The organism is Serratia ureilytica, from assembly GCF_017309605.1.
Taxonomy (GTDB): Bacteria; Pseudomonadota; Gammaproteobacteria; order Enterobacterales; family Enterobacteriaceae; genus Serratia; species Serratia ureilytica.
The window spans coordinates 4,210,022-4,267,692 of record NZ_CP071320.1; the positions used below are offsets into that span (position 1 = coordinate 4,210,022).

Here is a 57,671-nt window from a genome sequence, read left to right on the forward strand (position 1 = left end):
ATCTACCTAAACTATGATGAAAGCCTTTGAAATCTAACTCCAGCAACTTAGCAAAAGCCCTTGCTTCCTTTGTGATAGACAGAATCCTCTCGATTGCTACTTCTAGAATAGGAACCATAACGCTTGGAATCCATTTGATTTCGGCACAATAGCCTTTGCCCGCCCAGAATCTCAGGCCGTGTTTAACTTCACCCTTTTTGGTGGTTTCTGCCATCAGGCAATCCATTGGTAAGGCTAAGGTTTCAGAGATCCTTGATGGTGCCGACATCAAAAGCACAATGACCGATGTGGTAAAGATATCTCGCCTGTTGGTTAGTGGTTGACTAAATATTTCTGCAAAAGCATTCAGAGCCACTTCATCTGGAAGTTTTCCTTTATGCTTAGCTTTATTGCAAATAAAGTCTTCATGTTTAATCTTCAATGGATTCTTCCATGAATGAATATTTGAAAAATGAGTAAGCTTATTTTTTGATATAAACAATGCCAAATTAGCTATCTGAGCAGCGATATCATAGCAATAAACAAGACTATATCTTTCCTCTAATAAAGATAGAGATTCATCAAAAACAGGTATGTTTATTTTTGAAATATCACAACAAGAATATTTCTTTATCAAAATGAATTCAATTGCTCTCAATGCAAGCAGGCAGTGAATTATTTTCCTTTTACGGAACATAATTTCATGAGTCATGTAAGACTTGGCAAAATCAAGAAAATCTGCATCCAAAATTTTTTGGCTTTTCCTTCTATTCTCACTGGATAACTTAGTAAATCTAATACCTCTGTCCTGAAACCTCCAAAAATTTGAATCCCAATCATTGTCTGTGTTTTGAGATAATTGAACCTTCATCCTATTGACTAACGATGCTAAATTAGATTTAAACCCTTCCTTTATGGAGGATTCCATTTTTACTACTTTTGACATGTATCGCCTCTCTTCTTTTTAATTTCATCACATTTTAAAATAACCTCTCCAACTGCATTAATTGTTCTGTCTAATGATGTCGTAATTTTAACATCACTCGTGATTGTTGCTATTCGATTTCTCTCATTAACCAGATAGTCATGAACACTCTGGTGAGGTCCATCAACCCAGGGCTGGAAGTGTATGCATGTATAGCATGGGACCGGAACAGGAGCACCACAGCTTTTACAGTTAGCACAATTTCCTGAATCTACCCCATCATGATTCTTTACTTTTTTATATCCAGAATCTTTCTCTATTAGCTTTCCCTTAAATGCATTTACATATTGGATGATCCCTGCTGTGATGACTTCATCTATCCTCGCCGCATATTCGGGAATATTCTTCACATAAAAACCGACAGACATTATTGAACGATGATCTAACAAGGCTGCTATAACATACTCGCTAAACCCTTCCTGTGCCGCTCTTGTGCCCAATGAATACCTGAATCGTCTCGCATGGATGGTAGACTCACTATCCAGAAACCCAATTTTTTTTGCTATCTTTTTTATTGTCATAGTGATATCTCTTGCCCTTATATGAAAAATATCCTTCTTCAGAAGAGCTAACAATTTTTTATCAGAGAACTTTTCATTAAATGATTTAGGATCTATAAAAAGAGGGATCTCTTTCACTTCATGCGTATTAACTTCCCTACCAAGAAAACTCTCAAAGACTCTAATGCTCTTTTCACTCAAAATGACTATGATGTCATGCAGATCCTCGGTTATCTTTAGTGGCGTGAATTCAGAGCGAAAAGCACCACTATGTTTAGCCCTTGGGAAGTTTATGAAATAATCAGTACCTACATCCTGGAATAAACTCACGATATCTTTCAATTTTAAGTGTGAGGTCTGTATCGCTCGCCTCCCCGTATATGATGTTATCAGTGCCATTGCCAACTCATCGAGTGTTATCTCACCAGCGTCATATAACCACATCGCCCCTTCATTAAAGTTTATCACCTCATTTTCACTGAGAGGTCCCTTCCTCTGATCTCTTACTCTTACAGCTTCTCCAAGTTGCCTTTTTTTGGGGATGCCATTATGTAAATACTCCACTTGCCATTCTGAGATGCCGGGGTAGCCTAAATTCAACCATTTTTTAAGAAATGTTCTTATGCTGGCTATATGCTCAGGTTTAGTTAATAGTGTTATCTGATGGTAATTCCTGATGGAATCATCCGTTGCCACCCCATTCTTAGTTGATTTTATATAATCATAAAATACAGAAAACAATCTTTTTGTATAATAGGATGACCTTGTTGTTGCAAAACAAGCTAATGTATCCAAAAAACCTTGATGGCTACTTTCATCCAGAACACTAAGAACAAGTGATACGTTAATCCTCACATTCTTATCTAATATCCATACTTTATCTTCCTTGTGAAAAGTATAACCACTATTAATAGCTATTAAAGGTTCTTCATTTTTTTTAACTTCTCTATTTGTTATTATCATTTTTTCTCCTTGCAGTGCTTAGGCGTTCTTGTAGCCTTAATGAGGCATCATCTGTTTTTTCTCTAATAAATCTTTTATTGTATATGGCAGACGTTCCAGAATTCTCTTTCCAGCCCATTTGTTGTTCCCTCATTTTACCCTGTTCTTCTTCACTAACTGACAGGGAATCCATAAGGTTTGAGAAGTTATAGTTCCAGGTATGACGTAGCTGATGTCCTTTTAAGCTATGAAGTAGAGGATCGCATGAGGCTATCTGGGCTATAATTTTATGATAACCCGATTTAGAAATAGGTAGCCCTCTCGATGGACCAGGTTTGTATGACAGAAATAGATAGCCCTTTTTCGAGGGAGAAACCTTGTGGCGATCAAAAGAAATATAGTCATGGATTTTGAGAGCTAAATCCCTTTCTAACGATAGTGTTCTACCGTAGGTCTTTACCAATGGTTGATTAAGTCTTGGGTCGTCCTTCTCATCAGGTCTTCTTGTAATCAAAATCCTGTTTTTTTGAAAATCGATGTCTTCCAGCTTTATATTTAATAGTTCGCCACATCGAACCCCAAGATGATATAAAAGAAGGATCATCAACTCATTTCGTTGCCTTACATAGGGTTCGAAAGGGTTGTTTGCTGAATGTGGGTTGATGACATCAAGGATTTTATCCTGGACATCTGAACTCAGACCATCATTAACATATTTTTTATTTTTGTTTTTACTATTAACAGGGAGTCTTTGTTTTATGGTTCGAACCATTCTGTTAACACTTACCCTTTGCTCTGATGAATCAAATCTGAGGATAGTATCTGACAGCCATGAGAAATAACCGATAATAGTGTTTAGCCTGTGATACAGTGTTCTCGTTGATATAGACTCAAAAGGCTCATGATTTGAACGTTTCCTCATTAAAAACATGGACAGGCTCTCAATCTTTGAGTTTGATAAACACTGTCCCGCTAAAATATCATTCTCTATTGGAATATTGTTCTCTCGTAAAAATCTGTACAGCAAAGAAATGCTAAGAGCTACTGACTCTATAGTTGAAAAGGAACAACCTCTGTTTCTGTATTGAATGGTTAGATATAGATTTGGATAATACAGTGGGATTTTATTTTCATTATCAAAAATGATGCAACGCCTCTCCCCCGATGCCATAGTGAGTTTATGTATACCTATTATAGTTGTCATCTATCCTCCTTTTTGCATTTTTATTAGGTGTAGCAGATACAATTTATTTGGCAATATTTACATTACATTTTTTTACATTATTTAGTCGTCCAAAACTGATGGACGCTGAATTCAGATAAGAAGATTTTGCGTTTCCCCTATAGGGGAATAGAGTTTTAACTCTGTACACCTGAGAATTAAATCTATATAGTTAACCCTACTATTTTAATTCTTATTCAGTTTAAATGTAAAAGATAAAGCAAAGATTACGTCGCCAAACGAAATTATTTTTGCTAATTTTATAATTAGAATCTAATCACATCCCAACTGACGATTTCAAATTTATTTTTGATAAAAGAGAAAAATCTTCTGTCGCTTTATTTTTAATCATCAATAAAAGATGATAAGATGTATCTGTATTCGTTTTCATCAACCTACAGTGGAAGTATCTTCATGAAAAGAGTAGTTAAGTTTGGCATCATCGGAATACCTTTAATAGCCTCTCTCTGTACAATATATGCTTTTATGTTTCCAAGAACACCAGATACTCAAAAGACAGGTGATATCGTTGGCACATGGAAATCAGATTATTCATATGACAGTGGGGGAATCATCGTGAGGGTAAATGGTGAGACATCATACTTCTCTAATGGAAAATACAATGTTAATGCTGATATGTCTTTCCAACCAAATAGTACGACTATAATAAGCTTTGCTACTAATGGTGCTGGAGATTGGAATATTAACGGCAAAGAATTGATAACAACACTTAATACTCTAAAGTCTACTCCTGATAAAATGATTTATAAAGGGAACGTATTAGGATCTCAAGATTTTGATATGATGGAACGAATTTCCAATCAAAAGCTAAAGACCATAGAAGATTTCACAGCAACTGGAATAAGTCAGTCTTACATTATAAAAAAAGATGGTCATGATAAAAAGCTGTTAGAAGCTATAAACCCCTTTGGAAAAAACTACAGTATCGTGATGCATAGAGAGAAGTAATAGCTTGATAAACACGGTTAGTGTTCTATTGGCCGTGTTCGTTCCTCTCTGGCATCCTGCTTTATCGCTACCAGAACCCCTAAGCGCCCATCCCTGATGAAATGAAGCGCTACTCTACTTCTTGCCGTTCCGAACGTCAGTATGTATGCTTCTTCTCTCTGCTGATAGTTTCTTACGACCATGTTATGGGTAAACAGTATGTCTCAATACAAGATAGAAGAGAAAATCGAATACGCGCCAGATGGTACTGTCATTTCGAGACAATGGGAAATCTACCATCAAGACGGGCGACTCGCGGAAGGAGGGATTGATTCAAAAGAAAAAGCCCAAATAAAAATGGAAGTATTAGAATTAAATGATGCGTTAAAAATAACAGCTATACCACTCAATGATAGCAAGCCAAAATCTAATGGATAAATTATTTAGCAAGGATGCTATTATTACTACCACACACCATATAACGGTAAAAAAAGACCATTATCTTTAACCAAATATTGCTCACCTTGATAGGCTCCAGATATAGCCCATCGTAGCCTTCGTGTGTGTTCATCATAATCAGAATTACCATTGTCAATCAAAGCCTGGCATATAGACCATGTTATATTTTGTCTTTCCTGGAACGGAAAAGGAATATCATTGTCCTGATACATTTCGTAAAGACATACGATAGCGAAAGCAAAATCATCAAGATTAAGTCTTGCAACAATATCACTGTATGTCTTTAGTTTATTAGCGTTGATCTTATCTTCAACAAAAACCAGCGCTGATAATGCTGAAATATGTTTGCAATCTAAATAAGAAAGCTCTTTCTCAAAAAAACCATCTACTGACACCTCATTGTTAAATACTTTCTTCAAGTTAATATAGATCTTATTGCTCATCTCATCTGTTCCTTTTTATTCTTCTATCCGATGTAGATAACATATCAGTGATAAATGTCAAAAGGATTCAATGAAAAAGTATTTCATACATACTTCCCTTTCCTATCTACCTTTCAAGAAATTCTATCTGGATGTTCAATGACCAATGGATCTTTATCAAGCTTAACGCCAAATAATGTGAAATCATGCTCAGTAAAAGGAAGATCCCTAATCAAATTAAAATAGTAAAAAAACAATATTCGGTTTGTATTCATTGATAGTTTGAATATTGCGCCAGAATGCACTCCACCCAGAGTCTCCTCAGTAATACTTGTTCTGTAGGCTTTTCTTTTTGCATTTTTTCTATCCCACCCATGCTTTACAGACCAATTATTCATAACAGAGATTAACTTTTTGCGTTCTTTTTTTGAGTGCATAAGGCTATGACCACAATAGACATTCCTAATCTCAGTGATAACATCAATTTCTTGCTCAATATATTTTAACCATCTTTTTACTTCTTCGCCATGCTTTTTGCTTTTCTTTAACCTCATAAATCTTGCATTGATAAGCTTCTTATATGGATTACTACCTAATGTTTTATAATTAGAGCGGTCATTCCAATATGCATTGGAGAGTCCTTCTATTGAATTAGCAAAGTATCCAACTGTAATTGGCATATAATCAACAGATAGCCTAACTCCTACACAATACATAGCCAAAGATTTCCTTAAAAGTTCGTTTCTCCATTTTGTATATGAGGAAAAAGGAAATTTAGAAACTTTACCTATGAATTTCAAAAAAAATGCCCTATCAAAATCCTGATAACCTCTCTTATGAAAATATGTATTATTTCGAACAGAATAAGGATCATCAGCACTTTCTCCGAAATATAACGTGAGCCATTGCAATAAGATCCATTCAACGAGATTTCCATCTATGCTTTTTACGCAATAACCATAACCTTTTTCAACCCTATCATCATTAAAATCAATGAGATAAGCTCTATCTTTAAAAACAAAGTCAATTGAATTGAGACCATTTGTATTGATTCTACTGGTTTTAAAGTGAGATAAATGTTCATTTTTATTTAATTTCAAAATAATAATTCCAATTAATTATTCAAATTATCATTCAGTATATATTTCTCCTGCTCAGCATCCGATGCAAGAGCAATGTTTTTTAATACTGAAGTAAACACTTTATGCCAGATAGCTCGTTCATCTGTATTTATCCATGCTATAAAGAGAGCTTCTTCTATTGAAAGACAGATCACTTCTGCATTAGGATCAAACAGAAGTTGTCTGAATTCATTATCAGGGATAGTTAGTGCATGAGATATGATTTTGTTGTCAGAATCATCATTATTAATCATTTGCCAGAAGGGTTGAGGTTCTGTGAAATCACTCAATGAGGTGAAAGTTAAACCTCTAATCTGAGCTGCGTGAATAGTATTTTTGACCTTATGCTCATCGCGCCAAACACGCAGATCCCCAAGTAGGTAGTTTACTTTCTGGTTTCTAGCCTTGCTGTCTTCTGATTGGTATTGTATGTATGGCGGTCCATCACCATTTTGCCTATATCGTGCCAGAGTTTTGACACTGATACCAAGATAAAGGGCTGCCATCTCAGCATTAAGAGTAGCCTCCTCAGGCATATCGCTAAACAGTCGCCAAACTTCACTAAGATCTCGCAACACCTCTATGTAATGCATAGCAACTCCTTCAGAAGCTCCTTTCACTAATCATTTCTACTTTAGAATTTTATATAGCAAAAAGCCAGCTCGAAAGCTGGCTATGCACTAAAAGAGAATGACTCAACATCAGGTGTGTAGCACTAAAGTACCTCAACTAACATTTAAGTGTAGTGTTGCGCACTTCACTTAAAAACTAGCGAATTCCACTATGAATAGTGGTTTGCCAAGACAAGCCAGGCAAGAGTAATATTGCCAACCCTTAAAGCACAACAATAATAACACCTCAATAAGCAGTTCTCAACTCTTTTCTTTCAAGTAAATTGAGCATGTTATGCTGCTCCCATTTGACGAACCAATACTTAGTTAAAAGGTAAGATAAATCACTTTCAATCTCTGCCTGCTGGCGTTGAAGAGAAAACTTACTTAGAAATTTCTTATACCATTTCTCTCTAAAATGCAGAGAAATATACTTACAGCTCATGCAGTCCAAAAATAAGTGAGCCAGCTCTGAGTCTTTCTCAAGATCAAATGAACTATCAAATTTCTCATCAATTATACATTCCACTGCCTTCCTATTTTCTTCATATACATTGTGGTCCTTATAATAATACAGCAAGCTTATAATGAAGAAATAGTTATAATTATTTACATTACTTAAAGCTTCTTTTATTTGCATTTCATCCATGAGGTAGTTTTCACCAAAATCACTTGTGGCAAGTATAACATTCATCTTCTCGATTGATGTAAACCCTTCTCTAAGTTCAACATTATTTTTAGAAAACCTCATATTTCTCAATTCTGTCATTATCATATCTTTAAATTTATCAAGAAATATCTCTGACTCTTTGATAAAGAACTTCTGCACAATAGCTATTGATTTAGCTAATCTGTTTGACGATGAAACGCTTGGTTTAATACTATGGAAGAAAAACATAATTTTAATTATTATAATAATTGCTTCATAAAATTCGCTTAAAGATTCTTTGTCATCTTCTGCTTTATATAATTCAACCAGTCTTCTTATCCTTTTAGCGAATGCAGAAATCAAATATGGCGCAACATTTTGATAGCCATCATTACTTTCGCTGCATCTTGACTTAATCAGATCAAGTATACTTTTAATTAACTTCTCGGATCTATAAATATAATTAACCTTTGATTTTACTTCGTTTTCATTACAATTTCGTGATCTATCAGAGAATATTTTTTCGTCGAAAAATTTCAGTATTTTTTTCGCTTCAATAACCATTTCAGATTTACTGGTTAAAAATGGTCGTTCTATTTTGCTGAGTTTTTTATCGCCTAAGTATAAATTATATTTAGCAAGCTCATCACTAATTACACCATATACATGCTGAGCTATATCTTGATTTACAGCAAATATAAAATAGTCATCCACATACCTTAAGACTTGATAATGGATTTTGCATGTACATCCGTACACTTCCTTAAGTTTTATTATTATATTTCTATCTATACTTTGGAATATCAACTCTGCAAATACTCTGCTAAATTCAGCACCGATAGGTATCCCATTTGTTTCATTGTTATTACTCCTTTGAATTATTTTATCTAATTCCTCTGAAAACTGCTTGCCTTTATTCAAATTAGTTTTGACGAATTCTTTATTTTTTATTGCCCAGCTTATTGTATGTGTGTAGATGCTATCAAAACAGTTAGCGATATCTAATGACCACATTGTGTTAAACTTCTTCTCTAACGCAATATAATCCTCACTTTCAAAAAGTTTAAAGATTCTGTCATATCCTTTATAGGCGAAATATGAAGACGCATGTTTGCTCCAAAGTTCCTTTTCAAGAGTTTCAATATTTACACTTTTATAACTTACATCTTTATAGTTTTCATTCTTTAAATAAAATGAATTAGCAATCTTTACTGGTGCTCTAATTGAAAACTGACTTTTTTGGCAGAGGGCAGTAATAACACTGCCAAATTGATTGTAAAACTCTATATAATTGTATTGTGATCGAGGATGGATTAATGACAATGTTCTTAACTTGGTTTCATCTTTGAATATTTTATATTTTAATGGATAGGTTTGTTCTATTTGTTTCTTTGCTCTGTCAGCATCGTTAGATAATCTTTCGTCATCTTTAGGGGATACTATTTTTTTGAAGAATATATCTATTGGATTGAATTGAGATGTGTTTTGATCGCTTATATGTGCGTTAATATATAAACCATCATTTGTGAATATTATGGGAACATCCGAAGGGGATGTATCAGTTAACAGTGCTCTCCGATAATCCTTCTTATCTAATTTTATAGTTTTTATTCTCACTTCCAGATCCTCGTTATAGTTTTCATTCGGTTTAGACTATATTTTTTATGTATTCTTGCATTAAAGCCTCTTTCAAAACTTATCCCTAATAATATTTTTTTTTGCTCTTTTGTTAATGTCAGAGTCTTTGATAGTCGACCTCCAGAACCAAGTAGAAGTCCTTTTAGATAATTATCTATGCATTTTAACGAGTCATTATTGTTAACCAGCGAGTAGTTATAAAAAATTCCTGTTGGTATTTTCCTGTTTTTATCTTTGTTTATTAACGTCCTGTTGGTAGATAAAAATGTTATTCTATCAAATAAAATATTAAAATCACCATTCTTAATAAAGTTGTAGATTGATTTACAAATTCTGGTCTTTATTCTTTTTATTTTTTTATCACTTATATCAATTTTTATTTTTCGGTATATAGAGTTTGCCTTACCAGCCGATGATGATCCATCTGAATTTGGGGGAATGTGCGTATCGATGACCGTAATTTTGTACCCCAGATAATCAAAACTAGCTGCAATAGAACCATTTACATCTTGTGGAGAATGAGTCCTTTTGTTTATCTTAATTACTTGAGTCTTAGCATCATTAGCAGTCAATCCAGCGGGAAAGTTATCTTTAACTTTATTTAACATACTAACTTCATCTATTTTATTATCTGTTATAATTAATATATCGTCCACAAACCTTTTATATAAAAAAACATCATTCATTTCTCTTATTATTATGTCAAATTCTTGCATATAAATATCTGATAAAATTGAGCTTAATTCTATACCCCTTGGCAATCCACTATTTCCATTTTGAACATGTACATTTAAAATAAGTCTAATAAGGTTTTTAGAATGGCAGGAAAGTGAGTGATCGTGATTTATTTTTTTTAAAAGCACATCTATATCAATTGATTCATAAAAAGATTTGATATCAATTAAAAATATTTTACTTTTAACACCTTCCTGCACATAGGAAATAAGATTTCGCACAATTTCTGTTCGATGAAACTTTTCAATCTCAATGTTATTACAAACATTTGAATGCAACCGCCTTAACACTAACTTCCAAGGTAAGTCGTTTACATAATAAACGGTCTTACCATTAGAAACTGTTTCACTAATTGCTGGAGATAATAATTTATGGGCAACATCATAAGCATCCGAAACTTCTTTTTCTAAGTACGCATCATCACTTAGCTGATCATATTTATAGAAATCACTTTTTTTTATTGCCCTTGATAAAGAATATTTATCAAAACTCTGCCCCTTCATACTTTCCCCTTGAGAATTGGTGGATACTTGGATGACGCTAATAATGAATTATATAATTCAGGTGAAGTCAACAACATATTTAATTCTATACGTTGTAGGGCTTCATAAACACGATCTTGATCTGGGTTTGCGTATCGCTCTGTAGGGTCAGTGGTGTTTCGATGGTTAAGCAATTTTTTAACAACTGCGTAAGAGGTGAGTTCTTCAGCTACACGACCAAAAGTTCTTCGAAGATCATGCATACCTAACTTCACTATCCCTGCCTCTTGGCACAGGTTTTCGCGTAAACTTTTACTATCTGAATAGTGTCCAACCTTGCTTCGTGATGAACGAGCTGGAAAAACCCATTTGCGTTTATCTGCTCGCTTTTCGTTATCGTTGACGATATCTCTTCGATCTTCCAGAATTCGCTTTGTCGCATCGCAGATTGGCAGTTCATGGTCATTACGGTTTTTGGTGTCGTAGAATCGAATCATTCGGTTTTCAAGATCAACATAACTGGTCGTTCTTGCTTCTTCTTCAGTTAGAGCCTCACGCCAGCATAGGGAAGCAGTTTCTTCTTTCCTCGCACCTAACAGAACCGTCAACAACAGATAATCACAACCTAATCGATTTAAGCTTCGCTTGTTGTGTAATGCGGTAAGAAAACTCCCTAATGTATCTTTTGGAGAAAGCGGATTTCTAACACCTTTTGCACGATAGCTATCTTCCAGTTCAGAACGAGTCCTGAACTTTTTTTGCACTTTTAGGATGTTAAAAGGATTGTAAGACAGCGTAGGTTGCCTTTGTTGGGTTTGAGCATTCCCAGCTTCGATTTCGATTGCATGTTTCACTGCCACATTTATCCAACGAAACGTCTGTTCTGCTGCTGTTCTGGCCCTAGATGCTATCTCATCGAACTTCTGAAGAATTTCATTACCAGTGAGATCCTTTACTCGTAAAGCTTCCCACTCTTTCAGGCGATTTTCTGCTTTGTTCAGCACACTAAGTGTGTTGGGTTTGGCTGGTTTTGGTCTTCCTAACAGATGTTGGCGGTATTGGGCGAACACTTCACTGATAGTGAGTTCAGAAGCCTCTGTTTCTCGCTTGATTCTATTGGGATTCCTCTTTGTTGCGATCATGGTCTGAACCAACTGTCGGGCTACTTCACGAGCTTGATCGATATTCGGAAAATCAGAAACATTGCCAACTTTTACTTTGAGCACAGAACTAGGTTTCTTACCTTCACTCACACTACGATCACCGGAAGACACTCTTCTCTGGATTACATACGTTTTTTTCGTCAAACTTACCTTCACACCAAAACCTACTGGCGAATCACGGTGATCATCAAAAACGATGTATGGCTTCTGTTGTGGGTTAGATTCGAAAACAACTTTTCCTCTATCGTTAAGAGCAGGCTTCGCACTGATGCTTAACTTATTGATAATAAAAGACTGATTGAGAGTTGTTTTCAAAATATCACCACTATTTGTAGCCCAAGAATGATTAGAAGGTAACCTATCACATTCTAGGCTACAAGTGAGCTACAAATTTATGGGTTTATGTGAGTCTAAAGGGGTTTCACTTGGGGCCACATAAGTACCCAGAAGACTTAAAAACGAGTAAAATCAATATGAATGATGATCTTGATAAGGACTTCTCTAGCCACACGCCGATGATGCAGCAGTACCTGCGCCTCAAGGCCCAGCATCCTGAAATCCTGCTGTTCTACCGCATGGGTGACTTCTACGAGCTGTTTTACGACGACGCCAAGCGCGCTTCCCAACTGCTGGATATCTCGCTGACCAAACGCGGCGCCTCGGCGGGCGAGCCGATCCCGATGGCCGGCGTGCCGCACCACGCGGTGGAGAACTACCTGGCCAAGCTGGTTCAACTCGGCGAATCCGTCGCCATCTGTGAACAGATCGGCGATCCGGCCACCAGTAAAGGGCCGGTCGAGCGCAAAGTGGTACGCATCGTCACCCCCGGCACCATCACCGACGAAGCGCTGCTGCAAGAGCGCCAGGACAACCTGCTGGCGGCGATCTGGCAGGATGCGCGCGGCTTCGGTTACGCCACGCTGGACGTGAGCTCCGGCCGCTTCCGCGTCGCCGAGCCGCAGGATCTAGAGACCATGGCCGCCGAGCTGCAGCGCACCAATCCGGCCGAGCTGCTCTACCCGGAAGCCTTCGAACAAATGGCGCTGATCGAGCAGCGCCACGGCCTGCGCCGCCGTCCGCTGTGGGAATTCGAACTGGAGACCGCACGCCAACAACTCAACCTGCAGTTCGGCACCCGCGATTTGACCGGCTTCGGCGTCGAGCAGGCGCATCAGGCGCTGCGCGCCGCCGGCTGTCTGTTGCAGTACGTGAAAGATACCCAGCGCACTTCGCTGCCGCACATTCGCGGCATCACCATGGAGCGTCAGCAGGACGGCATCATCATGGACGCCGCCACCCGCCGCAACCTGGAGCTGACGCAGAGCCTGTCCGGCGGCAGCGACAACACGCTGGCGGCGATCCTCGATCGCACAGTCACGCCGATGGGCAGCCGCATGCTGAAACGCTGGCTGCACATGCCGACCCGAGACATCAAGGTGCTGACCGCCCGCCAGCAGGCGATCGGCGCATTGCAGGAACGGTTCGCCGATCTGCAGCCTTCGCTGCGCCAGGTGGGCGATCAGGAGCGAATTTTGGCGCGCCTGGCGCTGCGCACCGCGCGGCCACGCGATCTGGCCCGCATGCGTCATGCTTTCCAGCAACTGCCGGACATCCGCGCGGTGCTGCAAGATGTGGATACGCCGCATGTGCAGCAACTGCTATCTCAGGTAGGCCAGTTCGACGAGCTGCGCGAACTGCTGGAACGCGCGATCGTTGAATCGCCGCCGGTGCTGGTGCGCGACGGCGGCGTGATCGCCCCCGGTTACAACAGCGAGCTGGACGAGTGGCGCGCGCTGGCCGACGGCGCCAGCGACTACCTCGATCGGCTGGAGATCCGCGAGCGTGAAAAGCTGGGGCTGGATACGCTCAAAGTCGGCTTCAACGGCGTACACGGCTACTACATTCAGGTGAGCCGCGGCCAGAGCCACCTGGTGCCGATCCACTATGTACGTCGCCAGACGCTGAAAAACGCCGAGCGCTACATCATCCCGGAATTGAAAGAGTACGAAGACAAGGTACTCACCTCCAAGGGCAAAGCGCTGGCGATCGAGAAAAGCCTGTACGACGAGCTGTTCGATCTGCTGCTGCCGCACCTGGCGGAACTGCAACAAAGCGCCGCCGCGCTGGCCGAGCTGGACGTGCTGGCCAACCTGGCCGAGCGCGCCGACACCCTGAACTACGCCTGCCCGGTCATGAGCGAACAACCGGGGATCCGCATTACCGAAGGCCGCCACCCGGTGGTGGAGCAGGTGCTGAGCGAACCGTTTATCTCCAACCCGCTCTCCCTGTCGCCACAGCGCCGCATGCTGATCATCACCGGTCCGAACATGGGTGGTAAAAGTACCTATATGCGGCAAACGGCGCTGATTGTGCTGATGGCGCACATCGGCAGCTACGTTCCGGCTGCCAAAGCCACCATCGGCCCGGTGGATCGCATCTTCACCCGCGTCGGCGCGGCGGACGATCTGGCTTCCGGCCGTTCCACCTTCATGGTGGAGATGACCGAAACCGCCAATATTCTTCACAACGCCACCGAGCACAGCCTGGTGTTGATGGATGAAATCGGCCGTGGCACCTCCACCTACGACGGCCTGTCGCTGGCCTGGGCCTGCGCCGAGAACCTGGCCAACCGCATCAAAGCGATGACACTGTTCGCCACCCACTATTTCGAGCTGACGACGCTGCCGGAAAAAATGGAAGGCGTGGTCAATGTGCATCTGGACGCGCTTGAGCACGGCGACACCATCGCTTTTATGCACAGCGTGCAGGACGGTGCCGCCAGCAAAAGCTATGGCCTGGCGGTCGCCGCGCTGGCCGGCGTGCCGCGCGACGTCATCAAGCGCGCCCGCCAAAAGCTGCGCGAGCTGGAATCCATCTCCAGCCACACCGCGTCGGGCAGCGTTGATGCCACCCAGATGACGCTGTTGCAGGAAGAGACTTCGCCGGCGGTAGAAGCCCTGGAGGCGCTGGATCCGGATTCCCTGTCGCCGCGCCAGGCGCTGGAATGGATCTACCGGCTGAAAAATATGGTGTAGTCAGACGCCAAACGCGGGCATAAAAAAACGGTGAGCATCATGCTCACCGTTTTTATTTGATGCGATTCAACAACCGGCGTTATTCGCGGAACAGCGCCTCAATGCTCAGGCCCTGCATCTGCAGAATCTCACGCAGGCGACGCAGACCTTCAACCTGAATCTGACGGACGCGTTCACGCGTCAGGCCAATCTCCCGGCCCACGTCTTCCAGCGTCGCCGCTTCATAGCCCAGCAGGCCGAAACGACGCGCCAACACTTCACGCTGTTTGGCGTTCAGTTCGAACAGCCATTTGACGATGCTTTGCTTCATATCGTCGTCTTGCGTGGTGTCTTCAGGCCCGTTGTCCTTCTCGTCGGCCAGAATGTCCAGCAGCGCTTTCTCCGAATCCCCGCCCAACGGCGTATCCACCGAGGTGATGCGCTCATTCAGGCGCAGCATGCGGCTGACGTCATCCACCGGCTTGTCGAGTTGCTCGGCAATCTCTTCAGCGCTCGGTTCATGATCCAGTTTATGGGAAAGCTCGCGCGCGGTGCGCAGATAAACATTCAGTTCTTTGACGATATGGATAGGCAAACGAATGGTGCGGGTTTGGTTCATGATCGCCCGTTCAATCGTCTGACGGATCCACCAGGTTGCGTAAGTGGAGAAACGGAAACCGCGTTCCGGGTCGAATTTTTCCACCGCGCGGATCAGACCGAGGTTACCCTCTTCGATCAGATCCAGCAGCGCCAGACCGCGGTTGCTGTAGCGGCGGGCGATTTTCACCACCAGCCGCAGGTTGCTTTCAATCATGCGACGGCGGGACGGCACGTCACCGCGCAGAGCACGCCGCGCAAAATAGACCTCTTCCTCTGCGGTCAACAGAGGTGAATAACCGATCTCACCCAGATAGAGCTGCGTCGCATCCAATACGCGTTGCGTAACGCCTTGAGACAACAGCTCTTCTTCCGCTAAATCGTTCTCGCTGGCCTCTTCTTCTACCAGCGCTTTTTCATCAAACGACTCAGCCTCAGCTCCATTCTCGTCGAAATCCGCATCATCATGTAACTCGTTAACTTTCAGCGTATTTTGGCTCATATGCTGCTCCTACCCGTGATACCGCGAGCAGAATCTCAGCGTATTCTGCCCAATCTATCGCTGCGGAAGATAACGCAGCGGGTTTACGGATTTCCCCTTGTAACGAATTTCAAAATGCAAACGTACTGAACTGGTACCGGAGCTACCCATGGTGGCTATTTTTTGACCCGCCTTCACTTCTTGTTGTTCCCGGACCAGCATTGTGTCGTTATGAGCGTAGGCGCTCAGGTAATCATCATTATGTTTGATGATGATTAGATTACCGTAACCCCGTAAAGCGTTGCCTGCATACACTACGCGACCATCGGCGGTAGCGAAGATAGGCTGCCCACGGGAACCGGCGATATCGACGCCCTTATTCCCACCTTCTGATGAGGAAAAGTTATCAATAATCTTGCCGTCAGTCGGCCATCTCCAGGTACTGACCGGAGCGCTGTTGCTGACGGTGCTGCTCACTGGTGGAGCGGCTTCCGGTGCGGTAACAGGCGCAGTCGCGGTCCCAACCGCTACGGCGCCCGCTGCAGGTAACATCTTACCTACATTCTGTTTACCCGAGTTTTCAGAATACGCGTTAGTTGATTGAGAATCAACCGTTGCCGTCTGGATCTGGGTGCTGGAAGGTGGCTTCGGAACACCGCCTTTGGTCGCGTCAGTCGTCGCCAGCATACCGCCGCCGCCATTGGCAGAACCATTACCAAGTTGAATGGTTTGGCCAACATTCAGGCTGTAAGGCTCGGGAATATTGTTGCGCTGCGCCAGGTCGCGGAAATCGTTGCCGGTGATCCAGGCGATGTAAAACAGCGTATCACCGCGCTTGACCGTATAGGTGTCGCCGCCGCTGTAGCTCCCTTTAGGGATAGCGTTATAACTGCGGTTATAGACAATGCGGCCCTCTGGGCTGGCCTGCTGCGCTCCGCCATTATTATTGCCGGATGGAACGGCGCCGCCGCCGCCCACGCTGCTGATAGGGGCTGACGTCGAGGCCGTGTTTGTACAACCCGCCAACCACAAACTTACCATCGTACACACCGCAACCCGGCGTAACGTAATCATTGGGCTTCCCGTGCTCATGCTTCCCCCATGACAGCAATATCAGTGATATATCCAAAATACCCTTTACATCGTAGCCGAGCTTTTGCCACTTCCCAGTTTCTGCGATGTAAAGGCGCCGCCGGCCGATCCCTGAACGCCAGGTCATCTCCCGCCGGAGCATCAAAACGCGCGCCAATGCTAACCACATTGGCGTCACCGCACCATAAGACAACTACGTAGAAAGGCCAATTCTAGTGAAAATTAGCCTGATTGGAACGAGAAAACCTTATCCGCACGTGATGAAAGTGCAACAGATTTTTCAGACGGTCGAAAAATCAGACAATCGCTAGGCCAATTCGCCTTTCACCAGCGGCACAAAGCGCACCGCCTCTACCGCGTCGACCACGAAATCGTTGCCATGGCGCTGAATGCGTTTGAGGGTTTGGGCCTGCTCGCCCACCGGCAACACCAAAATGCCGCCGTCGTCCAACTGCTCAACCAGCGCCTGCGGGATCTCCGGCGGCGCGGCAGTGACGATGATCGCATCGAACGGGCCGCGCGACGCCCAGCCCTGCCAGCCGTCGCCGTGGCGAGTGGAAACATTATGAAGGTCGAGCTGCTTCAGGCGGCGCTTGGCCTGCCACTGCAGCCCCTTGATGCGCTCGACGGAACAAACGTGTTGCACCAGATGCGCCAGGATGGCGGTTTGATAACCGGAACCGGTGCCGATCTCAAGCACCCGTGAAGTAGGCTTCAGATTCAGCAGCTCGGTCATCCGCGCCACCATATAAGGCTGAGAAATAGTCTGGCCGGAACCGATCGGTAATGCAGTGTTTTCGTAGGCTTTATGATCCAGCGCTTCGTCGACAAAACGCTCGCGCGGCACCGCTTCGATCGCTCGCAGCAGCTTTTCGTCCCGGATCCCTTGCTGACGCAGCTGCGTCAGCAATGTTTGCATACGCTTGTTCACCATTCCCCGCTAACCTCTGCCTTGGTTAACCATGTTTTCACGACTTCCTGCGCCGCGTAGGCGGTCAGATCCACCTGTAGCGGCGTGATCGCCACATAGCCTTGTTCCACCGCCGCAAAGTCGGTATCCGGCCCGACATCAAATTTATCACCAGGCGGCCCGATCCAGTAGAGATTTTGTCCACGCGGATCCTGCTGGCAGAAGACCTTATCGGCGGGATGGCGGCTGCCACAGCGAGTGACGCGCAGGCCTTTGATCTCCACCAGCGGCAAATCCGGCACGTTGATATTCAGGATTTTTCCGGTGCGTAACGGTTCACGCTGCAGCGCACGCAAGATGCGGCAGGTAATGGCCGCTGCAGTCGCGTAGTGTTGGTGACCGTTCAGCGACACCGCCAGCGCGGGCAGCCCCAGGTGCCGGCCCTCCATCGCCGCCGCGACGGTGCCGGAATAGATGACGTCATCGCCTAAATTCGGTCCGGCGTTAATGCCGGAGACCACGATATCCGGCGCAGGGCGCATCAATGCGTTGACGCCAAGATAAACGCAGTCGGTCGGCGTCCCCTGCAGCACCGCGATATCGCCGTTGGCCAGCGTCTGCGTGCGCAGCGGCGACTCCAGCGTCAGGGCATTGGAAGAACCGCTGCGGTTACGATCCGGCGCCACGACCTGCACCTCGGCAAACTCCCGCAGCGCCGCCGCCAGCACCTGAATGCCCGGGGCGCTGACGCCGTCATCGTTACTCAGCAATATCCGCATCACTGTTATCCTGCTGCATGATTTCGCGAACCACGCTGGTAGCAAAGCTGCCTGCCGGCAACCAGAAGCGCAGTTCCACGGTAACGTCATCCCACCAGTTCCACTGCAAATTTTGCGGCTGCAACAGCAGGGCCCGGCGAGCGGGTTCGACACGCTCGCGCTTTAAAAGCGTAAGCAATTCCGGTTGTTCCGCCAAGCATTGTTGTTCAAAAGCCAAGGCTTGGCCGGCGGTGCCTGGCTCTCCGTCGCCCGGCAAGGAGGCCGTGATCGCCAGCTCGCCGGCATCCAGCCGCTGTTGCAACGTCTCCAGCTCATCGGCTTTGGCGACGAACCAGCTACCGCGGCCGCTCAACTGCAGGGCATCCCCTTCCAGCACGGTGCGCTGCAGGCCGTCGGCCAGGCGCCGGCCGGCTATCAGATTGAACAGCGCACTGCGGCTGGCGGAAAGGTAGAAGCTGCGCTTGCTGCGCTCTTTAACGCGGATTTCGTCGTTCGCCCAGCGGCGCGCCATCACCAGATTGTTGCCGCCGCGGCCGAAGCGTTGGCTGCCGAAATAGTTTGGCACGCCCTGCGCGGCGATAGCCTGCAGGCGGCGCTCAACGTCCTGACGATCGGAAATCTGGCGCAGCACCAGCGTAAAGTGGTTGCCCTTCAGATTGCCGATGCGCATTTTGCGCAGGTGGCGGGCGAACGAGAGCACCTCGCAGCCTTCCAGCGCAAACTGTGAGAAATCCGGCGTGTCTTTGCCCGGCATATGCAGGCAGAACCACTGTTCGGTCACCGCGTGGCGATCCTTCAAGCCCGCATAGCTGACGGAACGGGCGTGAATACCGGCGAAGCGCGCCAGATAGTCGGCCACGAACTGGGTATTGCAGCCGTTTTTACGGATGTTCACCAGCACATGCTCGCCTTCGCCGTCCGGCGCAAAGCCCAGGTCTTCCACCACCACGAAGTCTTCCGGATTGGCTTTCAACACCCCGGTGCTCTGCGGCTGGCCATGCAGCCAGGTCAGATTCGCCATATCCATGCGGTTATTCCTTGATCAGCAAGGCGACCGCTTCGCAGGCGATGCCCTCGCCGCGCCCGGTGAAGCCGAGCTGCTCGGTGGTCGTGGCCTTCACGTTGACGTCATCCATATGGCACTGCAGATCTTCCGCCAGGAAGACGCGCATCTGCGGGATGTGCGGCGCCATTTTCGGCGCCTGGGCAATAATCGTGATGTCGAGGTTGCCGAGGCGGTACCCTTTGGCGCGGATGCGCTTCCAGGCTTCGCGCAGCAGCTCGCGGCTGTCCGCGCCCTTGAAGGCCGGATCGGTATCGGGGAACAGCTTGCCGATATCGCCCAGCGCCGCCGCGCCCAGCAAGGCGTCGGTCGCGGCGTGCAGCGCAACGTCGCCGTCGGAGTGGGCCAACAAGCCTTTGTCGTAAGGGATGCGAACACCGCCGATCACCAACGGGCCTTCGCCGCCGAATTTATGTACGTCAAAACCGTGACCGATACGCATGGTGCGCTCCTTAATTGTCCAACTGAGTCAAATAGAACGCCGCCAGCGCCAAATCCTCCGGCCGCGTTACTTTAATGTTATCCGCCCGGCCAGCGATCAGCAGCGGATGATAACCGCAATGCTCCAGCGCCGAGGCTTCGTCGGTGACGTTTGCGCCTTCATCCAGCGCGCGCTGCAGGCACTGCTTGAGCAGCGGCAGCGGAAACAGCTGCGGCGTCAGCGCATGCCACAGATCCTGCCGTTCAACGGTGTGGGCGATGGTGTCGCGGCCGGGTTCGGCGCGCTTCATGGTGTCGCGCACCGGCGCAGCGAGAATGCCGCCCACCTTGCTGTGTGCGGTGATCGCCAACAGGCGCTCGAGATCGTCGGCGTGCAGACAGGGGCGCGCAGCGTCGTGTACCAGCACCCAGTCCGCATCACCCGCGAGCTTCAGCCCGGCCATCACCGAATCGGCGCGCTGTTTGCCGCCCTCGGTGACGGTCACCCGCGGATCCTGAGCGATGGGCAGCCGTTCGAACTGACGATCTTCCGGGCCGATAGCCACGATCACCCGTTCAATGCGCGGGTGGCGCAACAGGGCATGGATAGCGTGTTCGACGATGCTGTGCCGGCCGATGGTTAAATATTGCTTCGGGCATTCCGCCTGCATGCGGCTGCCGATACCGGCAGCGGGCAGGACGGCAATCACCGAGGGAAAGGTGCCTGCGGAGTGATTCATGCGTTATTTTTGTGCGTTATTTTGCGAGGAAGACGCCGCGTTGCGTCTGGATTGGTCAGGAACCAGACGATAGAAAGTCTCACCGGGCTTGATCATGCCCAGCTCATTACGCGCTCGCTCTTCGATCGCTTCCTGACCGCCGTTCAAATCATCGATTTCGGCAAACAGCTGATCGTTACGCGCTTTCAACTTCGCGTTGTTGCCCTGTTGGACCGCAACGTCTTCATTGACCCGCACGTAATCGTGAATACCATTTTTGCCCAGCCACAGTGAATACTGTAACCAACCGAGCAATGCCAGCAATAGCAGCGTAAGTTTTCCCATCTCCGCCCCCTGAAAAACCGACCAATCATCCCACAACTTCTCGTTGGACTCCACACTGAGAGCGGCATTTCAACGCCAAATTCAGAATACGGATGAAGGACTCCCGTGTTTATCGCCTAATTCCACTGCGAAAGCGGCAAACAAAGCCGCTTTAGTCCGGCGCGCGCGCCGCGTTTTCCGCTGACACACACACTGCCCTTCCTCCATTATGCAGCAAGAATCACTGCACCACCGCTTCCTGACCCGTCGCTTACGCCGAGGCAAAGCAAGAAGTGAATATTTAACACCATAGAAAGAATAATCCTCATGCAGCGGTTGCACTTTCATTCATTGAAGCTTATTTTTATGCACTCATAGTGCATAAATAATTCCAATATATAACCATTCATTATCGGGGATCGCGATGTTAAAACGTTTAGTTCTGATCGGCGCCTGCCTGGCCGCCACCTTCTCCACCGCCGCGCTGGCGGCTGAACCTACCTACGTCGTCGGCTCCGGCGGCACCTATCGGCCGTTCGAGTTTGAAAACAGCCAAAAGCAGCTGGAAGGTTTCGACATCGACATTATCAAAGCGGTAGCCAAGGCCGAAGGTTTCCAGATAAAACTGATCAATACGCCGTGGGAAGGGATCTTCGCCACGCTGAATTCCGGCGATCGCGATATCATCATCTCCGGCATCACCATCACCGATAAACGCAAACAAATGGTTGATTTCTCTGCGCCTTACTTCCCGGCAGAGCAGGCCATCGTGGTGCCGCAAGACTCGAAGGTAGACTCCATTGCCGCGTTGAAAGCGCTGAAGGTCGGCGTGGTGAACTCCAGCACCGGCGACATCGTGGTGTCCGACGCGCTGGGCAAAAACAGCACCGCCATCAAACGCTTCGACAATACCCCGCTGATGCTGCAAGAGCTGTATGAAGACGGCATCGGCGCGGCGGTCGGCGACGTCGGCGTGGCCAAGTTCTACATCAAAACCCACCCTGAGAAAGCCTTCAAGCTGGTGCCCGACGCCAAGTTCGAACGTCAGTATTTCGGCATCGCCGTCGCCAAAGGCAACGATGAGCTGCGCAACAAAATCAACGCCGGCCTGAAGAAAATCATCGCCGACGGCACCTACGCCAAGATCTACCAAGCCTGGTTCGACAGCAACGTACCGACGTTGCCGGCGGAATAATGCCCTGCCGCCGGCGCCCGCAAGGCCGTCGGCGCGCCACCGTTTCAGCATACCAAGAAGGAATACCCTTTGAACTTCCGCTGGGAGATCATCCAGGAATACGCGCCGCTGTTTATGGAAGGCGCCTGGATGACCATCAAATGCACCATTATCTGCGTGCTGCTGGGCACCACCTGGGGATTGATCCTCGGTCTGGGGCGCTTGGCGCAGGCGCCGCACGGCATCTGGAAACCCATCCTGCATTACGGCGTTCAGTGGCCGGTACGTATCTACATCAGCGCCTTTCGCGGCACCCCGCTGTTCGTGCAGATCATGGTGGTGCACTTTGCGCTGGTGCCGCTGTTCATCAACCCGCGCGACGGCCTGCTGGTCACCAGCGGCCTGATGAGCGTCGACTTCGCCCGCGCGCTGCGCGCCGACTACGGCGCCTTTCTCTCCTGCGTGGTGGCGATCACGCTCAACGCCGGCGCCTATGTGTCGGAGATCTTCCGCGCCGGGATCCAATCGATCGACCGCGGCCAGATGGAAGCATCGCGCTCGTTGGGCATGAGCTACGGCAAGACCATGCGCCAGGTTATCTTGCCGCAAGCCTTCCGGCGCATGCTGCCGCCGCTGGGCAACAACGCCATCGCCATCGTCAAGGATTCGTCGCTGGCCTCCGCCATCGGCCTGGCGGATCTGGCCTATGCCGCCCGCACCGTCTCCGGCGCCTACGCCACCTATTGGGAGCCCTACCTGACCATTTCGCTGGTCTATTGGGTCATCACCTTCCTGCTCTCGCTGCTGGTGCAACACATGGAAAAGAGGTTCGGTAAAAGTGATTCGCGTACATAACCTGCAAAAACAGTTCGGTGAAAGCCACGTGCTGCGCGGCATTTCCTGCCGGATCGCCGCCAACGAAGTGGTGTGCGTCATCGGCCCCTCCGGCTCCGGTAAAAGCACCTTCCTGCGCTGCATCAACGCGCTGGAAACGCTCTCCGGCGGCGAGATAGAGGTGAATGGCTTCGCCGTCCACGATCAGAAAACCGACCTGAACAAGATGCGTGAAAGCGTGGGCATGGTGTTCCAGCGCTTTAACCTGTTCCCGCACATGACGGTGTTGGAAAACATCATCATGGCGCCGGTAAGCGTGAAAAAACTGCCGCGCGCCGAAGCCATCGCGCAAGCGGAACAGCTGCTGCGCAAGGTCGGCCTGCTCGACAAAATCGACGCCTATCCCAACAGCCTGTCCGGCGGCCAGCAGCAGCGGGTAGCGATCGCCCGCGCGCTGGCGATGGAGCCCAAAATCATGCTGTTCGACGAACCGACCTCCGCGCTCGATCCGGAGCTGGTGGGCGAAGTGTTGACGGTGATGAAATCGCTGGCCCATGAGGGCATGACCATGGTGGTCGTCACGCATGAGATGGGCTTTGCCCGCGAGGTAGCCGACCGGGTACTGTTTATCGATCAGGGGATCATTCAGGAAGAGGGGCAGCCGCAGCAGATCTTCAGTCACCCGTCCAATCCGCGCACTCAGGCATTTTTGAGCAAAGTTTTGTAACCTTCGGCACGGCTTTGCAATCCTGCGGGCGCCGGCCTCGGCGCCCACTCTCTCACCACCCGGTCAGGAAGCTGAACACCAGCCAGAACAGGCACAGCACAACGGCGCCGGTCAGCAGCAGCGTCAAGATCAAACGGCCGCGCAGCAGCATGCTGAGAGTGATGCCGATCAGCACCGACAGCGGCATTAGCGCCAGGAAGAATGGCCAGGTATAAAGCAGGAAAAACAGCGTATTGGAACCGTAAACCAAAAACGGCAACGCGAACGCCAGCCAGTAGAAAACAAAGCCGCTGACGCCGCCCAGGAAAGAATAAGAAGGCTCCTCTCTCTCCTGTTTTGACTGCTTGGAGTCGATCAAGATAGGCGTGACATTTTGCATAGTGATCCCTGGTTATTCGGCTCGCTCTGCGGCGGCTTAGAGTAAAAAGCGCATGGCGAAAAACGCCACACGCTTTTTTTGAATTCAGGGTTTGATAATAGCCTGACCACGCAACACGTCTAACAATTGCGCAATCAAATTTGTTACCAATTGTTGGCCATCAAGGTGGATTTCCGGCTGCTGCGGCGCCTCGTAAACCGCGTCGATACCGGTGAAATTGCGCAGCTCGCCGGCGCGCGCTTTCTTATACAATCCCTTCGGATCGCGCGCCTCGCAGATCGCCAACGGCGTATCGACAAACACCTCGATAAAGCGATCGTCGCCGAGCATCTCACGCACCATCTGCCGTTCGGCGCGGTGCGGCGAAATGAATGCGGTCAGCACCACCAGCCCGGCGTCCACCATCAGCTTGGCCACTTCCCCCACCCGGCGAATGTTCTCGCGCCGATCCTCGTCGGAGAAGCCGAGATCGCGGCACAGGCCGTGGCGCACGTTATCGCCGTCCAGCAGGTAGGTGCTGACGCCGAGCCCATGCAGCGCCTGCTCCAGCGCGCCGGCGACGGTGGATTTGCCCGAACCGGACAGCCCGGTAAACCACAGCACCGCGCCGCGATGGCCGTTGCGCGCTTCGCGATCCGCGCGCGTCACCGCGTGCGGATGCCAAACCACGTTCTCATCGTCCGGCCCGGTCGCCCTCAGTTCAGCGGCCACCTTATCGGCCACCGAGCAGATCGCGCGCGCCCCAGTGCGGGAAGTGCTTGCGCACCAGCGCATTCAGCTCCAGCTCGAAGGCGCTGAATTCGCCGCGCGCCGCCGATGCGGCCTGCAGCGTTTCACGCACCAGCCCGGCGCCCACCGTGACGTTGCTCATGCGATCGATGAAGATCAGCCCGCCGGTGTCGTGATTGCTCTGGTAGCTGTCCAGCACCAGCGGTTCGTCGAAGGTCAGCTCCACCAATCCGATGCCGTTGAGCGGCAACGTGTCGGCCGGATGCTGCGCCAGCGTATTGATCTCCACCTGATGACGGATGCTCTCCACGCGCGCGCGGGTCTTTTTACCGGCGATCTTGATGTCGTAGCTCTGGCCCGGCACCAGCGGCTGCTCGGCCATCCATACCACGTCTACCAGCGCGCTCTGCGCCGCCTGCAGACTTTCGCCGGCGTCGACCAGCAGATCGCCCCGGCTGATGTCCACTTCATCCTTCAGCACCAGCGTAATCGCTTCGCCCGGCACCGCCTCAGGCAGATCGCCGTCGAAGGTCACGATGCGCGCCACGCTGGACTCCACGCCGGAAGGCAGCACTTTGATGCGTTGCCCCACCCGCACCACGCCGGCGGACAGCGTGCCGGCATAGCCGCGAAAATCGAGGTTCGGGCGGTTGACGTACTGCACCGGGAAGCGCAGCGGCTGGTTTTCTCGCTCGCTGACCACGTCAACGCTCTCCAGCACTTCCAGCAGCGTCGGGCCGCTGTACCACGGCATATGGGCGCTTTCGCTCGCCACGTTGTCGCCGTCCAGCGCCGACAGCGGCACAAACTTGATGTCCAGATCGCCTGGCAGCTGCTGGGCGAAGGTCAGGTAATCCTGTTTGAACTGCTCGAACACCGCTTCCTGATAGTCCACCAGATCCATTTTGTTTACCGCGACCACCAGATGGCGAATGCCCAGCAGAGTCGCGATAAAGCTGTGGCGGCGAGTCTGATCCAACACCCCTTTACGCGCGTCGATCAGCAGGATCGCCAGATCGCAGGTGGAGGCGCCGGTGGCCATGTTGCGGGTGTACTGCTCATGCCCCGGGGTATCGGCGATGATAAATTTACGTTTTTCGGTCGAGAAATAGCGATAGGCCACGTCGATGGTGATGCCCTGCTCGCGCTCGGCCTGCAGGCCGTCCACCAGCAGCGCCAGGTCGAGCTTTTCGCCCTGGGTGCCGATGCGTTTGCTGTCGCTGTGCAGCGTCGACAGCTGATCCTCGTAGATCTGGCGGGTATCGTGCAGCAGGCGGCCAATCAGGGTGCTTTTGCCGTCGTCGACGCTGCCGCAGGTCAGAAAGCGCAGCAGGCTCTTGTGTTGCTGCGCGTGCAGGTAAGATTCGACGCCGCCCTGGTCAGCGATTTGTTGTGCAATTGCGTTGTTCATCCGGCGGCTCCTTAGAAATACCCTTGACGCTTTTTCAGCTCCATCGAGCCGGACTGATCGCGATCGATCATCCGCCCCTGGCGTTCACTGGTGGTGGAGACCAGCATTTCTTCGATGATCTCCGGCAGGGTTTGCGCCTGCGAGTCCACCGCGCCGGTCAGCGGCCAGCACCCCAGGGTGCGGAAACGCACCATGCGCTGGCTGATCACTTCACCCGGCTGCAGATCGATGCGATCGTCGTCCACCATCATCAGCATGCCGTCGCGCTCCACCACCGGGCGCGGTTTCGCCAGGTACAGCGGCACGATGTCGATGTTTTCCAGGAAGATGTACTGCCAGATATCCAGCTCGGTCCAGTTCGACAGCGGGAAGACGCGGATGCTCTCCCCTTTGTTGATCTGGCCGTTGTAGTTGTGCCACAGCTCCGGCCGCTGGTTTTTCGGATCCCAGCGGTGGAAGCGATCGCGGAACGAATAGATGCGCTCTTTGGCGCGCGATTTCTCCTCGTCGCGCCGCGCACCGCCGAAGGCGGCGTCGAAACCGTACTTGTTCAACGCCTGCTTCAGGCCCTCGGTTTTCATGATGTCGGTATGCTTGGCGCTGCCGTGCACGAACGGGTTGATGCCCATCGCCACCCCTTCCGGGTTTTTATGCACCAGCAGCTCGAAGCCGTACTCCTTCGCGGTGCGATCGCGGAATTCGTACATTTCGCGGAATTTCCAGCCGGTATCGACGTGCAGCAGCGAGAATGGCAGCGTGCCGGGGAAGAACGCCTTACGCGCCAAATGCAGCATCACGGAAGAGTCTTTGCCGATGGAATACAGCATCACCGGGTTGGCGAATTCAGCGGCGACTTCACGGATGATATGGATACTCTCCGCCTCCAATTGCCGCAAATGAGTGAGTCGTTTTTCGTCCATAACAGGTCCTTAAAAGCCTTGCCTATGCCAAATTCACGACGGCCGGGCGCGCGGCCCCTTCCGTCTGCGATTGATGCCCGAACCAGGCGATTTGGTGGTGCAGTTCCACCACTTCGCCGATCACCAGCAGCGCCGGCAACGGCGCCCGTTGGGCCAGATATTCCAGTTGTTCCAGCGTGCCGATCTGCACCTGCTGATCGGCGCGCGTACCGCGGCTGATCACCGCCACCGGCGTCGCGGCGTCGCGACCGTGGGCGATCAGGCGCTGGCTGATGTCCGCCGCCTTCATGGTGCCCATGTAGATAGCCAGCGTCTGCCGCGCCCGGGCCAGATCGGCCCAGTCCAGGCCATCGCCGTCGGGGCGGCAGTGGCCGGTGATAAAGGTCACGCTCTGCGCGTGGTCGCGGTGCGTCAGCGGAATGCCTGCGTAGGCAGTCGCCCCCGCGGCGGCCGTGACGCCCGGCACCACCTGGAACGGAATGCCGGCGGCGGCGGCCACCTGCAGCTCTTCACCGCCGCGGCCGAAGATGAACGGATCGCCCCCCTTGAGGCGCACCACGCGCTTGCCCTGCTGCGCCAGTTCCACCAGCAGCCTATTGGTCTCTTCCTGGATCACCGAGTGCGCGCCGGCGCGCTTGCCCACGCAGATGCGCTCGGCGTCGCGGCGCACCAGATCGAGGATTTCGCCGCTGACCAGATGGTCATACAGCACCACGTCCGCCTGCTGCATCACCTGCAGCCCGCGCAGGGTCAACAGCCCCACGTCGCCCGGCCCGGCGCCCACCAGGGCTATCTCGCCCTGGGCGCCCTCATCGCCTGCGGCGAAGCGGTGTAAATCCTGCTCCAGCTGGCGTTCCGCCTGCGCCGTCTGGCCGTTGGCCACCAGCGTGGCGAAACGGCCACCGAAGGTTTTTTCCCAGAAACGGCGACGTTCGCCGATCGAAGCCAACCGCTGTTTGACCTGGCCACGCCAGCGGCCCGCCACCTGCGCCATCAGCCCCAAACTGGCGGGCAGCAACGCCTCCAGCTTTTCGCGCAGCAACCGCGCCAGCACCGGCGCCTGGCCGCTGGACGATACGGCCACCACCAGCGGCGAGCGATCGATGATCGACGGGAAGATGAACGAACAGCGCGGCTGATCGTCCACCACGTTGGCCAGCACCCGGCGTTTATCCGCCTCGGCGAACACCGCAGCGTTCAGCGCATTGTCGTCCGTGGCAGCGATCGCCAGAAACACGTCGTCCAGCTGCTGCGGATCAAAGGTTTTCCCCAGCCAGAGCACCCGCCCTTGCTGACGTTGTTGTTCCAGTTCCGGTGAGAGCGACTGCGCAACTATCCGTATTTCAGCCCCGACGCGCTGAAGCAGGGAGACTTTGCGCGCCGCCACGTCACCACCGCCAACGACCAGCACCGGACGTTGTTTCAGGTCGGCGAATATTGGTAGATAGTCCACAACAGCCTTTTCATATAACAGAAAGATAGTGTGACTATACGGGCTGAGATTTAGCCTCTGAAATGACGAAAAGGAATGATTAGTTCCTTTATGGAATATAGGCCGCAGCGCAGGAGGCAAACCATGCTCATCGCGACGGCAATTTGCGCGTTCGCGCGAAAATTAAGAGACAGGGAAATTGTGTAATGCCGCCCGTCGTCTCATACTGGGCGCCGAAGAAAAATGATCGGCAGCGCCGATAGCAAAGAAGGATTTTTCGGTATGTTTTCCCGTTTTTACCTGAAGACCAGCCTGCTGGCCCTCGCACTCGGCGGCGTCTTCAGCGTTTGTGCCGCACAGCCCGTAAAAGACGCGCCAATGGGCCGTTTCGCCGCCGAACAGACCCGCCACATCGCCACTTACTTCCCCGGCCGCATGGCGGGCAGCCCGGCAGAATTGCTCACCGCCGACTATCTCAAGCAGCAGTTCGGCAAGATGGGTTACCAAAGCGACATTCGCAGCGTCAATACGCGCTATCTCTACACCAGCAAAGACGGCAAGAAGAACTGGAATAACGTCACCGCCAGCTCGGTGATCGCCGCCCGCAACGGCAGCAGCCCGAAACAGGTCGTGATCGTCGCCCACTTCGACACCTATACGCCGCAGAGCGACGAGGATCTGGATAACAATCTCGGCGGCCTGACGCTGCAGGGCGTCGACGACAACGCCTCCGGCATCGGCGTAATGTTGGAGCTGGCGGAACGCCTGAAGGATATCCCCACCGCCTACGGCCTGCGCTTCGTCGCCACCAGCGCTGAAGAGATCGGTTCGCTGGGCGCGCAGAACTACCTGCAGCGCATGAGCGCGGAAGAGAAAAGCAACACCGTGCTGGTGATCAACCTCGACAGCCTGATCACCGGCGATCGTCTGTACTTCAACGCCGGGCGCAACACGCCGCCGCAGATGGCGAAGCGCTCCCGCGATCGCGCGCTGGATATCGCCCACCGCTACGGCATCGCCGCCGCCACCAACCCAGGCAACGCGCAGCATCCGCAAGGCACCGGCTGCTGTTCCGATCAAGAGGTGTTCGACGCCGCAGGCATCCCGGTATTGTCAGTGGAGGCCACCAACTGGTCGCTGGGCGACAAAGATGGCTACCAGCAGCGCGCCGTCAGCCCGCACTTCCCGCAGGGCATCACCTGGCACCGCCCGCAGTACGACAACCTGCAATATCTGGATCGCTACCTGCCGGGGCGGATCGACAAACGCAGCCGCGACAGCGTGCAGATCCTGCTGCCCTTGATCAAAGAGCTGGCGCAGGCGCACCCGCCGAAAGCGCAAAAGAAAAAGTAGCCCGTAAAAAAGCAGGGCCCAGCATTGCTGAGCCCTGTGATGTCATTCGCGTCGTTTAGCCTTCGTGCAGACCGCACTCGCGCTTCAGGCCAAAGAAGCGCGTCTCTTCCTCGCTCATGCCCGGCTCCCACTTTTGGGTGGTGTGGGTATCGCCGACCGACAGGTAGCCCTGCTCCCACAACGGGTGGTAGCTCAGCCCGTGTTCGGTCAAATACTGGTAAATCTTGCGGTTGTCCCAGTCGATGATCGGCAGGATCTTGAACACCCCACGCTGCACCGCCAGCACCGGCAGATTGGCGCGGCTGCCGGACTGCTCGCGCCGCAGGCCGGCGAACCAGCTCTGCGCGCCCAGCGTCTCCAGCGCGCGGTTCATCGGCTCGACCTTATTGATCTGGTTATACTTTTCAATGCCTTCCACGCCCTGCTCCCACAGTTTGCCGTAGCGCGCCTCTTGCCAGGCGGGAGACTGCTCGGCGCGGAACACCTGCAGATTCAGCTTCAGCTGGTCGGTCAGTTGATCGATAAAGCGGTAGGTTTCCGGGAACAGATAACCGGTGTCGGTCAGGATCACCGGGATATCCGGCCGGATGCGCGTCACCAGGTGCAGACATACCGCCGCCTGAATGCCGAAACTGGACGAGAGTACGAACTCGCCGGGCAGATGCTCCAGCGCCCATGCAACGCGCTGTTCGGCGCTGAGGCTCTCCAGCTGGCCGTTGACCACCGCCAATGCCAGCGCCTGCCCGGATTTGGGCAACGCGTTCAGCGCCGCCAGATCGAATTCAGCCATGTTGTCTCTCCTGATACTTGAAATTACCTGTGCGGCCCCTCTGCCCAGGGGCCGCCCGGCCTCACTCCCAGAAATCTCGCGCCGGATCCAGCACCGGTTTGACGATGCCCGCGCGAACGGTGAAGTCGCCGAAGCCTTCGCCGGCGTTGCGCTCCTTCGCCCAGCGCCCCACCAACAGGTCGATCTCGCTCAGGATCTCGTCTTCGTTGATGTTTTCGCGGTACATGCGCGGAATGCGCGTGCCTTCGCGGTTGCCGCCCAAATGCAGGTTATAGCGGCCGACCGCCTTGCCCACCAGCCCCAGCTCCGCCAGCAGCGCGCGGCCGCAGCCGTTCGGGCAGCCGGTGATGCGCAGCACGATATGCTCGTCGCCCATCCCGTGCCGATGCATGATCGCCTCAACCTTGGTGACGAACTGCGGCAGGAAGCGCTCGGCCTCCGCCATCGCCAGCGGGCAGGTCGGGAACGACACACAGGCCATCGAGTTCTTGCGTTGCTCGCTGATCTGGTCGTCGATCAGGCCATGATCGCGCGCCAAGGCGTCGATCTTGGCCTTCTCGCTTTCCGGCACGCCGGCGATGATCACGTTTTGGTTCGCCGTCAGACGGAAGTCGCCTTTATGGATCTTGGCGATCTCCGCCATGCCGGTCTTCAGCGGGCGCCCCGGATAGTCCAGCAGGCGGCCGTTCTCGATAAACAGCGTCAGATGCCACTGATCGTCGATGCCCTTCACCCAACCGATGCGATCGCCGCGGCCGGTGAATTCATACGGGCGGATCGGCGCGAAGGTGATGCCGGCGCGCTTTTCCACTTCGGCGCGGAAAACGTCCACGCCGACGCGCTCCAGCGTGTATTTGGTCTTGGCGTTCTTGCGGTCGGTGCGGTTGCCCCAGTCGCGCTGCGTGGTGACCACCGCTTCCGCCACCGCCAGCGTATGCTCGAGCGGAATGTAGCCGAACTCGCTGGCCTGCCGCGCGTAGGTTTTCTTGTTGCCGTGCTCAATAGACAGCCCGCCGCCCACCAGCAGGTTGAAGCCCACCAGCTTGCCGTTTTCGGCGATCGCCACGAAGTTCATGTCGTTGGCGTGCAGATCGACGTCGTTCTGCGGCGGGATCACCACCGTGGTTTTGAATTTGCGCGGCAGGTAGGTCGGCCCCAGAATCGGCTCTTCGTCGGTGGTGGCCACCTTTTCCTGATCCAGCCACACCTCTGCGTAGGCGCGGGTGCGCGGCAGCAGGTGTTCAGAGATCTTCTTCGCCCACTCGTAGGCTTCCTGATGCAGCTCGGACTCCACCGGGTTGGAGGTGCACAGCACGTTGCGGTTCACGTCGTTGGCGGTCGCCAGCGCGTCCAGCCCCAGGCGATTCAGCAACTGGTGCACCGGTTTGACGTTGCCTTTCAGGATGCCGTGAAACTGGAACGTTTGGCGGTTGGTGATGCGAATGCTGCCGTACAGCGTGCTCTCCTGCGCGAACTTGTCGATGCCCAGCCACTGCTGCGGGCTGATGACGCCGCCCGGCAGGCGGCAACGTAGCATCATGGCGTGGCGCGGCTCCAGCTTCTGCTCGGCGCGTTCGGCGCGAATGTCACGATCATCCTGCTGGTACATGCCGTGAAAACGGATCAGCAGGAAGTTGTCGCCGTTGAAGCCGCCGGTCAGGCCGTCGTTCAAATCTTCGGCGATGGTGCCGCGCAGGAAGTTGCTCTCCTTCTTCATGCGCTCCGCATCGGCCAGTTTGCCTTCGACCACCAAAGGCCCGGGGTGTTTATCACTCATCAGTAAACATCTCGCTGATAACGGCGCTCAAGGCGCAGCTCACTTAAAAATTCATCCGCCTGCTCGGTATCCATGCCACCGTGCTCGGCCACCAGTTCCAGTAATGTGTGTTCCACGTCTTTCGCCATGCGATTGGCATCGCCGCAGACGTAAATGTGCGCGCCTTCCTGAATCCAGCGCCACACTTCCGCGCCCTGTTCGCGCAGTTTGTCTTGTACGTATATTTTATGTTGCTGGTCGCGGGACCAGGCCAGATCGATGCGGGTCAGCAGGCCGTCTTTCACGTAGCGCTGCCATTCAACCTGGTACAGGAAATCTTCGGTAAAGTGCGGGTTGCCGAAGAACAGCCAGTTTTTGCCGCCGGCGCCGTCGGCGTCGCGCTGCTGCATAAAGGCGCGGAACGGCGCGATGCCGGTGCCCGGGCCGATCATGATCACCGGCGTTTCCGGGTTGGCCGGCAGACGGAAGTTGTCGTTGTGCTCGATAAACACCCGCACGTCGCCGTCCTCCTCCAGGCGGTCCGCCAGGAAACCGGAGGCGCCGCCGCTGCGAGCGCGCCCGTCGATGTCGTAACGCACGACGCCCACGGTGATGTGCACTTCGTTCTCATTTTCCGCCTGTGAAGAGGCGATGGAGTACAGGCGCGGCGTCAGCGGACGCAGCAGCCCGACCAGCTGTTCGGCGCTCAGATCCGCCGGCGCCTGGCGCACCATGTCGACGATCGGCGTGTTGTGCGCATACTGCTGCAGCGCGGCTTTATCCGCTAACAGACCGATCAGCTTTTCGTCGCGCGACAGTGCGGCGTATTTATCGACGATCGGCGTGGTGTTCTGCGTCAGTTCGAAATGGCTGCGCAGCGCCTGCGCCAGCGGCAGGGTTTGCCCTTCCACCTCCACCGGTTCGTCGCCTTTCAGCCACAATAGCTGCACCAGTTCGTCCACCAGCGCCGGATCGTTGTCGAACCATACGCCGAGCGCATCGCCAGGCTGGTAGCGCAGGCCCGAATCGCCCAAATCGATCTCGATATGGCGCACGTCTTTATCGGACGCGCGGCCGGTAATTTTCTGCTTGACCGCCAGTTGGGCGGTGAGCGGTTGTTCCTTGCTGTACGGGCTGCTGTCGATCAGGTCGACCGCGCCGCTGGCCAACGCGCCCGGCGCGGCGCTTTCCGCCGGCGCGCGCGCCTTCAGCACCGACACCACCTGTTTGCGCCAGGCGGCGGCCAGTTCCTGATACTCCACGTCGGCATCCACGCGCTCCACCAGGCGCTCGGCGCCCAGTTCGGCCAACTTGGCGTCGAAATCTTTACCGGACTGACAGAAATTCTCATAAGAGGTGTCGCCCAGCCCGAACACCGCAAACGCGGTGTCACTCAGCTTCGGCGCCTTTTTCGAGAACAGGTATTTATGCAGCGCCACCGCTTCTTCCGCCGGCTCGCCTTCCCCTTGCGTGGAGGCGACGATCACCAGCAGGCGCTCTTGCGCTATCTGCTTGAACTTGTAATCGCCGGCGCTGATCAGCGTGGCGTTCAGATTGGCGGCCAGCAAATCGTCGCGCAGCTGCTCCGCCAGGCGGCGCGCATTGCCGGTCTGCGAAGCGGAAATGATGGTGATGCCGGCGGCGGCAGGGGCGGCGGGCGCAATGGCCACGGCTCCTGGCTGTTGATTGACCATGCCCCAAAAATAGCCGGACAGCCACGCCAGCTGCGTCGGCGAATAGTCGCCGATCGTCGCCTGCAGGCGTGCCAGCTGTTCGGGCGTCAGCGGGAGCAAAGATGTTGGAGGAGCCTGAGTCGTCATTGCTGTACTTATTTCCTATACTTAGCGCCTTTCCTGCCAGGCGCGCGCCAGTGTCAGTCGCTGTCTCTTCGCTGCGTCGGGTGTGCGGAAAAGATCAGGAGAGTTTGTAAGGTTACCGAGCAGAATAGCAACGATTAAATAAGGGATAGCAATAAATCATAACCAAAATGACTAAGCTGTTTTTCTGGTAAGGGATAACGCTTAAACCGTTAAACAAAGTTTTTTATCCAGATGAAAATAAAGCACTTTTTTTCATCATTTTTTCACCGTTCAACATTTCGGCTCATAACCCCAGCCGATAGGTGCCGCAGACACCAAACAAAAAAAGTGTTAACCGGATGCGTTTGCCGTGGCGGTAGACCATAACGGTATAAATGGCAAGCAGACGCGCTTTCCGGTACTATGCGGCGGTTTTTGAGTCAATGAGGCCGTAATAATGGCAACCACGCTGTTTAAAGATTTTCAGTTTGAAGCCGCACACCGTTTGCCGCATGTGCCGGAGGGCCACAAATGCGGCCGTCTGCATGGGCATTCGTTTATGGTGCGTCTGGAAGTGACCGGTGAAGTGGATCCCCACACCGGTTGGGTGATGGATTTCGCCGAGCTCAAGGCTGTGTTTTCCCCGATCTGGGAGCGGCTGGATCACCATTATCTGAACGATATTCCAGGATTGGAAAATCCCACCAGCGAAGTGCTCGCCGCCTGGATTTGGCAGCAGCTCAAGCCCCAGTTACCGGAACTGACTGCGGTGATGGTGAAAGAGACCTGTACAGCGGGATGCGTATATAAAGGTTGATGCCGTGAGGGTATGTGCAGATACCCTCACACTACCTCGCCTTGCAGATCCAAGCGCCGCGCCGTCCAGGGCCTTTCCGACAGGCTCAGCGCCATTCCCCCTCGATAGACAAACGTTTTGCTCTCGCCATCCTCAATGAACGCCGTCTCGTTTTCCATCGCCCGATAGCCGGCGCCGGTATAGTACTTTTCGCTTACCGCAAACAGTATGGAATACGCGATCCCTTTACTGCGCAAATAGTCATGCGCCTTCACCAGCATGTTTGCGGCCACGCCGCGGCGCCGATGCGTGTGTGCCACGGCCACCAGCCCGATGATGCCGATCACCTCGGCCTCACCGTCAATCAACACCGGCCGCTCATGCACCGCCAGTTGGCCGACGATCGCCTCGCCTTCCGTGGCGGTCACCAGGCAAGCCGGCACCTGCCGCCGATAAAATCCGTCGGTTATCTCGGGGAAAGCGTCGGACAACAGCGAGCGAATCGACCGCAATTCCGCTTCCGTCACCGCCTCGAATGCACGCGATACAATTTTCACCGTAACTCCCGTCCCGTTCGAAGGCCTGCGGCCAATAAAAAACTCAGGCGATATTCAGATATTTGTGGGTCTGCATCGACAGCCGCCAATTGCGCGCAATGCAGGTTTCGATGCACAGGCGGGTCGCCTCTTCTTTCTGGCTGATCGGCTGCAGCGCGATAATGCGCGCCTTATCGTCCTGCAGCGTCGCCAGCAGCGCATCCAGCGCCTCGATATCGCGCTCGCGCGCCACCGGATGCTTCACCTCGTCGGCGCGCCGCAGCGCCTGATCCAGCACCTTCATGCCGCCGCGCATATTCACCTTGGGCGAAACCGTCACCCAGGTGTTGGCGGAGCAGCGAATTTCGTGGGTGCCGCTGGTTTCAATCTGGCAACGGTAGCCGTGCTGCTCGAACAGCTCGGTCAACGGCGCCAGATCGTAGATGCAGGGTTCACCGCCGGTGATCACCACATGGCGCGCGGTGTAACCTTGTTGGCGCATCACCGCCAACAGCTGCTCGGCGCCGGCATTGCCCCAGGCGTCGCTCTCTTCTGTTTTGACCAGGATCCGTTGCAGGTCGACTTCCCGATGGGCTTCCTTTTCCCAGGTATGTTTGGTGTCGCACCAGCTGCACCCTACCGGGCAGCCCTGCAGGCGGATGAAAATGGCCGGAACGCCGGTGAAAAAGCCTTCGCCCTGCAAGGTTTGGAACATCTCGTTGATCGGGTACTGCATCGGTTTCTCAATCTGGAAAAGTAAAAAGCGATTATCGCAGATTCCGGCCCGGCGACCAAACGGCCAAAATTGTATTAAATTTTATCCTCCGCGCCGCCGTCAGCATATCTCACCGCCAAGGGCGTTCATTTAATTTGTTAACCGGTCTTTGGCCTTTCATCGGCGGTGCAACCTGCTCCACAGAAAACAACACACAGTTAACAAATAAGATAATTATATTTGACATAAAGCGCCGACGCGCAGATGTATATACAAGCAAACACAAGCCGAGCGCCAGTTTCGGCCACGTTCCATCCATCACGACTACATCTGCGTTTAGAGGGTGCCATGACTCATTCCACCAGCGAGTTAAACATTCAACAGGCCATCGACGACAGCAAGTTTTCGCTGTTTCACTGGACACTGATCATTCTCGGATTTCTGATCCTCGCCATCGACGGTTTCGATACCGCCGCCATGGGCTATATTGCCCCCTCGGTCGCCAAAGACTGGGGCATCGTGAAGCAGGATCTGGGGCCGGTGCTGAGCGCTGCGCTGCTGGGGCTGTCGCTCGGCGCGCTGATCGCCGGGCCGATCTCCGACCGCATCGGCCGCAAGCGCGTACTGGTGTTTTCCTGCCTGTTCTTCGGCCTGTCGAGCCTGGCCACCGCCTACGCCGGTTCGCTCAACAGCCTGACGCTGTGGCGCTTCCTCACCGGTCTCGGGCTGGGGGCGGCGATGCCCAACGCCATTACCTTGATCTCCGAATACGCGCCGCAGCGCTGCCGTTCGCTGGCGATCAACACCATGTACTGCGGTTTTCCGCTGGGCGCGGCCGGCGGCGGCGCCATTTCATCGTGGCTGATCCCGAACTACGGCTGGCACAGCGTGCTGCTGCTCGGCGCCATCGCGCCGCTGGTATTGACTGTCCTGCTGATCCTGCTGCTGCCGGAGTCGGTTAAATATATGGTTAACCGCGGCCAAGATGCGGCGAAGATCAAGCGCATCGCGCAGCGCTTCGTCAGCCGGAGCCTCGACGGCGTGACGCGTTTTTACCTGTACGAAGAGAAGCTGGCGCAGACCAAGACCAGCGTCGGCCTGCTGTTCAGCCGCCCTTACCTGCTCGGCACGCTGATGCTGTGGCTGACCTACTTTATGGGGCTGGTAATCTACTACGTGTTGCTGAGCTGGATGCCAATCCTGATGCAGGGATTGGGCTATCAGTTGGAACAATCGGCGATGCTCACCTCGCTGTTCACCTTCGGCGGCACGCTGGGCATCCTGGTGGCCGGCTGGTTGATGGACCGCTGGAATGCGCACAAAGTGGTCTCGAGCGGCTTTGTCGTCACCGCCCTGCTGATCGTGGCGATGGCCACCGAGGATAAACAGATCGTGCTGCTGGGCGCCTTCATCTTCCTGATGGGCGTCACCATGAACGGCGCGCAGTCCGGGCTGCAAACGCTGGCGGCGACCTTCTACCCGACCCACAGCCGCGCCACCGGCATCGCCTGGATGCAGGGCATCGGCCGCTTCGGCGGCGTCGCCGGCACCATGATGGGCGCCCAACTGCTGGCCATGCAGTGGGAAGTGCAGAGCATCCTGATGTTCCTGTGCGTGCCGGCGCTGATCGCCGCCATCGCCACGGTGTGCAAGATGAGCCGCAAACCGACGCTACAGCCGGCCGCCTGACCCTTGCAAGCCCGCCCACGGCGGGCTTTCTTCCTGCGGTGATAGGGCTTTTTTATCCTCCGCCGTCAACTGTAATCAGACTGTAAAAATATTGTGACTAGCCGCCCAAAAATGAGTCAATTTTAATTCATTTTTGCCGAACAGCTCACTTTTCTCCGGCTTTCCGTACCTGAGACCGGCGATAAAAAATCGCATATCAACCTGATATAAAAAGAAAATAACTTTTTCTTATGCCACTTTTCAGCGGCAACTGGTCAGTGTTGCATATGCTTGTACATACAAGTATATGTTAATAAGCCCTACGCATTGTTATGCCGTGGTACTCATCCCCACCGCGGCATGGAATCTGCACCGATACTGTTTGAGGAAAATGCTGTGACTACAAATAACAAAGTTCGCAATGTCGATGTACGCGCGCCACGCGGCACACAATTAAACGCAAAAAGCTGGCTGACCGAAGCGCCGTTACGCATGCTGATGAACAACCTCGATCCTGAAGTTGCGGAGAACCCACACGAGCTGGTGGTGTACGGCGGCATCGGCCGCGCCGCGCGCGACTGGGATTGCTACGACAAGATCGTCGAAACCCTGAAAACGCTGGAAGAAGACGAAACCCTGCTGGTGCAGTCCGGCAAACCGGTCGGCGTCTTCAAAACCCACAGCAACGCGCCGCGCGTGCTGATCGCCAACTCCAACCTGGTGCCGCACTGGGCAACCTGGGAACACTTCAACGAGCTGGACGCCAAAGGCCTGGCGATGTACGGCCAGATGACCGCCGGCAGCTGGATCTACATCGGCAGCCAGGGCATCGTTCAGGGCACCTATGAAACCTTCGTCGAAGCGGGCCGCCAGCACTACGACGGCAGCCTGCAGGGGCGCTGGGTGCTGACCGCCGGTCTGGGCGGCATGGGCGGCGCGCAGCCGCTGGCCGCGACGCTGGCGGGCGCCTGCTCGCTGAACATCGAATGTCAGCAGAGCCGCATCGATTTCCGTCTGAAAACCCGCTACGTCGATGAGCAGGCCAAAGATCTGGACGACGCGCTGGCCCGCATCAAGAAATACACCTCAGAAGGCAAAGCCATCTCCATCGCTCTGTGCGGCAACGCGGCGGAAATCCTGCCTGAGCTGGTGCGCCGCGGCGTGCGCCCGGACATGGTCACCGACCAGACCAGCGCCCACGATCCGCTGAACGGCTACCTGCCGAAGGGCTGGAGCTGGGAAGAGTATCGCCAGCGCGCTCAAACCGAGCCGGCCAAAGTGGTCGCCGCCGCCAAGCAATCGATGGCCGATCACGTCAAAGCCATGCTGGCGTTCCAGCAGATGGGCGTGCCGACCTTCGACTACGGCAACAACATTCGCCAGATGGCGAAAGAAACCGGCGTCGACAACGCCTTCGACTTCCCGGGCTTCGTGCCGGCCTACATCCGTCCGCTGTTCTGCCGCGGCATCGGGCCGTTCCGCTGGGCGGCGCTGTCCGGCGATCCGCAGGACATCTACAAAACCGACGCCATGGTGAAAGAGCTGATCCCGGATGACGAGCACCTGCACCGCTGGCTGGACATGGCGCGCGAGCGCATCAGCTTCCAGGGCCTGCCGGCGCGCATCTGCTGGGTTGGCCTCGGCCAGCGCGCCAAGCTGGGCCTGGCGTTCAACGAGATGGTGCGCCGCGGCGAACTGTCCGCCCCGATCGTCATCGGCCGCGACCATCTGGATTCCGGCTCCGTTTCCAGCCCGAACCGTGAAACCGAAGCGATGAAAGACGGCTCAGATGCCGTTTCCGACTGGCCGCTGCTGAACGCGCTGCTGAATACCGCCAGCGGCGCCACCTGGGTTTCCCTGCACCACGGCGGCGGCGTCGGCATGGGCTTCTCCCAACACTCCGGCATGGTGATCGTCTGCGACGGCACCGACGAAGCCGCCGAGCGCATTGCCCGCGTCCTGCACAACGACCCGGCTACCGGGGTCATGCGTCACGCCGACGCCGGTTACGATATCGCTATCGACTGCGCCCGTGAGCAAGGCCTGAACCTGCCGATGGTTGCCGCGACCCAAGGAGAAAAAGCATGAAAGCGCTGACTATTCGCCCAGGCAAACTGACGCTGGCCCAGCTACGCGACGTGTATCAACACCCGGTGACGCTGACGCTGGACGACAACGCCTACGGCCCTATCCAGCAGAGCGTGGCCTGCGTGGAACGCATCGTTGAAGAAAACCGCACCACTTACGGCATCAACACCGGGTTTGGCCTGCTGGCTTCGACCCGCATCGCCCGCGACGATTTGGAAAACCTGCAGCGTTCGATCGTGCTGTCACACGCCGCCGGCGTGGGCGAGCCCACCGACGACAATCTGGTGCGCCTGATCATGGTGCTGAAAATCAACAGCCTGTCGCGCGGCTTCTCCGGCATTCGTCTGGAAGTCATCCAGGCGCTGATCGCGCTGGTCAACGCCGAAGTTTATCCGCATATCCCGCTGAAGGGCTCGGTCGGCGCCTCCGGCGACCTGGCGCCGCTGGCGCACATGAGCCTGGTGCTGCTGGGCGAAGGCCAGGCGCGCCATCAGGGCCAATGGTTGCCGGCGACCGAAGCGCTGGCCAAGGCCGGTCTGAAACCGCTGACGCTGGCGGCGAAAGAGGGCCTGGCGCTGCTGAACGGCACCCAGGTCTCCGCCGCCTTCGCGCTGCGCGGCCTGTTCGACGCGGAAGACCTGTTCGCCGCCGCGACCGTGGCGGGCAGCCTGACGGTGGAAGCGGCGCTGGGCTCCCGCAGCCCGTTCGATGCGCGTATCCATGAGGTGCGCGGCCAGCGCGGCCAGATCGACGCCGCCCTCGCCTACCGCCACCTGCTCGGCGCGCGCAGCGAAGTCTCCGACTCGCACCGCAACTGCGAAAAAGTGCAGGATCCTTACTCCCTGCGCTGTCAGCCGCAGGTGATGGGCGCCTGCCTGACGCAGATCCGCCAGGCCGCCGAGGTGCTGGAGATCGAGGCCAACGCCGTCTCCGATAACCCGCTGGTGTTCGCCGAGCAGGGTGACGTGCTGTCCGGCGGCAACTTCCATGCCGAACCGGTAGCGATGGCCGCCGATAACCTGGCGCTGGCGTTTGCCGAAATCGGTTCGCTGTCCGAACGCCGCATCTCGCTGATGATGGACAAACACATGTCGCAACTGCCGCCGTTCCTGGTGGAAAACGGCGGCGTGAACTCCGGCTTCATGATCGCTCAGGTCACCGCCGCGGCGCTGGCCAGCGAAAACAAAGCGCTGGCGCATCCGTCGAGCGTCGACAGCATCCCAACCTCCGCCAACCAGGAAGACCACGTCTCCATGGCGCCGGCCGCCGGTCGCCGCCTGTGGAGCATGGCGGACAACGTGCGCGGCATTCTGGCGGTCGAATGGCTGGCCGCCTGCCAGGGCCTGGATTTCCGCAACGGCCTGAAGACCTCGGAAGGTCTGGAGCAGGCGCGCCGTCTGCTGCGCGAGCATGTCAGTTTCTACGACAAGGATCGTTTCTTCGCCCCCGACATTGAAGCCGCCAGCCAACTCTTGGCGGCCGGTCACCTGACATCGCTGCTGCCTGCGGCGCTGCTGCCTAGCCAGGCATAATCATCACACACTGAATCACGCAGTTTGTTCTGCCCCGCCGGGTGCGTTCCACCCGGTGCGGGCAGCGCGTGCCTGTTCGGCAAACACTTAACGGGAAACAACATGCGTAACGAAACGACACAACTCAGACGCGGACTAAACGCGCGGCATATCCGTTTCATGGCTCTCGGCTCGGCGATCGGCACCGGCCTGTTCTACGGCTCCGCCGGCGCCATCCAACTGGCCGGCCCGGCGGTGCTGCTGGCCTATCTGGTGGGCGGCGCGGCGGTATTCATGGTGATGCGCGCGCTGGGTGAAATGGCGGTGCATCAGCCGGTTTCCGGCTCGTTCGGCCACTACGCCAGCCACTATCTCGGCCCGCTGGCCGGGTTCCTCACCGGCTGGACCTACACCTTCGAAATGGTGATCGTCGCCCTGGCGGACGTCACCGCCTTCGGCATCTATATGGGGCTGTGGTTCCCGGACGTCGCTCAGTGGGTTTGGGTGCTCAGCATCATCCTGTTTATCGGCGCGCTCAACCTGTGCAGCGTCAAGGTCTTCGGCGAGCTGGAGTTCTGGCTGTCGCTGGTCAAGGTCGTCGCCATCGTGGCGATGATCGTCGGCGGTGCAGCGGTGATGCTGTTCGGTTTCGGGCAAACCCAGCACGCCACCGGCATCAGCAACCTGTGGCAACACGGCGGCTTTATGCCTAACGGCATCGGCGGCGTGGTCGCGTCATTGGCGGTGGTGATGTTCGCCTTCGGCGGCATCGAGATCATCGGCATTACCGCCAGCGAGGCGAAAGACCCCGCCAAAGTGCTGCCGAAGGCGATCAACGCCGTGCCGGTGCGCATCCTGCTGTTTTACGTGCTGACGCTGACGGTGCTGATGGCTATCTATCCGTGGAACAGCATCGGCCAGAACGGCAGCCCGTTCGTTGAGATCTTCAGCAACCTCGGCATCAGCTCCGCCGCCAACGTGCTGAACGTGGTAGTGATCACCGCCGCCATTTCGGCCATCAACAGCGATATCTTCGGCGCCGGCCGCATGATGTACGGCATGGCGCAGGACGGCCAGGCGCCGCGCAGCTTCACCAAACTGACCGCCAGCGGCGTGCCATGGATGACGGTGCTGGTGATGTCGGTCGCCCTGCTGTTGGCGGTGGTGCTCAACTACCTGATCCCGGAGAAGGTCTTCATGATCATCGCTTCGATCGCCACCTTCGCCACCGTCTGGGTGTGGCTGATGATCCTGCTGTCGCAGATCGTCATGCGCCGCACGCTGTCGCCGGAAGAAACGCGCCAGTTGAGCTTCCCGGTGCCGTGGTGGCCGGTGGCGCCGGCATTGGCGACCGCCTTTATGGCGTTCGTCATCGGCCTGCTCGGCTATTTCGAAGAGAGCCGCATCGCGCTGTACGTCGGGCTGGTGTGGATCGCTTTACTCACCGTGGCTTACTGGCTGTGGGTGCGCAAGAAAGGCGGCGGTTCGCCGGTGACCGCGGCGACGCAACAGATGTAACGCTCGCTTCTGCTAAAACCCGCTGCGGCGGGTTTTTTATTGCGCCTGCGCCAACGCCTGCAGGATATCCGCCTGCAGATCGTCAAACGCCTCCAGCCCGGCGGACAACCGCACCAGCCCCTCGCTGATGTGGTGCCGTTTCCGCTCTTCCGGCGTGTAGGCCGAGTGCGTCATGCTGGCCGGGTGCTGCGCCAGGCTTTCGCAATCGCCCAGGCTGACCGCGCGCAAGATGAGCTGCAGCGCGTTGAGGAAACGAATGCCCGCACGCAAGCCGCCCCGCAGCTCAAACGCCAGCATGCCGCCGGGGCGCGCCATTTGCCGCTGCGCCAACGCATGCTGCGGGAAGTTCGCCAGGCCGGGGTAATATACCCGCTCGACCGCCGGGTGCTCCGCCAACATCTCTGCCAGGCGCTGCGCGTTATCGCAATGACGATCCATGCGCAGCGGCAGGGTTTTCATCCCGCGCAGCACCAGCGCGGCATCCTGCGCCGACAGTACCGCCCCGGTCATGTCCTTTAGCCCCTCCAGACGGATCGCTTCGGCCAACGCCTGACGCGTCACCGCTATTCCGGCCAGAAGATCGCCGTGTCCGCCGAGGTACTTGGTCGCCGAGTGCACCACGATATCGGCGCCTAGCGCCAAAGGCCGCTGCAGATAGGGCGTGCAATAGGTGTTGTCCACCAGCAACAGCGCCTGATGCCGATGGGCAATCTCCGCCACGGCGGCGATATCGATCAAACGCATATTGGGATTGGCCGGCGTTTCGCAATACACCAGGCGGGTACGCGGTCCAATGGCCGCCGCCAGCCGCTCCGGCCGGGTCAGATCAACGTGGGTTATCTTGACGCCAAAGCGCGCCAGGCCATGATGAAAGTAGCTGAAGGTGCAGCCATACACGGTTTCGTCGACAATCAGCTCATCGCCCGGTCTGAGCAGCGTCCAGCAACAGGCGGTGATCGCCCCCATGCCGGAAGCGAACGCCACCGCCGCCTCCCCCTCCTCCAGGTTGGCGATGCGTTGCTCGAGCAGGTTTAACGTCGGATTGGCGATGCGCGAGTAAAAGTACCCCGGCTCGGTGCCGGCAAAGCAGGCGCCGCCGTATTCCGCAGTGGGAAAAGCAAACGTAGAGCTCATAAACACCGGCGGAGACAGTGCCCCCTGATACCGCTGCGGATCGTAGCCGTAATGAATAGCCCGGGTGGCAAAGTCGTGGCCAACTGCTGTAGCGGACATAACACAACTCCTTACCTGAGTGGGTAAAGCTTAATTTTTTGATTCATCCGAAAGGGCCGGCGGCAATGCGCTGTCTCGCGTGCGCTGGCCGATGATTTGTAAAGTACGCAGCAGCAGCGTCAACCCCAGCAGGGTATCCGGCTGCTTCAGCAAGGCGTACAGCGCGCGAAAACTGGCCGGCGGAGGATTCAATTGCAGCTCGCTGTGCGCCATCTGCAGCGCCGTTCCGCCTTCCCAACCGATGGTCACCAAACCTTCAAAGACGCCGGCCAGTTTCTCCACCAGCGCGTTGTCGGCGATGTCCACCGCGTCCGACAGCAGCGACAACAGATCGACCACGTTATCCAAACGGCCGCCCGCCAGCAGCGGCTGCAGTTTCTCGAGCAACGCCGCCAATGATTGCAGGTCCGCCGCGTGCACCGTGCTTTCCGTCATATCAGCCCCCTTACCGTGGCCCAGTAAAGGCCGCGGTTGAACCCGTTGCGCAGCATGCCGCCCGCCTTGGTGGCGGGCGTCGGCAGCACGTCGTGACGGTAGTCGTACACCAGCGGCATGCCGGCATTCAGCCCCATTTGCGCGACCGCCTGCACCTTGCCGTCATAATGGCTCACGGTTTGGCCCAGCCGCATTTCCGCCACGATGTTGTCGGCAATGACCGGCGCCTGATTATGGCAAGAGCCGCCGGCCTTGCTGACCGGCAAATCCACGGTATCGCCTATGACATACACCCCCTGCTGGCCGTAGACCTGCAGCGTTTGATGATCGGTCGGCAGCCAGCCTTCGCCGTTTTGGCTCTCGCTCAACCCGGTATTGCGCACCGCCTCCACTGCACGGATGGGCGGCGTCGCCATCAGAATGTCGAACGGCTGTTCTTCCCCCTCGGCGGAATAGGCGATGTTGCGCTGAACGTCCACCCGGCTGAGGGTAAACCCACGCTGGTGGCGAATGTCGCGCGCGGCAAAAATGGCGGGCAGCGCTTCGCCGGTCGGGCGCTGTAAAAACAGACAGTTGCGCAGCAGTTGAGAAATGGTTGGGTAGGTATAAACGATCTCCACCGCCTTGCGCACGCCGCGCCGCCGCAGGTAGTCGTCCAGCATCAGGGTGGTTTCAATCGGCGCGATGCCGCACTGATGGGGCACATTAGGCGTTTCAGGGAAGGACACGGTGATGAAAATGCGGCCTTTCTCGATCGTCGCCAGCTTATGCGCCAACCGTCGCGCGGCCTGATACTGGTAGAAATGATCGCCCGCCTGCGCCAACCCTTCGATTCGCTCTGGCCAGGGCACGCAGCCGGTGGCGAAAACCAGGAAGTCATACGGATAATGCTTGCCGCTTTGCGTAATGATATACCGCTGTTTTAAATCAAAAGATTCCGCTTTATCGACGACAAACTGTATTTCCGGCCGCAATAAACTCCGCTGTGAACGCGTGAGCTCCTGCTTGAAAAAATTATTGAATGCAACATACATAAACGCCGGCTTGTAATAATGCAGCGGCGAATCCGAAATCATTAATAACTCAACTTTATTATTGAGAATTTCCCAGTGCAATTTCACGGCCAGCAGATTGGCTAGCATGGTGCCGCCGGTTCCACCGCCGACAATGACGACTCGCTGTCGCATCTGGCCCTCCCCCAGCCGAAACCCGGCAGTATGAAAGAACGCATTACGATGATGGCGATATTTAACGGCAAGAAAAAAATAACGCCGCCTTATTGGCAGTCTAGTAACGAATAATTATAAAGCAAATAAAAACGGAATATAAAAACCGGCAAGAAAACTGCACAATAAATTTATTAGGTTAAACGCAGCGATTGTTAATAAATAAAACAGGATTAACATCGGGACGTCAGCCATAAAAAAACCCGCCGCGGCGGGTTTTTATTTAGCAACCGAATCGGTCGAACTTACTGGCCTTTAACTTCTTTCAGGCCGTTGAACGGCGCACGGTCACCCAGCGCTTCTTCGATGCGGATCAGTTGGTTGTACTTGGCAACGCGGTCAGAACGGCTCATGGAACCGGTTTTGATCTGGCCAGCTGCAGTCCCTACCGCCAGGTCGGCGATGGTTGCGTCTTCGGTTTCACCGGAACGGTGAGAGATCACCGCAGTGTAGCCGGCGTCTTTCGCCATCTTGATAGCCGCCAGCGTTTCGGTCAGAGAACCGATCTGGTTGAACTTGATCAGGATGGAGTTAGCGATGCCTTTCTCGATGCCTTCTTTCAGGATCTTGGTGTTGGTCACGAACAGATCGTCGCCCACCAGCTGGATTTTGTCGCCCAGCACTTTGGTCTGGTAAGCGAAGCCCGCCCAGTCGGATTCATCCAGGCCGTCTTCGATAGACACGATTGGGTACTGTTTGGTCAGCTCTTCCAGGAAGTGAGTGAACTCTTCGGAAGTGAAGGCTTTGTTGCCTTCGCCGGCCAGCACGTATTTACCGTCTTTGTAGAATTCGGAAGCCGCGCAGTCCATCGCCAGAGTGACGTCTTTGCCCAGCTCGTAGCCCGCCGCTTTTACCGCTTCAGCGATAACCGCCAGCGCTTCGGCGTTGGAACCCAGGTTTGGCGCGTAGCCGCCTTCGTCGCCCACGGCGGTGTTCATGCCTTTGGCTTTCAGAACTTTCGCCAGGTGGTGGAACACTTCGGAACCGATACGCACCGCTTCTTTCAGGGTCTTCGCGCCAACCGGCTGAATCATGAATTCCTGAATGTCGACGTTGTTGTCAGCGTGCTCGCCGCCGTTGATGATGTTCATCATCGGCAGTGGCATGGAGAATTTGCCTGGGGTGCCGTTCAGTTCAGCGATGTGCTCGTACAGCGGCATGCCTTTAGAGGCTGCGGCCGCTTTCGCTGCTGCCAGGGAAACCGCCAGAATGGCGTTGGCGCCGAAGTTGGATTTGTTTTCGGTGCCGTCCAGCTCGATCATGATCTTGTCGATGTTCGCCTGGTCTTTGGCATCTTTACCCAGTACTGCCTGAGCAATCGGACCGTTTACTGCAGCAACGGCTTTCAGTACGCCTTTACCCAGGAAACGAGACTTGTCACCGTCACGCAGTTCCAGCGCTTCGCGGGAACCGGTAGAAGCACCTGACGGCGCAGCAGCCAGGCCGACGAAACCGCCTTCCAGATGAACTTCGGCTTCAACAGTCGGGTTACCGCGGGAGTCGATGATTTCACGACCGATGACTTTAACGATTTTGGACATTAGGTTTTCCTCAGTACAAGTTAAACTAAAACTCCAGACAAACAGCGCGCGGTTCTCACCGCGCGCCGCCTACCAAATATTTTATTTCACCTGGCGCTTCTGATGCTCGCCTGCGGCTTTCACGAAGCCGGCGAACAGCGGATGCCCATCACGCGGCGTCGATGTAAATTCCGGGTGGAATTGACAGGCCACAAACCACGGGTGATTCGGCAGTTCAATGATCTCGACCAGCTTGTTGTCGGCGGAACGACCGGCGACACGCAGCCCTGCGGCTTCGATCTGCTTCAACAGCATGTTGTTAACTTCGTAACGGTGACGATGACGCTCGACAATGGTCGGTTCGCCGTACAGCTGACGCACCAGGCTGTTGTCGCTCAGGTTGCACTGTTGGCCACCTACGCGCATCGTGCCGCCCAAATCGCTTTCTTCGCTGCGCACTTCGACGTTGCCGTCTTCATCGCGCCATTCGGTGATCAACGCCACCACCGGGTACTTACAGTCTGGCATAAACTCGGTGGAGTTGGCGTTCTCCATCCCCGCCACGTTGCGAGCGAACTCCATCAACGCCACCTGCATGCCCAGGCAAATGCCCAGGTAAGGAATGTTGTTCTCGCGCGCATAGCGTGCGGTCATCACTTTGCCTTCCACGCCGCGGTAGCCGAAGCCGCCCGGGATCAGGATCGCGTCCAGCCCTTTCAGCACTTCCACGCCGCGGGTTTCCACGTCCTGCGAGTCGATCAGCTTGATGTTCACGGTCAGACGGTTTTTCAGCCCGCCGTGCTTCAGCGCTTCGATCACCGACTTGTAGGCGTCCGGCAACTCAACGTATTTGCCGACCATACCGATGGTCACTTCGCCGCCCGGATTGGCTTCTTCGTAGATCACCTGTTCCCATTCGGCCAGGTTGGCTTCCGGCGCGTTCAGGCTGAATCGTTTACAAATATAATCGTCCAGCCCCTGAGATTTCAATAGGCCTGGGATTTTATAAATAGAATCAACGTCTTTCAGAGAGATAACCGCTTTTTCCGGCACGTTGCAGAAAAGCGCGATTTTCGCGCGTTCGTTAGCAGGAACCGCGCGGTCGGAACGGCAAATCAGCACATCAGGCTGAATACCGATGGAAAGCAGCTCTTTTACGGAATGCTGGGTCGGCTTGGTTTTCACTTCGCCCGCCGCCGCCATGTACGGCACCAGCGTCAGGTGCATGTACAGGGTGTGCTCGCGGCCCACTTCCACCGCCATCTGACGGATGGCTTCGAGGAACGGCAGCGATTCGATATCGCCGACGGTGCCGCCGATTTCCACCAGCACCACATCGTGGCCTTCGCCGCCTTCGATGATGCGTTCTTTGATCGCGTTGGTGATGTGCGGAATGACCTGCACGGTCGCGCCCAGATAGTCGCCGCGGCGTTCTTTACGCAGCACGTCGGAGTAGATGCGGCCGGTGGTGAAGTTGTTGCGACGCGACATTTTGGTGCGGATGAAGCGCTCGTAGTGACCCAAATCCAGATCGGTTTCTGCGCCGTCTTCGGTGACGAAAACTTCCCCATGCTGAATCGGGCTCATGGTGCCCGGATCCACGTTGATGTACGGGTCCAGTTTCATGATGGTAACGTTGAGGCCACGGGCTTCAAGAATAGCCGCCAGAGAGGCTGCGGCAATGCCTTTACCCAGAGAGGATACGACCCCGCCGGTCACAAAAATATAATTAGTTGTCATGCTGAACCTGAGAGTTTAGGTTTAAAGACGATGGAAGAACCAGGACGGGAAAGTAGTATACCCGAACCTCTCCTGACCTACAAACGATCGTTTTGCTGTCCATCATCTCGGCCGCCCTCCCGTGTTCATCAGGGTTTACTCCGCCGGCGCGCCCAAAACCCTCCAGGAAATACAAAGAGTTAGCGGAGAAAATTTCTTTTTACCGCCCCTCTCGAGCGATAAAACACCTTAGATTTCAGTTTGTTGGCCTTTTGCTGCCGACGGCAGCCCTGCGCCTGTGACCTGACCGTAAGCTTAACCGTTTCAGCTTGAGTGAACCTTGTTTGTGATCAACATTCAACATTGTCGTTGCAGCGATTCAACTTTCCTGGCGTTTCACCTGTTGCCAGGCGTCTTCCATCTGCTCCAGCGTGGCGTCTTCCAAGCGTAGCCCGCGTTGCTTGACGATCGCCTCCACCTCGCGGAAGCGGCGTTCGAACTTGCGGTTGGCCGCCTGCAATGCGTTCTCGGCCTTGTGGCCCAAATGGCGCGAGAGGTTCACCGTGGCGAACAGCAGATCGCCGATCTCCTCTTCCAGCTTGCTCTCATCGACCACCGCCTGGCGGGCTTCGTGCATCACTTCGTCGATCTCTTCATACACTTTGTCCAGCACCGGGCCCAGCGTGTTCCAGTCGAAGCCGACCGAGGCGCACCGTTTTTGGATCTTGTGCGCCTTCATCAACGCCGGCAACGCCTGCGGAATGTCGTCCAGCACCGAGTGCAGCGCTTTTTCGGCGCGCTCGCCGGCCTTGAGCTGCTCCCAGCGCGCCGCCACGGCTTCGCTGTCTCCGCCTTCGGCGTCGCCGAAGATATGCGGATGACGGCGCTCCAGCTTGTCGCTGATGGCAGTACACACCTCATCAAAATCGAACAGCCCCTGTTCCTGCCCCATCTGAGCGTAGAACACTACCTGAAACAGCAAGTCGCCCAGTTCGTCGCGCAGATCGGCGTAGTCCTGCCGTTCGATGGCGTCCAGCACTTCGTAAGTCTCTTCCAGCGTGTAGGGCGCGATGGTGGCGAAGGTTTGCTTACGGTCCCATGAGCAACCGTTCTGCGGGTCGCGCAGCGTTTTCATGATGTTCAGCAGGCGCTGCAACGAAGTGGATTGGGTCATAAAAAATCTCTGAGAAAATGGGGGCGCACGGACATGTCCGCCGGAACTGATGGAGTTCGGGCCGCATCGACCTCGGATGCGGCCCGAAAGGCGCAGGAGTTAGTTGCCGTGCAGACGCTTGGCGTCTATCACGTCCGGCAGCTGGTTCAGCTTCGCCAGCACCCGGCCCAGCACCTGCTGGTTATAAATTTCGATGTCCATATCGATGGTGGCCAACTGCTTCTTGGTATCGCTGCGGCTGGCGACGCCCAGCACGTTGACCTTTTCGTTGGCCAGAATGGTGGTGATATCGCGCAGCAGCCCGCTGCGATCGTTGGCCATCACGCGCACCACCAGCGAATAACCGCTGGAGTAGCTTTCTCCCCACACCGCATCGACGATGCGCTCCGGCGCATGCGATTGCAAATCGGCCAGCTGATCGCAGTCCGCACGGTGGATCGAGATGCCGCGCCCCTGGGTGATAAAGCCGACGATGTCGTCGCCCGGGATCGGCTGGCAGCAGCGGGCGATGTGGTGCATCAGGTTGCCCACGCCCTCCACCACCACGCGGCCGTTATCCTTGTTGCGAGCCGGCGGCGGCGCTTTCTGCTGCACCAGCTGGCGCAGCGCCTCGCGATCCTGCTCTTCGGCGCTCGGCTTGTTGAACTTGCCCTGCAGGAAATTCACCATCTGGTTCAGGCGAATGTCCCCGCCGCCGATCGCCGCCAGCACCTCGTCCAGCGAGTTCATGTTGTAGCGCGGGATCAGCAGCTTCTCGGCCTCTTTCAGGCTGATGCCGAGGTGTTCCAGTTCGTTGTCCAGCATCTGGCGGCCGGCAAGAATGTTCTTGTCGCGATCCTGCTTGCGGAACCAGTTGTGGATCTTCGAGCGCCCGCGGCTGGTGGTCACGTAGCCCAGGTTCGGGTTCAGCCAGTCGCGGCTCGGGTTCGGCTGTTTCTGGGTGATGATCTCAATCTGATCGCCCATCTTCAGCTGATAGGTAAACGGCACGATGCGGCCGCCGATCTTGGCGCCGATGCAGCGGTGACCAACGTCGCTGTGAATGTGGTAGGCGAAATCGAGCGGCGTGGAGCCGGCCGGCAGATCCACCACGTCGCCTTTCGGGGTAAAGACATAGACCCGATCGTCGAACACCTGGCTGCGCACTTCGTCGAGCATCTCGCCGGAGTCCGCCATCTCTTCCTGCCAGGCGATCAGCTTACGCAGCCAGGCGATGCGCTCTTCGTAGCCGGAGCGCACGGTAACCCCCGCGCCCTCTTTGTACTTCCAGTGCGCGGCCACCCCCAGTTCGGCGTCTTCGTGCATTTGCCGGGTGCGGATCTGAATCTCGACGGTTTTGCCGCGCGGCCCCAGCACCACGGTGTGGATCGACTGGTAGCCGTTGGGTTTGGGGTTGGCGACGTAGTCGTCGAACTCATCCGGCAGATGGCGGAAGTGGGTATGCACGATGCCCAATGCCGCATAGCAATCCTGCAGACGCTCCGCCACGATGCGCACCGCGCGCACGTCGAACAGTTCGTCGAACGCCAGGTGCTTTTTCTGCATCTTGCGCCAGATGCTGTAGATGTGTTTCGGCCGGCCGTAGATCTCCACCCGAATGCCTTCTTTGGCCATCTCGTCGCGCAGCCCGGCGACGAAATCGTCGATGAACTGTTCGCGATCGATGCGGCGCTCATGCAGCAGCTTGGCGATGCGCTTGTATTCTTCCGGGTGCAGGTAGCGGAAGCAGAAATCCTCCAGCTCCCACTTCAGCTGGCCGATGCCGAGCCGGTTAGCCAACGGCGCATAGATGTTGGAACACTCTTTCGCCGCCAGCACGCGTTCGTCTTCCGGCGCGTCTTTCACCTCGCGCAGGTGGGCGATGCGCTCCGCCAGCTTGATGACGACGCAGCGGAAATCCTCCACCATCGCCAGCAGCATGCGGCGCACGTTGTCGACCTGTTCGGAGGCCATCGAGTCGTTTTGGGTGGCTTTCAGTTGGCGAATAGCGTCCATGTCCCGCACGCCATGCACCAGGGCGACGATGCCCTTGCCGAACGTTTCCGTCAGGATCTCTTCCTGCACGATGCCGGCATCCACCAGCGGGAACAGCAGCGCGGCGCGCATGCTGTCGTTGTCCATGCTCAGCGTCGAGAGGATTTCCACCATCTCCAGGCCGCGCCACAACAGCAGCGAGGCGTCGGGATGGTTTTGGGTCTGCTGCTCACAATAACGCCAGGTTGCGGCCAATCGCTCACATGACTGCGGGTTGGGTAGCCCCAAGCCGGCGATCCACTCATCGAGAGCGAACTCACCCGCCGTATTCAGATGTGCACTTCTTACCGCAACCATAACTTCTCCCTACTTTGCAGCGACCTCTGGCGCGCGCTCGTTGATAAACAGCGCCATTGATTCAAGATGCCCCGTGTGCGGAAACATATCCAACATCCGCACGCGCGCAAGACGATAACCGGCGTTCAACAGCACTTTGCTGTCGCGAGCCAGCGTGGTGGGGTTACAGGAAACATACACCACCCGCGCCGGCGCCAGTTTTACAATGTGTGACATCACCCCGGCCGCACCGGCGCGGGCGGGATCCAGCATCACCTTATCAAACCCTTGTGCTGCCCAAGGTTGCCGCTCAACGTCGTCCTCCAGATTCTCATGGAAGAACGACGCATTATTCAGCTTATTCTTATGTGCATTATATTGCCCATTCGCTACCAGCGTGGCAACACCTTCGATGCCCACCACCGCAGCGGCGCGGCGCGCCAGCGGCAGGGTGAAATTCCCCATGCCGCAGAACAGGTCCAGCACCCGATCATTGGGTTGAATGTCGAGCCATTCAAGGGCCTGCGCCACCATTTGTTGGTTTACGGCGTCATTGACCTGAATAAAGTCGCGCGGACTGAAGTCTAAGCGTAGCCCGTCAACCTGATAATACGGCGTTTCACCGCACAGTTTTTCCACCCGATCGCTGTCCGGCGCCAGATAAACGGCGACCTTTTCCCGCTCGCCAAACGCCAACAGCGCCTGGCGATCCGCCTCTTTCAGGGCATCGAGATGGCGCAGCACCAGCAGCGGGCCGTTATCCGCCAGTACCAGCTCCACATGCCCCAGCCGCCGCACCGCCTGCAGCCCGCTCAGGCAGGCGCGCACTGGCGCCAGCAGCTGTTCCAGCTCCGGGCGCAGCACCGGGCAGTGCTCCACCGCCACCAGCTCGCTGGAGGCCGCCTGTCGAAACCCCATCATCAGGCGCTGCAGCTTCGGCTGCCACGCCAGGCTCAGGCGGGCGCGGCGGCGATAGCCGTATTCCGGGCCGGCGATCACCGGTTCCTGTTGCGGGGTCACCCCGGTTTCGCGGGCGATCATGCGCACCAGCGCCGCCGCCTTGCTCTGCTGTTGCAGCGCCTCATCCGCATGTTGCTGCTGGCAGCCGCCGCACACGCCGAAATGCGGGCAGCGCGGCTCCACCCGCTGCGGGCTGCGGCTCAGCAGGCGCTTGAGCTTGCCTTTGGCGAACTGGCGCTTGTCTTCGGTCAGCTGGATTTCCGCCTGCTCGCCCGGCAATACGCCCGGCACGAACACCGCTTTGCCGTCGTGGCGCGCCACGCCCTGGCCGAAAGGATCGAGATCGCTCACCGTCACGGTGAAGATTTGTGAGCTCTGCCGGGTCGTCACGCGGCGTTTGGGAGAGTAGAATTGCGCCATATTTGTCGATTGTGTGCTGGTTCATTAAGCTAGTGTCAGCTGTCAATTCTCCCACATTGGAATCCCATGACCAAATACAGCCTGCGTGCGCGCATGATGATCCTGATTCTGGCCCCGACCTTGCTGATTGGTTTGCTGCTCAGCACCTTCTTCGTGGTGCACCGCTATAACGAGCTGCAGGAGCAATTGGTCGACGCCGGCGCCAGCATCATCGAGCCGCTGGCGGTAGCCAGCGAGTACGGCATGACGTTCCGCAGCCGCGAATCGGTCAGGCAACTGGTCAGCCTGCTGCACCGCCGCCATTCGGACATCGTGCGGTCGATCACCGTGTTCGATGCGCAGAACAACCTGTTCGTCACCTCCAATTATCACCACAACTTCGCCCAGCTGCAGTTGCCGAAAGGCGTGCCGTTGCCCACCGAACTGATGCTCACCCGGCGCGGCGATTCGCTGATCCTGCGCACGCCGATCCTGTCGGAAAATCAGTATCCGGATGAAACCGCCGACGGCGGCAGCCACCCCGACAACAACCTGGGCTATGTGGCGATCGAGCTGGATCTGCAGTCGGTGCGGCTGCAGCAGTATAAAGAGGTGTTCGTCTCCACCCTGCTGCTGCTGCTGTGCATGTGCATCGCCATCCTGTTCGCTTACCGCCTGATGCGCGACGTGACCGGCCCGATCCGCAACATGGTGAACACCGTCGATCGCATCCGCCGCGGCCAGCTCGACAGCCGCGTGGAGGGCTACATGCTCGGCGAGCTGCACATGCTGAAGAACGGCATCAACTCGATGGCGATGTCGCTAACCGCCTATCACGAAGAGATGCAGCAGAACATCGATCAAGCCACGTCTGACCTGCGTGAAACGCTGGAGCAGATGGAGATCCAGAACGTCGAACTGGATCTGGCGAAAAAACGCGCGCAGGAGGCGGCGCGCATCAAGTCCGAATTCCTGGCCAACATGTCGCACGAGTTGCGTACCCCGCTCAACGGCGTGATCGGTTTTACCCGCCAGATGCTGAAAACCGATCTGAGCGCGACCCAAACCGACTATTTGCAGACCATCGAGCGCTCGGCCAACAACCTGCTGACCATCATCAATGACGTGCTGGACTTCTCCAAGCTGGAGGCCGGCAAACTGGTGCTGGAGCATATTCCGTTCGCCCTGCGCGAAACGCTGGACGAAGTGGTGGTGCTGCTGGCCCCCAGCGCCCATGACAAAGGGTTGGAGCTGACGCTGGATGTGCACAACGACGTGCCGGAGCAGGTGATCGGCGACTCGCTGCGCCTGCAGCAAATCATCACCAACCTGCTGGGCAACGCCATCAAGTTCACCGAAACCGGCAATATCGATATTCGCGTCGAGCTGCGCAAACAGCTGGAGCGCCGGGTGGAAGTGGAAGTGCAGATCCACGACACCGGCATCGGCATCTCCGAACGCCAGCAGTCGCAGCTGTTCCAGGCGTTCCGCCAGGCGGACGCCAGCATCTCCCGCCGCCACGGCGGCACCGGGCTGGGGTTGGTGATCACGCAAAAGCTGGTGAAGGAAATGGGCGGCGACATCTGCTTCCACAGCCAGCTGAATCGCGGCTCGACCTTCTGGTTCCACATCACGCTGGATCTGAACGAGGGCATGCTGTCGCTGGCGCCGAACCTGCCGGATCTGAACGGCAAAACGCTCGCCTACATCGAGTCCAACCCGACGGCGGCACAGGCGACGCTCAACATGCTCAGCGTCACGCAGCTGGTGATCACCCACTCGCCGACGCTGGGCCAGCTGCCGTCAGGCCATTACGATTTCCTGCTGGCCGGCGTGCCGATCCCGTTCCGCGACAACATGGCGCAGCATCAGGACAAATTGTTGGCCTCGCTGAAGCTGGCCGATCGGGTCATTCTGGCGCTGCCGTGCCAGGCGCAGATCGACGCCGAGCTGCTTAAGCAACAAGGCGCGCTCGGCTGCCTGATCAAGCCTATCACCAGCACGCGTCTGTTCCCGCTGCTGAGAATGGAAACGCCCGATCGGCTCGCCGCCCCGCCTGAGCGTAAACGTCTGCCGCTGACGGTGATGGCGGTCGACGACAACCCGGCCAACCTGAAGCTGATCGGCACGCTGCTGGGCGAACAGGTGGAAAAAACGCTGCTGTGCGAGAGCGGTGAGGAAGCGCTGGCGCTGGCGCGCAACAACGTGCTGGATCTGATCCTGATGGACATTCAAATGCCGAAGATGGACGGCATTCACGCCAGCGAACTGATCCGCCAACTGCCGCACCACAACTCCACGCCGATCGTCGCCGTCACTGCCCATGCAGCCAGCGGCGAACGCGAGCATCTGCTGCAGGCGGGGATGGACGACTACCTGGCCAAGCCGATCGACGAGAAAATGCTGACCCGCGTGCTGTCGCGCTACCACAGCGGGGACGTGGAAAGCGCCGTCGCCGACGATGCCCCGCTGTCGCTCGACTGGCCGCTGGCGCTGCGCCAGGCGGCCAATAAACCGGATCTGGCGCGCGATCTGCTGCAAATGCTGCTCGATTTCCTGCCGCAGGTACGCGAACGGGTGCAGGCGCTGCTCGAGGGGCAACACGACGACGAGATCCTCGACCTGGTCCATAAGCTACACGGCAGCTGCAGCTACAGCGGCGTGCCGCGCCTCAAGCAGCTGTGTTTCTACCTCGAGCGGCAGCTGCGCCAGGGCATCACCAACGACGAGCTGGAGCCGGAGTGGCTGGAGCTGTTGGATGAGATTGAACTGGTGATCCACGCGGCGCGCGCGCATCTGGCGCAACCGGCCTGAATCCTCATGCCATTGCCATAATGCAAAAAGGCACGCCGTAGCGTGCCTTTGTTGCTTTTAGCGCCTGACGTTTATCACTGCGCCAGCAGGTACAGCTGGCTATCGCCGCGCTGAATATTCAACGCCAGCACCGACGGTTTGCTGTCGAGGATTTTACGCAGCTCGCCCAGGTTCTGGATCGGCTGTTGGTTCACGCCCAGGATCACGTCGCCCTTTTTCAGGCCGATGCGCGCGGCGGCGCTGCCGGCTTTCACGCTGTCGACCTTAACGCCTTTCACGTTGCCGACCTGGGTATTGCTCAGCTCGGCGCCTTCAATGCCGGTGTAGATATTGCCCGAGGCCACCTGGGTCTGCGCGCTTTGCTCCAGCGTGACGTCAATCGTTATCGGCTTGCCGTCGCGGATAATGCCCAGCGACATCTTGCTGCCGACCGGCAACGTGCCGATCTCTGCCCGGAACGAGGCGAAGCTGGAGATGGCCTTGCCGTTCA

Annotated in this window: 49 protein-coding genes (2 of these 49 running past the window's edge); 13 read left to right on the forward strand and 36 right to left on the reverse strand. The window is 55.1% G+C overall.

What is annotated here, in order from left to right; genetic code table 11:
* The 3 genes in view from J0X03_RS19995 to J0X03_RS20005 are tightly spaced (each overlapping or abutting the next) and all read right to left on the reverse strand, a layout consistent with a single transcriptional unit that may run on beyond the window.
* On the reverse strand, positions 1–925 hold the 5' end (the start) of the coding sequence (locus tag J0X03_RS19995; RefSeq protein WP_160203979.1) for a hypothetical protein. It extends 1,073 nt beyond the left edge of the window; only the first 925 of its 1,998 coding nucleotides appear in the window; the start codon lies at positions 923–925; its stop codon lies off the left edge, out of view.
* The gene (locus tag J0X03_RS20000) at positions 913–2,427 is read right to left on the reverse strand and encodes a site-specific integrase (protein ID WP_102011737.1); all 1,515 of its coding nucleotides are present in this window, start codon (positions 2,425–2,427) and stop codon (positions 913–915) included. The genes J0X03_RS19995 and J0X03_RS20000 overlap by 13 nt, the downstream gene beginning before the upstream one ends.
* Positions 2,411–3,610, reverse strand: coding sequence for a tyrosine-type recombinase/integrase (locus tag J0X03_RS20005; protein WP_160203978.1), 1,200 nt, complete (start codon positions 3,608–3,610; stop codon positions 2,411–2,413). Before J0X03_RS20005 ends, J0X03_RS20000 begins: the two co-directional genes overlap by 17 nt.
* A gap of 432 nt (positions 3,611–4,042) precedes the next feature.
* On the opposite strand from J0X03_RS20005, the gene J0X03_RS20010 reads away from it, so the two are divergent.
* Both J0X03_RS20010 and J0X03_RS20015 read left to right on the forward strand, forming a co-directional pair.
* Entirely contained in the window at positions 4,043–4,597 is a 555-nt protein-coding gene (locus J0X03_RS20010; RefSeq protein WP_064189535.1) for a hypothetical protein, read from the forward strand.
* 198 nt (positions 4,598–4,795) lie between these two features.
* On the forward strand, positions 4,796–5,014 hold the full coding sequence (locus J0X03_RS20015) for a hypothetical protein (protein ID WP_032417543.1): 219 nt from the start codon (positions 4,796–4,798) through the stop codon (positions 5,012–5,014).
* 26 nt (positions 5,015–5,040) lie between these two features.
* On the opposite strand, the gene J0X03_RS20020 is transcribed toward J0X03_RS20015, so the two are convergent.
* The 6 genes from J0X03_RS20020 to J0X03_RS20045 form a co-directional block, all read right to left on the reverse strand.
* The gene (locus J0X03_RS20020) at positions 5,041–5,478 is read right to left on the reverse strand and encodes a hypothetical protein (protein ID WP_160203977.1); all 438 of its coding nucleotides are present in this window, start codon (positions 5,476–5,478) and stop codon (positions 5,041–5,043) included.
* 113 nt (positions 5,479–5,591) lie between these two features.
* On the reverse strand, positions 5,592–6,557 hold the full coding sequence (locus tag J0X03_RS20025) for a hypothetical protein (RefSeq protein ID WP_160203976.1): 966 nt from the start codon (positions 6,555–6,557) through the stop codon (positions 5,592–5,594).
* 14 nt (positions 6,558–6,571) lie between these two features.
* Positions 6,572–7,171 carry a hypothetical protein gene (locus J0X03_RS20030; protein ID WP_160203975.1) on the reverse strand — a complete coding sequence of 200 codons (600 nt, stop codon included), beginning with the start codon at positions 7,169–7,171 and terminating at the stop codon, positions 6,572–6,574.
* Positions 7,172–7,436: 265 nt separating this feature from the next.
* On the reverse strand, positions 7,437–9,455 hold the full coding sequence (gene drt3b / locus J0X03_RS20035; protein WP_160203974.1) for an antiviral reverse transcriptase Drt3b: 2,019 nt from the start codon (positions 9,453–9,455) through the stop codon (positions 7,437–7,439).
* The gene (gene drt3a, locus J0X03_RS20040) at positions 9,452–10,714 is read right to left on the reverse strand and encodes an antiviral reverse transcriptase Drt3a (RefSeq protein WP_160203973.1); all 1,263 of its coding nucleotides are present in this window, start codon (positions 10,712–10,714) and stop codon (positions 9,452–9,454) included. The genes drt3b and drt3a overlap by 4 nt, the downstream gene beginning before the upstream one ends.
* On the reverse strand, positions 10,711–12,171 hold the full coding sequence (locus tag J0X03_RS20045; protein ID WP_160203972.1) for a tyrosine-type recombinase/integrase: 1,461 nt from the start codon (positions 12,169–12,171) through the stop codon (positions 10,711–10,713). The genes drt3a and J0X03_RS20045 overlap by 4 nt, the downstream gene beginning before the upstream one ends.
* 152 nt (positions 12,172–12,323) lie before the next feature.
* On the opposite strand from J0X03_RS20045, the gene mutS reads away from it, so the two are divergent.
* Positions 12,324–14,891, forward strand: a complete 2,568-nt coding sequence (gene mutS / locus J0X03_RS20050; RefSeq protein ID WP_408987890.1) for a DNA mismatch repair protein MutS — start codon at positions 12,324–12,326, stop codon at positions 14,889–14,891.
* A gap of 79 nt (positions 14,892–14,970) precedes the next feature.
* Here mutS and rpoS read toward each other — a convergent pair whose 3' ends face one another.
* The 8 genes from rpoS to ftsB form a co-directional block, all read right to left on the reverse strand.
* On the reverse strand, positions 14,971–15,969 hold the full coding sequence (gene rpoS, locus J0X03_RS20055) for an RNA polymerase sigma factor RpoS (RefSeq protein WP_019455119.1): 999 nt from the start codon (positions 15,967–15,969) through the stop codon (positions 14,971–14,973).
* Positions 15,970–16,023: 54 nt separating this feature from the next.
* Positions 16,024–17,022, reverse strand: a complete 999-nt coding sequence (gene nlpD, locus J0X03_RS20060; RefSeq protein ID WP_160880184.1) for a murein hydrolase activator NlpD — start codon at positions 17,020–17,022, stop codon at positions 16,024–16,026.
* Between the two features lie 325 nt (positions 17,023–17,347).
* Positions 17,348–17,974, reverse strand: coding sequence for a protein-L-isoaspartate(D-aspartate) O-methyltransferase (locus J0X03_RS20065; RefSeq protein ID WP_004932585.1), 627 nt, complete (start codon positions 17,972–17,974; stop codon positions 17,348–17,350).
* Positions 17,968–18,729 (reverse strand): 5'/3'-nucleotidase SurE, encoded by a 762-nt coding sequence (gene surE / locus J0X03_RS20070; RefSeq protein ID WP_060659942.1) that lies wholly within the window; start codon positions 18,727–18,729, stop codon positions 17,968–17,970. The genes J0X03_RS20065 and surE overlap by 7 nt, the downstream gene beginning before the upstream one ends.
* Positions 18,710–19,756, reverse strand: coding sequence for a tRNA pseudouridine(13) synthase TruD (truD, locus tag J0X03_RS20075; RefSeq protein WP_033641888.1), 1,047 nt, complete (start codon positions 19,754–19,756; stop codon positions 18,710–18,712). Before truD ends, surE begins: the two co-directional genes overlap by 20 nt.
* Positions 19,757–19,760: 4 nt before the next feature.
* Entirely contained in the window at positions 19,761–20,234 is a 474-nt protein-coding gene (gene ispF / locus J0X03_RS20080) for a 2-C-methyl-D-erythritol 2,4-cyclodiphosphate synthase (RefSeq protein ID WP_004932594.1), read from the reverse strand.
* A gap of 10 nt (positions 20,235–20,244) precedes the next feature.
* Positions 20,245–20,952 (reverse strand): 2-C-methyl-D-erythritol 4-phosphate cytidylyltransferase, encoded by a 708-nt coding sequence (gene ispD / locus J0X03_RS20085; protein WP_004932598.1) that lies wholly within the window; start codon positions 20,950–20,952, stop codon positions 20,245–20,247.
* 3 nt (positions 20,953–20,955) lie between these two features.
* The gene (gene ftsB, locus J0X03_RS20090) at positions 20,956–21,276 is read right to left on the reverse strand and encodes a cell division protein FtsB (RefSeq protein ID WP_016929043.1); all 321 of its coding nucleotides are present in this window, start codon (positions 21,274–21,276) and stop codon (positions 20,956–20,958) included.
* A 403-nt stretch (positions 21,277–21,679) separates the two neighbouring features.
* Between ftsB and J0X03_RS20095 the strand changes: the two genes are divergently transcribed.
* The 3 genes from J0X03_RS20095 (at position 21,680) to J0X03_RS20105 (ending at position 23,990) form a co-directional block, all read left to right on the forward strand.
* Positions 21,680–22,450 (forward strand): basic amino acid ABC transporter substrate-binding protein, encoded by a 771-nt coding sequence (locus tag J0X03_RS20095; protein WP_033651644.1) that lies wholly within the window; start codon positions 21,680–21,682, stop codon positions 22,448–22,450.
* Between the two features lie 114 nt (positions 22,451–22,564).
* Complete coding sequence (locus tag J0X03_RS20100; RefSeq protein ID WP_042706788.1) at positions 22,565–23,284, forward strand: amino acid ABC transporter permease; 720 nt, start codon at positions 22,565–22,567, stop codon at positions 23,282–23,284.
* Positions 23,268–23,990 (forward strand): amino acid ABC transporter ATP-binding protein, encoded by a 723-nt coding sequence (locus J0X03_RS20105; RefSeq protein WP_089194290.1) that lies wholly within the window; start codon positions 23,268–23,270, stop codon positions 23,988–23,990. The genes J0X03_RS20100 and J0X03_RS20105 overlap by 17 nt, the downstream gene beginning before the upstream one ends.
* 52 nt (positions 23,991–24,042) lie before the next feature.
* On the opposite strand, the gene J0X03_RS20110 is transcribed toward J0X03_RS20105, so the two are convergent.
* From J0X03_RS20110 to cysG, 5 genes are all read right to left on the reverse strand, one after another.
* Positions 24,043–24,369, reverse strand: a complete 327-nt coding sequence (locus J0X03_RS20110; protein WP_016929047.1) for a DUF3561 family protein — start codon at positions 24,367–24,369, stop codon at positions 24,043–24,045.
* 84 nt (positions 24,370–24,453) lie between these two features.
* Positions 24,454–25,143 (reverse strand): adenylyl-sulfate kinase, encoded by a 690-nt coding sequence (gene cysC / locus J0X03_RS20115; RefSeq protein WP_079656228.1) that lies wholly within the window; start codon positions 25,141–25,143, stop codon positions 24,454–24,456.
* Positions 25,082–26,509 carry a sulfate adenylyltransferase subunit CysN gene (cysN, locus tag J0X03_RS20120; RefSeq protein WP_033641884.1) on the reverse strand — a complete coding sequence of 476 codons (1,428 nt, stop codon included), beginning with the start codon at positions 26,507–26,509 and terminating at the stop codon, positions 25,082–25,084. The genes cysC and cysN overlap by 62 nt, the downstream gene beginning before the upstream one ends.
* Positions 26,510–26,520: 11 nt before the next feature.
* A complete protein-coding gene (cysD, locus tag J0X03_RS20125) occupies positions 26,521–27,429 on the reverse strand; it encodes a sulfate adenylyltransferase subunit CysD (protein WP_123061394.1) in 909 nt (302 codons plus the stop codon).
* Positions 27,430–27,451: 22 nt separating this feature from the next.
* On the reverse strand, positions 27,452–28,882 hold the full coding sequence (gene cysG, locus J0X03_RS20130; RefSeq protein WP_123061393.1) for a siroheme synthase CysG: 1,431 nt from the start codon (positions 28,880–28,882) through the stop codon (positions 27,452–27,454).
* A gap of 261 nt (positions 28,883–29,143) precedes the next feature.
* Between cysG and J0X03_RS20135 the strand changes: the two genes are divergently transcribed.
* Entirely contained in the window at positions 29,144–30,214 is a 1,071-nt protein-coding gene (locus tag J0X03_RS20135) for an aminopeptidase (RefSeq protein WP_060660852.1), read from the forward strand.
* Between the two features lie 55 nt (positions 30,215–30,269).
* Here the strand turns inward: J0X03_RS20135 and J0X03_RS20140 are convergent, their stop codons facing one another.
* The 3 genes from J0X03_RS20140 to cysJ form a co-directional block, all read right to left on the reverse strand.
* Positions 30,270–31,004 carry a phosphoadenylyl-sulfate reductase gene (locus J0X03_RS20140; protein WP_047025218.1) on the reverse strand — a complete coding sequence of 245 codons (735 nt, stop codon included), beginning with the start codon at positions 31,002–31,004 and terminating at the stop codon, positions 30,270–30,272.
* A 61-nt stretch (positions 31,005–31,065) separates the two neighbouring features.
* Complete coding sequence (cysI, locus tag J0X03_RS20145) at positions 31,066–32,781, reverse strand: assimilatory sulfite reductase (NADPH) hemoprotein subunit (protein ID WP_123061392.1); 1,716 nt, start codon at positions 32,779–32,781, stop codon at positions 31,066–31,068.
* Entirely contained in the window at positions 32,781–34,580 is a 1,800-nt protein-coding gene (cysJ, locus tag J0X03_RS20150; protein ID WP_033651649.1) for an NADPH-dependent assimilatory sulfite reductase flavoprotein subunit, read from the reverse strand. The genes cysI and cysJ overlap by 1 nt, the downstream gene beginning before the upstream one ends.
* A gap of 436 nt (positions 34,581–35,016) precedes the next feature.
* On the opposite strand from cysJ, the gene queD reads away from it, so the two are divergent.
* Positions 35,017–35,376, forward strand: a complete 360-nt coding sequence (gene queD / locus J0X03_RS20155; protein WP_004932638.1) for a 6-carboxytetrahydropterin synthase QueD — start codon at positions 35,017–35,019, stop codon at positions 35,374–35,376.
* Positions 35,377–35,402: 26 nt separating this feature from the next.
* On the opposite strand, the gene J0X03_RS20160 is transcribed toward queD, so the two are convergent.
* Positions 35,403–35,912 carry a GNAT family N-acetyltransferase gene (locus tag J0X03_RS20160; protein WP_049866645.1) on the reverse strand — a complete coding sequence of 170 codons (510 nt, stop codon included), beginning with the start codon at positions 35,910–35,912 and terminating at the stop codon, positions 35,403–35,405.
* A 43-nt stretch (positions 35,913–35,955) separates the two neighbouring features.
* Positions 35,956–36,627: a 7-carboxy-7-deazaguanine synthase QueE gene (gene queE, locus J0X03_RS20165; RefSeq protein WP_033641878.1), complete on the reverse strand. Its 672-nt coding sequence runs from the start codon at positions 36,625–36,627 to the stop codon at positions 35,956–35,958.
* Between the two features lie 327 nt (positions 36,628–36,954).
* Here queE and J0X03_RS20170 point away from each other — a divergent pair, with 327 nt between their 5' ends.
* The 4 genes from J0X03_RS20170 to J0X03_RS20185 all read left to right on the forward strand — a co-directional run bounded on the left by J0X03_RS20170 (position 36,955) and on the right by J0X03_RS20185 (position 43,391).
* Positions 36,955–38,295 (forward strand): MFS transporter, encoded by a 1,341-nt coding sequence (locus tag J0X03_RS20170; RefSeq protein WP_033641877.1) that lies wholly within the window; start codon positions 36,955–36,957, stop codon positions 38,293–38,295.
* Positions 38,296–38,670: 375 nt separating this feature from the next.
* On the forward strand, positions 38,671–40,362 hold the full coding sequence (gene hutU / locus J0X03_RS20175; protein ID WP_025159649.1) for a urocanate hydratase: 1,692 nt from the start codon (positions 38,671–38,673) through the stop codon (positions 40,360–40,362).
* Positions 40,359–41,894, forward strand: coding sequence for a histidine ammonia-lyase (gene hutH, locus J0X03_RS20180; RefSeq protein WP_025301604.1), 1,536 nt, complete (start codon positions 40,359–40,361; stop codon positions 41,892–41,894). Before hutU ends, hutH begins: the two co-directional genes overlap by 4 nt.
* A 102-nt stretch (positions 41,895–41,996) precedes the next feature.
* Positions 41,997–43,391: an amino acid permease gene (locus J0X03_RS20185; RefSeq protein ID WP_123061390.1), complete on the forward strand. Its 1,395-nt coding sequence runs from the start codon at positions 41,997–41,999 to the stop codon at positions 43,389–43,391.
* Between the two features lie 36 nt (positions 43,392–43,427).
* Here J0X03_RS20185 and J0X03_RS20190 read toward each other — a convergent pair whose 3' ends face one another.
* From J0X03_RS20190 to rlmD, 8 genes are all read right to left on the reverse strand, one after another.
* Positions 43,428–44,624, reverse strand: coding sequence for a methionine gamma-lyase (locus J0X03_RS20190; RefSeq protein WP_160203970.1), 1,197 nt, complete (start codon positions 44,622–44,624; stop codon positions 43,428–43,430).
* A 30-nt stretch (positions 44,625–44,654) separates the two neighbouring features.
* Complete coding sequence (locus J0X03_RS20195) at positions 44,655–45,059, reverse strand: hypothetical protein (RefSeq protein WP_080280870.1); 405 nt, start codon at positions 45,057–45,059, stop codon at positions 44,655–44,657.
* On the reverse strand, positions 45,056–46,246 hold the full coding sequence (locus J0X03_RS20200) for an NAD(P)/FAD-dependent oxidoreductase (protein ID WP_160203969.1): 1,191 nt from the start codon (positions 46,244–46,246) through the stop codon (positions 45,056–45,058). The genes J0X03_RS20195 and J0X03_RS20200 overlap by 4 nt, the downstream gene beginning before the upstream one ends.
* Before the next feature lie 284 nt (positions 46,247–46,530).
* Positions 46,531–47,826 (reverse strand): phosphopyruvate hydratase, encoded by a 1,296-nt coding sequence (eno, locus tag J0X03_RS20205; RefSeq protein ID WP_004932670.1) that lies wholly within the window; start codon positions 47,824–47,826, stop codon positions 46,531–46,533.
* 81 nt (positions 47,827–47,907) lie between these two features.
* Complete coding sequence (gene pyrG / locus J0X03_RS20210) at positions 47,908–49,545, reverse strand: glutamine hydrolyzing CTP synthase (RefSeq protein WP_004932674.1); 1,638 nt, start codon at positions 49,543–49,545, stop codon at positions 47,908–47,910.
* A gap of 358 nt (positions 49,546–49,903) precedes the next feature.
* A complete protein-coding gene (gene mazG / locus J0X03_RS20215) occupies positions 49,904–50,698 on the reverse strand; it encodes a nucleoside triphosphate pyrophosphohydrolase (protein WP_033641873.1) in 795 nt (264 codons plus the stop codon).
* A 99-nt stretch (positions 50,699–50,797) separates the two neighbouring features.
* Positions 50,798–53,029: a GTP diphosphokinase gene (gene relA / locus J0X03_RS20220; RefSeq protein ID WP_122016514.1), complete on the reverse strand. Its 2,232-nt coding sequence runs from the start codon at positions 53,027–53,029 to the stop codon at positions 50,798–50,800.
* A gap of 9 nt (positions 53,030–53,038) precedes the next feature.
* Complete coding sequence (gene rlmD, locus J0X03_RS20225) at positions 53,039–54,388, reverse strand: 23S rRNA (uracil(1939)-C(5))-methyltransferase RlmD (protein ID WP_069101114.1); 1,350 nt, start codon at positions 54,386–54,388, stop codon at positions 53,039–53,041.
* A gap of 66 nt (positions 54,389–54,454) precedes the next feature.
* On the opposite strand from rlmD, the gene barA reads away from it, so the two are divergent.
* A complete protein-coding gene (gene barA / locus J0X03_RS20230; RefSeq protein ID WP_033641870.1) occupies positions 54,455–57,181 on the forward strand; it encodes a two-component sensor histidine kinase BarA in 2,727 nt (908 codons plus the stop codon).
* A gap of 74 nt (positions 57,182–57,255) precedes the next feature.
* On the opposite strand, the gene degP is transcribed toward barA, so the two are convergent.
* A protein-coding gene (gene degP, locus J0X03_RS20235; protein ID WP_033641869.1) for a serine endoprotease DegP crosses the window boundary here: on the reverse strand, positions 57,256–57,671 show its end. 1,027 nt of this gene lie beyond the right edge of the window; the window shows 416 of its 1,443 coding nt (coding positions 1,028–1,443); its start codon lies beyond the right edge, outside the window; the stop codon is at positions 57,256–57,258.

Coding starts and splice junctions, on each gene's coding strand:
- J0X03_RS20095 (WP_033651644.1), top strand. CDS start 21,680: ATGTTAAAACGTTTAGTTCTGATCGGCGCCTGCCTGGCCGCCACCTTC.
- J0X03_RS20005 (WP_160203978.1), bottom strand. CDS start 3,610: ATGACAACTATAATAGGTATACATAAACTCACTATGGCATCGGGGGAG.
- rlmD (WP_069101114.1), bottom strand. CDS start 54,388: ATGGCGCAATTCTACTCTCCCAAACGCCGCGTGACGACCCGGCAGAGC.
- hutH (WP_025301604.1), top strand. CDS start 40,359: ATGAAAGCGCTGACTATTCGCCCAGGCAAACTGACGCTGGCCCAGCTA.
- eno (WP_004932670.1), bottom strand. CDS start 47,826: ATGTCCAAAATCGTTAAAGTCATCGGTCGTGAAATCATCGACTCCCGC.
- J0X03_RS20030 (WP_160203975.1), bottom strand. CDS start 7,171: ATGCATTACATAGAGGTGTTGCGAGATCTTAGTGAAGTTTGGCGACTG.
- J0X03_RS20065 (WP_004932585.1), bottom strand. CDS start 17,974: ATGGTGAACAAGCGTATGCAAACATTGCTGACGCAGCTGCGTCAGCAA.
- J0X03_RS20100 (WP_042706788.1), top strand. CDS start 22,565: ATGGAAGGCGCCTGGATGACCATCAAATGCACCATTATCTGCGTGCTG.
- surE (WP_060659942.1), bottom strand. CDS start 18,729: ATGCGGATATTGCTGAGTAACGATGACGGCGTCAGCGCCCCGGGCATT.
- barA (WP_033641870.1), top strand. CDS start 54,455: ATGACCAAATACAGCCTGCGTGCGCGCATGATGATCCTGATTCTGGCC.
- mazG (WP_033641873.1), bottom strand. CDS start 50,698: ATGACCCAATCCACTTCGTTGCAGCGCCTGCTGAACATCATGAAAACG.
- ispF (WP_004932594.1), bottom strand. CDS start 20,234: ATGCGTATCGGTCACGGTTTTGACGTACATAAATTCGGCGGCGAAGGC.
- ftsB (WP_016929043.1), bottom strand. CDS start 21,276: ATGGGAAAACTTACGCTGCTATTGCTGGCATTGCTCGGTTGGTTACAG.
- cysN (WP_033641884.1), bottom strand. CDS start 26,509: ATGAACAACGCAATTGCACAACAAATCGCTGACCAGGGCGGCGTCGAA.
- pyrG (WP_004932674.1), bottom strand. CDS start 49,545: ATGACAACTAATTATATTTTTGTGACCGGCGGGGTCGTATCCTCTCTG.
- queE (WP_033641878.1), bottom strand. CDS start 36,627: ATGCAGTACCCGATCAACGAGATGTTCCAAACCTTGCAGGGCGAAGGC.
- J0X03_RS20135 (WP_060660852.1), top strand. CDS start 29,144: ATGTTTTCCCGTTTTTACCTGAAGACCAGCCTGCTGGCCCTCGCACTC.
- J0X03_RS20140 (WP_047025218.1), bottom strand. CDS start 31,004: ATGGCTGAATTCGATCTGGCGGCGCTGAACGCGTTGCCCAAATCCGGG.
- J0X03_RS20010 (WP_064189535.1), top strand. CDS start 4,043: ATGAAAAGAGTAGTTAAGTTTGGCATCATCGGAATACCTTTAATAGCC.
- queD (WP_004932638.1), top strand. CDS start 35,017: ATGGCAACCACGCTGTTTAAAGATTTTCAGTTTGAAGCCGCACACCGT.
- J0X03_RS20020 (WP_160203977.1), bottom strand. CDS start 5,478: ATGAGCAATAAGATCTATATTAACTTGAAGAAAGTATTTAACAATGAG.
- nlpD (WP_160880184.1), bottom strand. CDS start 17,022: ATGATTACGTTACGCCGGGTTGCGGTGTGTACGATGGTAAGTTTGTGG.
- cysJ (WP_033651649.1), bottom strand. CDS start 34,580: ATGACGACTCAGGCTCCTCCAACATCTTTGCTCCCGCTGACGCCCGAA.
- cysC (WP_079656228.1), bottom strand. CDS start 25,143: ATGCGCTGGTGCGCAAGCACTTCCCGCACTGGGGCGCGCGCGATCTGC.
- J0X03_RS20200 (WP_160203969.1), bottom strand. CDS start 46,246: ATGCGACAGCGAGTCGTCATTGTCGGCGGTGGAACCGGCGGCACCATG.
- ispD (WP_004932598.1), bottom strand. CDS start 20,952: ATGAATCACTCCGCAGGCACCTTTCCCTCGGTGATTGCCGTCCTGCCC.
- rpoS (WP_019455119.1), bottom strand. CDS start 15,969: ATGAGCCAAAATACGCTGAAAGTTAACGAGTTACATGATGATGCGGAT.
- J0X03_RS20110 (WP_016929047.1), bottom strand. CDS start 24,369: ATGCAAAATGTCACGCCTATCTTGATCGACTCCAAGCAGTCAAAACAG.
- relA (WP_122016514.1), bottom strand. CDS start 53,029: ATGGTTGCGGTAAGAAGTGCACATCTGAATACGGCGGGTGAGTTCGCT.
- J0X03_RS20015 (WP_032417543.1), top strand. CDS start 4,796: ATGTCTCAATACAAGATAGAAGAGAAAATCGAATACGCGCCAGATGGT.
- cysI (WP_123061392.1), bottom strand. CDS start 32,781: ATGAGTGATAAACACCCCGGGCCTTTGGTGGTCGAAGGCAAACTGGCC.
- J0X03_RS20185 (WP_123061390.1), top strand. CDS start 41,997: ATGCGTAACGAAACGACACAACTCAGACGCGGACTAAACGCGCGGCAT.
- cysD (WP_123061394.1), bottom strand. CDS start 27,429: ATGGACGAAAAACGACTCACTCATTTGCGGCAATTGGAGGCGGAGAGT.
- J0X03_RS20190 (WP_160203970.1), bottom strand. CDS start 44,624: ATGTCCGCTACAGCAGTTGGCCACGACTTTGCCACCCGGGCTATTCAT.
- drt3a (WP_160203973.1), bottom strand. CDS start 10,714: ATGAAGGGGCAGAGTTTTGATAAATATTCTTTATCAAGGGCAATAAAA.
- J0X03_RS20195 (WP_080280870.1), bottom strand. CDS start 45,059: ATGACGGAAAGCACGGTGCACGCGGCGGACCTGCAATCATTGGCGGCG.
- J0X03_RS20000 (WP_102011737.1), bottom strand. CDS start 2,427: ATGATAATAACAAATAGAGAAGTTAAAAAAAATGAAGAACCTTTAATA.
- truD (WP_033641888.1), bottom strand. CDS start 19,756: ATGGATATGGCGAATCTGACCTGGCTGCATGGCCAGCCGCAGAGCACC.
- J0X03_RS20170 (WP_033641877.1), top strand. CDS start 36,955: ATGACTCATTCCACCAGCGAGTTAAACATTCAACAGGCCATCGACGAC.